Genomic DNA, 56855 nt, shown 5'->3' with positions numbered 1-56855 from the left:
GCGTGACCTGCCCGGTGTGCGGCTCGGCCCGTGGGCGGACATGCCCGACCCGACGGTGGAGGAGCAGATGGTCAATCCCCGCCTCGGTGAGCAGGAGGGCGCGACCTGGCCGGTGCTGCGCGACGACCGGCGCGACGTCGTCCGTGACGTGGCCGCGGCCCTGCTGTCCGCGCGAGCGGCGGGCCGACCCGACGAGAGCCCGTCACCAGGGTCGGCGGCCCCCTGGGTCGAGACGGTCGACCTGCTGCTGGCCGAGCGCTCCCGCCGGCAGGACCACCCCGCCGAGGTCGACCTCCCGGGCCACCTCTCGACCTCGGCCCTGGTCGCCCTCGCGGGAGACCGTGAGGGGTTCCTGCGCGACCTGCGCCGCCCCCTGCCCACGCCGCCGGCACCCCGGACCCGGGTCGGGACGGCTTTCCACGCCTGGGTGGAGCAGCACTACGCCGAGGCGACCCTCGTCGACCTGCACGACCTCGACGCAGGCGCTGACCCGGCTGACCACGGCACCGAGCTCGCCGGGCTGCAGCGCCACTTCCTCGCGAGCGAGTGGTCGGACCGCACACCGCTGGCCGTCGAGGTGCCCCTGCAGACCACCCTCGGCGGGCGCACCATCGCCGGCCGCCTCGATGCGGTGTTCGCCGATCCGGACGGGGGAGTGACGGTGGTGGACTGGAAGACCGGTGCCCCCGGGAGCCCCGCCCAGCAGCGGGTGCGCGCGATCCAGCTCGCGGTCTACCGCCTGGCGTATGCCCGGTTGAGCGGTCGACCCGTCGAGGAGGTGCGTGCGGCGTTCTTCTACGCCGCCACCGGGACGACGGTCCGGCCCTCGCTCCTGGGAGAGGACGAGCTCACCGAGATCCTCGCGGCCGACGAGACCTCAGGTCAGGTCCTCGCGGCCGACGAGATCTCAGGTCAGGTTCTCGCCTCTCAGGTCCTCGGGTCGTCCGCCGGCGGCATGCCGTAGAGCTCGTGCAGCCGCGTGTCGTCGTCGAGGAGGTCGGTGTCGGTCGGCGCAGGCATCGAGGACTGCCCCGGCTCGGCGGTCCCCTCCTGCGGCTCGGTGGTCCCCTCACCCGGCTCGGCGGTCCCCTCCTCCGGCTCGCCAGCCTCGTCCGCCTGGGCCGGGGCGGAGGACTCCTGCACTGCCGGGGTCACCACGGGGATGTCCGCGGTGATGTCCGTGTCAGCAGCGTGAGGAACGTGCACGGCCTCGTCGCCGTCGCCACGATCCGTCGCGTCGTCGGGGTGCGGGTCGGGGTCTCCGTCGTCGAGGAAGGGGTCCGCAGCAGCCGGGGGCTCCTGGACGTCATCGAGGTCGTCCCCGTCGTCGAGGTCGTCCCTGTCGTCGAGGTCGTCCGTCGAGGTGTCGGCATCGGTGCCCCAGCGGTCCTCGTCGTCGAGGTCATCCGTCGAGGTGTCGGCGTCGGTGCCCCAGCGGTCCCCGTCGTCGACGGGGGCGTCCACCGACGTCTCCCAGGACGGGCCCGTCGCGGGCTCGTCGGCGGGGGAGGAGTGTGCATCGGACTCGTCAGTGTCGTGGATGTCGTCGATGTCGTGGGTCTCCGCAGGCTGAGGGTCCGCCCCGGCGGCAGCGGGCGCGACCGGCGGGACGGTCGCCGCAGAGCTGGCCGCTGCTCCCCGCGCGGTCGCGGGCACGAGCGAGTCCTCGTCCTCGGTCAGCCGGTCCATGCGCCGCAGGGCCTCGACGATCCGGCGGGCCGACTCCTCCTCCCCGGCGGACACGTGCAGTGCGAGGCCACGCACCCGACAGGTCTCGGAGAGCAGTCGAGCCCGGGCATGGAGGTAGGGGTCGGGCCGCTGCGCCCTGGTCAGGGCATAGCTGTCCAGCACCGACTCCCACGTCTGCGGGGAGGCCTGGGCGTAGAGGTCGGCGAAATCTGCCGCGGGATCGCCCACCATGGCTTCGTCCCAGTCGGTGATCGCGACGACGCGCCCGCTGTCGGCCTCCTGATCGGCGAAGGCCACCACCACCGTGGCCCCACGGAAGGAGCCGTGGACCGGCGTGCCGGCGAACTGCCACAGCGCCGCGGCGTCGAAGGCCTCCTCCCACCGGGCCAGGAGCCGGGTCGGCACGCGGCCGGTCTCCGCGGCGCGGTCGACCTCGGCGATCAGTCGCTGCCGGCATCCGGCGGCGTCGAAGGACGGGACATCCTGCTGCTCGAAGACGGGGGCGGGGATGTTGTGGATGGCGGCGATGGCGCGGCCGACCGCGTGGGCCAGTCCCGCCCCGGCAGGGAGCCGCGTGAAGTCCAGGGTCGCACCCTCGACGTGCGGGTAGACCGCGGCGTGGCCCTCGATCCCCACGGCGGCATACCCCGCGGCGGCGGGCACCTTGAACGGCAGGTGCCGGGCCAGCTGGCGGACGAGCTCGTCGTTGCGCTGCAGACGTGCGCCGGCGATCGCCGTGAGCGGGGACCTGACCAACCACCGTCGGCCGGTGGCGTCCTCGACCACCGCCTGTTGGAGCTCGGACTCCGCTCCCGTCTCGACGCTCAGACGCGCCACGGCCACCGGTTTCATGCCGGGGACGGCGGCACTCGCGAGGGCTGCCAGAGCCAGGTCGGTGCGCTTCACGCACCCCACCGTATGCGGTGCCGTCCACCCAGGGCGGTATTCGACCGGCACGTCACCAAAGCGGTCAGCCCCGGCACCTACAGTGGCCGGGTGACCACCGCCGACGAGACCTATCTCGACCTCGCCCTCTCCCGGTCACGCGTGGACCGGCTCGCGCGGGTGCGCACCGACGACGCGGAGCTCGCGGCCCTGCTGCAGCGGGGAAGCACCCGCGTCATCGAGCTGCGGGCCGACACGGCGGCCGTGCTCCCCGACCCGCCCCGGCTGCTCCTGCGGGCGCCCCGTCCGGAGGATGCGCAGGGCGAGGTGTGGTTCCTCGGCCGCGAGGACGGTGTCGACTACGTGGCCGTGACGGTGGGCGCGGGGGCCGACGCCCGCCAGGCCCCGGGCGACGCAGCCGACGGGCGCGCGCCGGCGACCGGCGCCACGACCTGGGTCGGGCTGCGCGAGGTCGGTGCGGACCTCGACGACCGGGACGCCGGACTGCTCACCGCGGCGACGGCGCTGCGCGCCTGGCACGACCGGCACGGACACTGCCCCCGCTGCGGCGCGGCCACCCAGGTCGTGCAGGGCGGGTGGCTGCGCCGGTGCCCGCAGGACGGTTCCGAACACCACCCCCGCACCGACCCGGCCGTCATCATGGCGATCACCGACCCGGCGGACCGGCTGCTCCTGGCCACCGGCCTGCCGTGGTCGCAGGGGCGACTGTCCGTCCTCGCGGGCTTCGTCGAGGCGGGTGAGTCGCTGGAGGCGGCCGTGGTGCGGGAGGTCGAGGAGGAGGTGGGGGTCCGGGTCGGCCACCTGGTCTACCGCGGCAACCAGCCCTGGCCCTTCCCCGGCTCCCTCATGCTGGCCTACCGGGGGCAGGCCGAGGGGACGGACCTGCGCATCCAGGAGAGCGAGCTGCGCTCCGCGGGGTGGTACACCCGTCAGGAGCTCGCGCAGGGGCTCCGCGAGGGGCGCCTCACCCTGCCGTCGCGGGTCTCGATCGCCCACCGCCTCATCGAGGAATGGTTCGGCGGCCCGCTCCCGGGGCACGGCCCCGCGGTGCCGCGGTGAACGGCGCACCCGACCCCGACCTGCTGCTGGACGGACTGGACCCCGAGCAGCGCGAGGTCGCGGCCGCGCCGCTGGGGCCGATGGTCGTCCTCGCGGGTGCCGGCACGGGCAAGACCCGGGCCATCACCCACCGGATCGCGTATGGCGTCGCGAGAGGGGCATACCCGCCGAACCGCGTCCTGGCGGTCACCTTCACCGCCCGCGCCGCAGGGGAGATGAGGACCCGGCTGCGCTCCCTGGGCGTGCGCGGGGTGCAGGCGCGCACCTTCCACGCCGCGGCGCTGCGCCAGCTGCAGTTCTTCTGGCCGCAGGCGGTGGGTGGCCCCCCTCCGACCGTCGTCGCCCACAAGGCCCCCGCGGTCGCCGAGGCGGCCGGACGTCTGCGGCTGCGCTTCGACCGGGCCGCCATGCGGGACGTGGCGGCCGAGATCGAGTGGGCCAAGGTCTCGATGCTCACCTCCCAGACCTACGCCGCGCGGGCCCGAGCCCTGGGCCGGGGGGTCGCCGACCTCGACCCGACCGCGATGGCCCGTCTCCTCGAGGCCTACCACGAGGTCTGCGCCGAACGTCATGTCATCGACTTCGAGGACGTGCTCCTGCTCACCGTCGGCATGCTCGACGAGCACCCTCAGATCGCCGCCACGATCCACGACCAGTACCGCCACTTCGTCGTCGACGAGTACCAGGACGTCAACCCGCTCCAGCAGCAGCTGCTCGAGCTGTGGCGGGGGCAGCGCGAGGACGTCTGCGTCGTGGGTGACCCGGCGCAGTCCATCTACTCCTTCACCGGGGCCAGCGCCGACCACCTGCTCGACTTCTCCCGTCTCCACCCCGCTGCGCGCCGGGTCCGCCTCATCCGCAACTACCGCAGCAGCCCGCAGATCGTGCACCTGGCCAACTTGGTCCTGGGGGCCGGTCAGAAGCGGGATGCCGCCGGGGACCTCGTGGCCCAGGCCGGGGAGGGGGCCGCGCCGCTGCTCACGGCGTATGCCGATGACGAGGCCGAGGGTGCCGGGGTCGCCGACAGCATCCGTGGCCTCCTGGACGGGGGCCAGGACGCCAGCGAGATCGCCGTGCTCTACCGCACCAACGGCCAGTCCGAGGTGCTGGAGACCGCCCTCGCCCGGGCGGGGATCCCCTACCTCGTGCGGGGAGGCGAGCGCTTCTTCTCCCGGGCCGAGGTGCGCAACGCGATCGTCCTGCTCCGGGGGGCGGTGCGCTCCGACGACGGCACGACGGTCCTCGGCGACACCGTCCGCCACGTCCTGGCCGGCGCCGGATGGGCGCCCTCCCCGCCTGACGGGTCCGGCGCCGTGCGCGAGCGGTGGGAGAGCCTGCAGGCCCTGGCCCTGCTCGCCGACGGTCTGGCGGCGCAGAGCCCGGGGGCCCGGGTCGCTGACCTCGTCGCCGAGCTCGACCGCAGGGCGGCCGAGCAGCACGCACCGCCGGTGCAGGGGATCACCCTCGCCTCCCTCCACGCGGCCAAGGGGCTGGAGTGGGACGCCGTCTTCCTCGTCGGGTGCAGCGAGGGGCTGCTGCCCATCACGCTGGCCGACACCGCCGAGCGGGTGGAGGAGGAGCGCCGTCTCCTCTACGTCGGCCTGACCCGGGCCCGGCGTCAGCTGGCCCTGAGCTGGGCCGGGGCGCGCAACCCCGGGGGTCGGGCGAGCCGCTCCGTCTCGCGCTTCCTCGCGCCCGCGGCGGGGGTGCTCGGGTCGGGGGCCCAGGCGGCGCGCGGCCCGTCGGTCCGTCGCGACCGCCGTCGCCGGACCCCCGCGCCCCCGCGGACGTGCCGCACGTGCGGGGTCATCCTCGCGACAGCCGCCGAGCGCAAGATCGGTCGGTGCAAGGACTGCCCGGCCACCTACGACGAGGCGGTCTTCGCGGCGCTCCGGGAGTGGCGTCGCGGGGTGGCCGCGGAGAGCTCCGTCCCCGCCTTCGTGGTCTTCACCGATGCGACCCTCATCGCCATCGCCGAGCACGAGCCCGCCGACCGGGCCGCGCTGACCACGATCTCCGGGGTGGGGGAGCGCAAGCTCGAGCTCTACGGCGACGCGGTGCTCGACATCCTCGCCTCGACCCCACGTTCGGCGGGCTGAGCAGGCCTCGCCGGACCGGGGTGCGGACGCGCCGAGAAAAGGCGTTGCGGTGCTTGGCGGGGGGGCATACAGTGTCGGAGTCAAGCCCACGGCCCCTCGGTGCCTGGGGTCACGCACACATGAAAGGAGGGTGGACCACGATGGAGAACATGATCGTCACCGGCGGACTCGCACAGCGAGCGACTCACGCCGCGTTCACCCTCCGGACCGTCCGCCCCCGGGCCACGGTCCTCCTGTCGGGAGTGGCCGCGTCGGAGCTGTTCGGCTCCCGAGTCGCGACGCCGTTCCCGCATGTTGCCGACCCCTCCCAGGGCCTGGGCTCAGCACGGACGACCTAGAAGGCATTCCCTTCCTGTTCCGGCCGCGAGTCCTCGCCAGAGGATCCGCGGCCGTTCTCGTTGCTCGCCGGTCACCCGGCGTCATGGGCGGCCCCCGGATCCGATCCGTTCGGAATCGAGACGCCATGACGACCAACACCAGACCGCATCCGCATCGACATCAGGAAGGACCTGCCGTGTATCCCGCACCGCGCCGAGAGCACGAGGACGACCAGAACTCCCTCGGACCCCACCTGGTCCGGACCCCGGCGGCACTGCCCTGCCACGAGCACCCGGCGGACCTGTGGTTCGCCGAGCTCCCCGCCGAGGTGGAGCACGCCAAGGAGCTGTGCGGGCCCTGCCCGATGCGCGAGCAGTGCCTCGCCGGAGCCCTCGACCGACGCGAGCCGTGGGGGGTATGGGGTGGCCAGCTGTTCCTCCAGGGCCAGGTGGTGGCCCGCAAGAGGCCCCGTGGCCGGCCGCGCAAGGACGAGGTCGCCGCCTGAGCGCTCACCGGCTCCCCGCCGCGGTGTGCCAGGGGCACTCTGGGTGCAGGGTCCAGCGGCGGGTCACGAGGTAGGGAGGCCAGGGACCTACCTCGTGGGCCGCGCCGGTCCCGACGCGAGGGACCCGCGCGGTGAGCAGGACCGTGAGCGCGGTGACCGCCGCGACCACCTCGCGGGAGAGTGCCGGTGGCAGCGGCGCCGTCAAGGGATCCTCCAGGGACGCCGCGGTCGACGGCCAGGTCGGGTCCCGATCGCGGCGGTGCAGGTCGAGGCAGTGCAGGCACGGCCCGGCGGGGAGTCCGGTCCAGGGGCCGATGACCACGCGGGCCGTCTGGGCGACCACGGGCAGGACGGGCCGACCGGCGAGGGAGGGCCGCCGCGCCGAGCCCACGGGCACGAGGTGGTCGTGAACCGTCACGACCGCGGACTGCACCGGGGATGGCGCCCTGCGACACCCACGTGGCCCGTGCGCCGGGCCCGACCCCAGGCCCCCAGCCTCGGACGTCCCGCGGCCCTCGCCCACTGCCGTGGCCGCGTCCGCGCCGAGGGCGGCGCGCAGGGTGGCGGTCAGCTGGCCCGGACCGAGGACCTCCACCTCGGCCGGGTCACGGGGCAGGCGGGAGGAGCCGGCCGCGAGGCGACGGAGGAGGCGTCGGTCCAGGGCGTCCGTCCGCGGCGCACCGAGCCCGCCCCGCACCACCCAGGCGCCGGGGCCCACCCCGAGCCGCAGTGCGCCGTCGGCGTCGGTGGGCCACCAGTCCGGCGGTCCGTTTCCCCCTCGTCCCTCACCCATGGACCGACCCTGCCACGCGCGGCGTGTCGGGCAGGGTGGCTGTCCACAGGCAGGGTCGTGCGGGGACGGCGCTCAGGTCGTGGTGGAGGGGCCTTCGCGTCCGGAGTCGCCCTCGGTCAACAGGCGTTCGATGTCCTCGTCGGTGACCGTGAGGTCTGCGGAGAGGGCACCGTGCCGCTCGACGAAGCCCAGGGGGTCGTCCAGGTCGGCGCCGGTAGGAGCGATGTCCGGGTGGCCCCAGGCCTCGTCGCGGGCGTCGCGCCCGTGCGCGGACTCCAGCGCCGCCCAGAGGTTCGCCGCATCGCGCAGCCGCCGCGGACGCAGCTCCAGGCCGACGAGGGAGGCGAAGGTCCGCTCCGCCGGTCCGCCGGTCGCCCGACGCCGGCGGACCGCCTCGGCCAAGGCCTCAGCGTGCGGCAGGTGCTTGTCCACGGCCTGGGCCGCCACGACGTCGACCCACCCCTCGACGAGGGCGAGCAAGGTCTCGAGCCGGGTGAGCGCGGCCTGCTGGGCCGCGCTCGGCTCGGCCGAGAAAAGGTTGTCGCCCAGCGCGTCCTGCATGGCCTCGGGGTTCTGCGGGTCCACCTGACGGACGGCCTCCTCGATGCCCTCGGTGTTGATCCGGATGTCGCGGGCATACTCCTCGACCGCGGTGAGCAGCTGTGGTCCCAGCCACGGCACACCGGCGAACAGGCGGACACGCGCCGCCTCGCGCACGGCGAGATAGAGGTGGACCTCCCCGCCGTCCACCTCGAGACCGTCGGCGAAGTCCGCGACGTTGGCGGGCAGGATGGCGACGCTCTCCTCGCCCAGGATGGGCAGCCCGACCTCGGTGCCGGAGAGCACCTCGCCCGCCAACGTGCCCACCGCCTGCCCGACCTGGCCGCCGAACATGCTGGCCGACATCCGGCGCACCATCGGCGCCATCTGGCTCATCATGGCGGCCGGGTTCATCCCGGGCGGCAGACCGGGGATGGGCGGTGCACCCTCCTCACCCAGCTGGCCGAGCTGCTGCTCCATGGCCGAGGTCATCGCCGCCTGCAGGCCCTCGGCCACGGGCGTGGTCAGCTGCTCCCAGAGGGGGAGGGTCCGCTCGACCCACTCCGACCGGCTGAGGGCCAGGGCGCCGCCGTCGGGACGCGGGAGGTCGGTGACCTGGTCCAGCCACAGCGTGGCGACCTGCACGACCTGCTCCACGTCGCGGCGGGTGGCCTCGCCGATGCTGGAGTCGCCGGCCGCGGAGACGGCCTGGCGCGCCACATCACGGGCCAGCTCGGAGTTCACCGGGCCATCGCCCCCGCTGCCACCCATGAGCATCTCGAGCTGGGAGCGCATCTGCGCGACCTGGTCGGGGCCGAGGTCGGCCAGGCCCATCGAGCTGAGGGTCTCTCGCAGCTCGGGCGGGACGGGCCCACCGAACAACGCCTCGAGCGGGTCGGGCTCGTCACGGCGCTCCGGGTTCTCCTGATCTGACACGGTCCTCGTCCTTCTCCTTCGGGGATGCCGACGACCCAGCCTGTCACGCGGCGGTGCGCCACGCCGACCCATGGTCGCCGTCGAGCCTTGCCTCCTGTCAACACCGGCACCGGCCGCAGAGTTCCCTGACGGGTCGGTCCAGGGTGGGTCAGGGGACGGTCAGGACGATGCGGCATGATGACGCGGTGACCGAGGACCAGACGATCGTCGCCGGGGTGCGGGACGAACCCCTGTCCGTCGATGAGGCTCTGCAGGCGGTGCGGCACCCGCAGGCCGGGGCGGTGACCATCTTCGTCGGGATCGTCCGCGACCACGACGGTGGACGTGCCGGGGTGACCCGCCTCGACTACTCCGCCCATCCGGAGGCGGCCGAGCGGCTGACGGCACTCGTCACCTCGGTGGCCGAGGGGGCGCAGATCCACGGCGTGTATGCCGTGCACCGGGTCGGTGAGCTGACGGTCGGTGACCTGGCGGTCGTCTGCGCGGTCTCGGCCGAGCACCGCGCCGAGGCCTTCGACGCCGGCCGCAGGCTCATCGAGGAGCTCAAGAGCGGCATACCGATCTGGAAGCGGCAGGAGTTCGACGGCCAGGAGCACGAGTGGGTGGGCCTGTGAGCGACCAGGTGGAGACTGCACCGGCCGGGCGACCGGCTCAGCCGCCGCACACCCGTGTCGGGTGGACATCCGCTGCCCTGCTGCTCGTCGTGGCCGCCGGGGTGCTCACCGGCAGCCTGCTCAACCTCATCACCGTGCAACGGGTGATCTATCTCCCGGGCCCGGTCTACGACACCCTCGGGAAGATCGACGGCGCCGACGTCGTGAGCGTCGATGAGGAGCTCGAGAGCTACGACGACACCGACGGCCACCTCTACTTCACGACGATCCGCCTCGACGGGGGGCCAGGTGACTCGGTCTCGGCCTGGGACGCGCTGCGGGCGATGATCGACCCCTCGACCACGGTAGTGCCGCGTGAGGAGGTCTTCCCCGAGGACGTCACCGCGGACCAGGTGCGGGAGCAGAACACCGAGCTCATGCAGCACTCCCAGGACGACGCGGCTGTCGTCGCCCTGCGCGCCCAGGGCGTGCAGATCGAGGAGAGCGTGCTGGTGGCCCAGGTCATCGCCGATGCTCCGGCCGACGGGGTGCTGGAGGTGGAGGACGAGATCGTGCGCGTCGCCGGGGAGGCGGTGAGCGACACCGCCGCGGTCCGTGAGCAGATCCAGGGCGTCGACCCGGGGGAGCAGGTCCCGGTCACGGTCCTGCGGGCGGGCGAGGAGATCGAGCTCGACGTGCCGACCCGCCTCGATGAGGAGACCGGGCGCACCATCGTCGGCGTCTACCTCGCACCGGTCTACGACAACCCCTACGAGGTGACGATCGACGCCGGCAACGTGGGCGGGCCGAGCGCGGGCCTCATGTTCTCGCTCGCCGTCTACGACGAGATCACCCCGGGGGCGCTGACCGGGGGCCGCTCGATCGCGGGCACCGGGACCATCACCGGCGCCGGTGACGTCGGGGGGATCGGCGGGATCACGCAGAAGATGTATGCCGCCCGCGAGGCCGGCGCCGAGGTCTTCTTCGCGCCGAGCGACAACTGCACGGAGGTCGTCGACAGCGACCCGCGCGGGATCACCGTCGTCCCGGTGACGACCTTCGACGACGCCCTGCAGACCATCGAGGAGCTCGAGGGGTCACCGCAGGAGTCGGCCGACGAGCTCTCGCTGCCCACCTGCCAGGAGTACCTCGCGGACGACGCGGAGCAGACGGGCTGAGCTACTCCGCGTCCTCGGCGAGGGTGGCGGCGAGCGCGTGGGTCAGCCCCGGCGCGATGTCCTGCCCGACGGCGACCGCGTCGTCCTCGTCGAAGTCCCGCTGGCGCAGCAGGCAGGTCCGCGTCCCGTCCCGCAGGCACGCCGCCAGCAGCCGGACGTCCTTGCGGGCCGGGTGGGCCATCAACGCATCGGTCGCCTCACGACGGCCGTCGGGCAGGTCGCGCTCCGCCTCGGGGGGGACGACGATGCGCTCGACAGCGAGGGCCACGCCCTCGACGTCAGGAGGCCAGGCCATCCGGCCCAGCAGCGACTCCAGGTCGGCGGTCGGGGGCAGGCGGTCCTGCTCGACCGCGGTGAAGCCGTCGTCCTCGGGGTCGTTCAGCTGACCCACGAGGGTGGGTTCGCGATCCCGCAGCAGCCGTGTGCGGACCAGCGCGAAGAGGCGCGGCGGCTGGTCCCAGCCGCCGCGGGCGACGTGCTTCTCGGTGTCGACGGCAGCCCGCAGGAGCGGGTCCGGTCGGCGGGCGTCGGCGGTGTCGGTGGCATGAGGGTCGGTGGTGGACACGCTGCCATGGTCGCATCCGGGTCGCCGTCGGGACGCACGCCCACGGCAGTTACGCTGGCACGGTGAGCGAGCGCGAGCCTGAGCCCGGCCCGGACCCCGACGAGAGCGGCGGTGGGGGCGCCGCTGCGGGTGGTCCGGCCGGTCAGGGTGTCCCTCGGGGACGCCCCGCTGGTGGCGGCGGTCGTGGTGGGGGCGGTGGCCGCACGCCCCGTCCGTCCGGCCGCGGCCGCGGAGGCCTTCCTCGGGGCAGGGTCCTGCCGACCGTGCTCGTGGTCCTGGCCCTGCTCAGCCTCATCGGGTGGGGCGCCAACTTGTGGACCGACCTGCTGTGGTTCGAGTCCGTCGGGTTCCGGCAGGTCTTGGTCACCCGGCTGGTCACCCAGGTCGGTCTCTTCCTGCTCGCCGCGATCCTCACCTCGCTCATCGTGTGGTCGGGTCTGTGGCTGGCGTGGCGGCACCGCCCCATCTACGCCCCCTCCACCCCGGAGCAGGCGTCGCTCGACCGCTACCGCAGCGCCCTGGACCCGGTGCGCCGACTGGTCTTCATCGCCGTCCCCGTCGTGCTCGGCCTGTTCGCCGGCACGGCCGCAGCGGCCCAGTGGCAGACCGTGCTGCTCTTCCTGCACCGCCGGCCGTTCGGCGAGGTCGACCCCCACCACCAGATCGACGTCGGCTTCTTCGTCTTCAGCCTGCCGTTCTGGCAGCTGGTCATCTCCTTCGGCACGCTGGTGCTGGGGCTCAGCCTCATCGGTGCCCTGCTCACGCACTACATCTACGGCGGCATCCAGCTGCAGGGCGGGGCGCAGGGGCAGCGCACGACGACGGCCGCGCGGATCCACCTCGCGGTGCTGCTCGGGCTCATCCTCGTTGTGCGTGCCGCCGGCTACTGGATCGAGCGCTACACGCTGTCGATGACGCAGCACGAGCGCATCACCGGTATGACGTACACCGACGTCAACGCACTGCTCCCGACCCGCAGCATCCTGGCGATCGCCGCGCTGCTGTGCGCCGCCTTCTTCATCTCCACGATCTGGACCCGCTCCTGGCGGCTGCCGGTGGTGAGCCTGGCCGGCCTGCTCGTCGTCGCCCTGGTGCTCGGGGGTGCCTACCCCTCGTTGGTCCAGCAGTTCCGGGTGCGGCCCTCGGAGGCCCAGCTGGAGGCGCCCTTCATCCAGCGCGCGATCGACTCCACCCTCCAGGCCTACAACCTGGAGGGCGCGGAGATGACGGACTACGACGCCGAGACCGAGGCGGCCCCCGGCCAGCTGCGCAGCGACGCCGACACCATCCCCGGCATCCGCATCGTCGACCCCTCCGTGGTCTCGCCGACCTTCCGGCAGCTGCAGGGTGTCCGCAACTACTACCAGTTCCCCGAGGCGCTCGACGTCGACCGGTACCAGGTCGACGGAGAGACCGTCGACACGGTCATCGCCGTGCGCGAGCTCAACCTCGACGGCATCTCCGAGGGGCAGCGCAACTGGGTCAACGACCACACGGTCTACACCCACGGGTTCGGTGTCGTCGCCGGCTACGGCAACCGTCGTTCGGAGGAGGGCGAGCCGATCTTCTACGAGCGCAACATCCCTCCGGTCGGGGGGCTGGGGGACTACGAGCCGCGGATCTACTTCGGTGAGTCCTCCCCGCAGTACTCCATCGTCGGGGCCCCCGAGGACCAGGCTCCGCGTGAGCTCGACTACCCCGCCAGCGGCCAGGACACCGGCGAGGTGCGCAACACCTACAGCGGTGGCGGTGGGGTGGCCATGGGCAACGTCGCGCGCCGGGCGGCCTACGCCATCAAGTACCGCCAGATCGAGATCATGCTCTCGGACTCGGTCAACAGCGAGTCCCGCATGCTCGACTACCGCAAGCCGCGCGACCGCGTCGAGCGGGTCGCCCCGTGGCTGCGGCTGGACGGCAACCCCTACCCCGCGGTGGTCGACGGTCGGGTCAAGTGGATCGTCGACGGCTACACCGTCACCGACCGCTACCCCTACAGCCAGATGGAGGAGCTGGGGGAGGTCACCGCCGACTCGCTGCAGACCGCCTCCAACGTCGCCTCCATCGGCGGCGGGCAGGTCAACTACATCCGCAACTCGGTCAAGGCCACCGTGGACGCCTATGACGGGTCGGTCGAGCTGTATGCCTGGGACGAGGAGGACCCCCTGCTCCAGGCCTGGTCGGCGGCCTTCGACAACAGCATCCGGCCGCTCTCGGAGATCGACGGCGAGCTCATGGAGCACCTGCGCTACCCCGAGGACCTCTTCAAGGTCCAGCGCGAGATCCTGTCGCGCTACCACGTGCAGGATGCCGGGTCCTTCTTCACCGGCCAGGACTTCTGGGCGGTCTCCGAGGACCCGAGCGTGGGCGGGGAGAACCCGCCGGACATGCCGCCGCACTACCTCTCGGTCGCGATGCCAGGCCAGGAGGACCCGACCTTCAGCCTCACGACGACCTACATCCCTCGAGGCAACCAGCGGCAGAACCTCACGGGTTACCTCGCCGTGGACGCCGACGCGGGCAGCGAGTCGGGGGAGCGCCGGGAGGGCTACGGCCAGATGCGGATGCTCGTGCTCCCGCGTGACACGACCGTGCGCGGCCCCGGGCAGTTCCAGAACGACATCAACTCCTCGGATGCCAACTCCGAGGCCTTCAGCCAGACGCTGTCGCAGTTCCTCAACCTCAACAGCAGCGAGGACTCCACGGTGCGGCTGGGCAACCTGCTGACCCTGCCGGTGGGCGGTGGGCTGCTCTACGTCGAGCCGGTCTACGTCCAGGCCCAGGGCAACAACGCCTACCCGCTGCAGCGCATCGTCGTGGTGGCCTTCGGCAACGACCTCGCCTGGTCGGACACCCTCGACGGGGCCCTCGACGAGCTCTTCGGCGGCGACTCCGGGGCGACGGCCGGCGATGCCGGCGACTCCGGGCCCACCGAGGGTGACCCCGGCGGCGAGGGCGACGGCGGCGAGACCGGTGGCGGCACCGGGTCCGGCGACGTGGACGCTGACGCCCTGGCGCAGGCGCTGGCCGACATCCAGGCCGCCTACGACGAGGGCCAGGCTGCCCTCGCCGAGAGCGACTGGGAGGCCTACGGCCAGGCCCAGGAGCGGCTCCGCGAGGCCATCGACCGCGCGGTCGAGGCCGATCCCTCCGGTGGGTCGGTCAGCGTCGACGGCGACGACACCGACGAGGCCACGCAGACGGCGGAGCCCTGATCCGGCCTGGACGACGAGGTGGAGAACCGCGATTTGGTGAGTGCTTCCCCATCACGTAAAGTAGTGCTCACCACGACGCGGGGTGGAGCAGTTCGGTAGCTCGCCGGGCTCATAACCCGGAGGTCGCAGGTTCAAATCCTGCCCCCGCTACGCATCGCGTCGAGCGCGCACGAAGGCCCGGACCATCACGGTCCGGGCCTTCGTCGTCCTCAGGCGACCTCGCTGCTGGTCCCGCTGGTCGCGCGGCATAGGGTGACGCTCCTATGCCTCTAGCCCTCCCGGTCGCCTCCCGCACCCTCGCCAACGGCTTGCGCGTCGTCGTCAGCGAGGATCACGCGGTGCCCAGCGTGAGCATCAACCTCTGGGTGGACGTGGGCTCGCGTCACGAGGAGCACGGGCGCACCGGCCTGGCCCACCTCTTCGAGCACCTGATGTTCCAGGGCAGCGAGCTCGTCACGGAGGGGGAGCACATGGCCGCCCTCATGGCACGGGGAGGCCGCGCCAATGCCACCACCTCCTTCGACCGCACGGCATACGTCCAGTCGGTCCCCAGCAACGTCCTGGAGCTGGCGCTGTGGATGGAGGCCGACCGCCAGGGTCACCTCCTGCCGGCGCTCACCCAGGACAACCTCGACAACCAGCGGGACGTCGTCGTGGAGGAGAAGCGGCAGCGTTACGACACCGTGCCCTACGGCACCGCGTTCGCCCGGGTGGGGGAGCTGGTCTTCCCGGAGGGGCACCCCTACCGCCACCCCACGATCGGCTCCATGGAGGACCTGAGGGCGGCGACCCTGGAGGACGCGCACGCCTTCTACCGCGCGCACTACGGCCCCCGGACGAGCGTGCTGACCCTGGTGGGGGATGTCGCCGAGCAGGAGGCCTTCCAGCTGGCCGATCGCTACTTCGGCCATCTCGAGGACGCCACCGTGCCGCGCCCCCCGCCGGGTAGGCCGCTGCCCCCTCTGCCCTCCGCGGTCCGTGAGGTGGTCGTGGCCGGGGCGCAGATCCCCTCCGAGCGGCTCTATCTCGCCGCCCGGCTGCCGGCCGTCACCGACCCGGACTTCGTCGCCTGCGCGCTGGCCCTCGACGCCCTGGCCTCGCTGACCATCTCGCGCGTGCACGAGCGCCTGCTCCGGGAGGCCGAGCTCGTCAGCGGCGCCTCGGCCAGCGCTCTGGGGCTGCGTGACGGCACCTCGCTCGGGCTGCTCGTCGTCGACGTCACCGAGGGGGTCGACCCGCGTGTCGTCGAGCAGCGGCTCGCGGACATCCTCCAGGAGTTCGCCACCACCGGTCCCCGGGCCGTGGAGCTGGAGGCGTCGCGGGCGGACACCGAACGCGCCTGGCTCGAGGCATTGGCCGGCTACGACGAGCGGGCCGACCTGCTCAGCCGCGCCACCCTGCTCTTCGACGACCCCGACCAGGTCAACCGCTACGTCGACCAGGTCCTGTCGGTCACGGCCGAGCAGGTGCGCCAGGCGGCCGCCCGCCACCTCGTGCCCGAGGTCATGGCCACGTTGGTCTACCGCTGGGAGGAGGAGGCATGAGCGGCCCCGCACGCGTGCGCCGACGCCCCGAGGTGGGGCAACCACCGGTCTGGCACTTCCCGGAGCCGGTCCACGCGCAGCTGCCGAACGGTCTGCAGGCGCTGCTCGTCGACCTTCCTGGCCAGCATGTCCTGTCCCTGCGGGTGTCCCTCGTCGCCCCCGTCGCCCGGGAGCGGCCCGGCACCGAGGGATCCACGCTCATGATGGCGCGCTGCCTGGACGAGGGGACACGGTCGCGCACCTCGACCGAGCTCGCCGAGCTGCTCGAGCGGCACGGGATCGCCTTCGGCGCCGGGGCCGGGGAGCGCGGGATGCACCTCGGGCTCGAGGTCACCGGCCGTCACCTCGGGGTCGCGCTCGACCTCCTCGTCGAGCTCCTGGGGGAGCCGACCTTCCCCGAGACCGAGGTGGCGCGCCTGGTGCGACACCGGGCCACGGACATCGCCCACGAGCTCGCGGACCCCACCGGGCGGGCCCACCGCGAGCTGCGCCAGGCCTACTTCGATGCCGCCGAGCGCGCCCGCCTGCCGCTGGGCGGAACCGCCACCACGGTCGCCGCCCTGACCCCGGAGGTGCTGCGCGAGCGTCACGCCACGCTCTCGCCCGGCGGTGGCGTGGTCGTGCTCACCGGAGACCTCTCGACGCTCGAGGATCCGGTGGGTCTGCTGTCGAGCACGGTGGGCTCGTGGGAGGGCGCCGACGGCACGGTGCCGGGTGGCGAGCGGCGTCCGGCAGGGCGGGCCGCGGACGCCGGGCAGGTGCTCATCGTGCCGAGGCCGGGCGCCGCGCAGACCGAGCTGCTGCTGGGCCGGCCCGGCCCGGACCGGCGGACGCCGCACGGGTGGGGCACCTACCAGGCGCTGGCGATGCTCTTCGGTGGCGCCCCGCACGCCCGCCTGGACCGTGTGCTGCGCGAGGAGCGCGGCTACACCTACGGCATGCGGCTCGGATTCCGACCGCGTCAGGTCGGCGGCCAGTGCGTCGTCGGTGGCGCGGTGCGTGCCGACGCCACCGTGCCGGCCCTGCGGGAGACGCTCCGCATCCTCGACACCCCAGGTGCGGAGCTGGCGGAGCAGGAGGTCAGGGAGGCGGCCGACTTCGTGGCGATGACCGCGCCCGGCCGGTACCTCACCGCGGACAGCGTCGCCGACGAGCTGGTCTCGTTGGCCAGCGACGGACTCGATCCGGGCACGGTGACGCGGACCCTGCAGCAGGTGCGGGAGCTCACGCCTGCCCAGGCGGCGCAGGCGTGGGAGGAGGTCCGGACCGGCCCGGCGTGGACCGTGGTCCTCGTGGGCGACCCGGAGCAGGTCCAGGAACTGCAGGACGCGGACGACCTCGGCCCGGTGCGTGTGGTCGACCCGGAGGTCAGCCCTCGGCCGCTGCCGCCTGACCCAGAGTCATGAGGACCTCCTCGTGCACGAGCCCGTTGGTGGCCAGGACCGGGTGAGCAGCGCCCTGCGGGGCCAGCGGTGAGGCGGCCGGTGCCCCGCTGAGGTCGGTGACGGTGCCGCCCGCCTCCCGCAGCAGGGGCACCAGGGTCGCCAGCTGGTACTGGTCGCTCCAGGCCGAGAGGGCGATGTCGGCGGCTCCCTCAGCGACGAGGGCGTGGCTCCAGAACTCGCCGTAGGCGCGGGTGCGCCAGACTCGGTCGGTTAGCGCGGCGAACCCGGCGCCGCGGTCGCCGTGCAGCCACCCGGCGACGTCGTCGGTCGACACCGAGGCGTGGGAGAGCACACCGGTCCGGGACACCTCGATGCGGCGGGCCCGGGAGAGGGTCCTGCCGGTCCAGGCGCCCGATCCCACCCCCGCCCACCACCGGCGCGCGAGGTGCGGTGCGGACACGAGGCCCAGCACCGGCTCGTCCTCGACGACGAGGGAGATGAGCGTCGCCCAGACCGGCACCCCGCGGACGTAGTTGGCGGCGCCGTCGATCGCGTCGACCACCCACCGCCGGGCGCCGTGCCCGGTGGGGTCCAGGGTGCGCCCCTCCACCCGGTCGCGAGGCCGGGTCCGGTGGAGCTGGTGCCTCAGCAGCTCCTCGAGCCTCGTCGCCGCAGGGGTGGTGAGCGCGCCGTCCGGACCGACCTGCACCTCCTCCTGCAGGGAGCCGAAGAGCTCGAGAGAGGTGCGCTCGACCGCGTCAGCGAGGACGTGGGCGAGTCTCAGGTCGTCGTCGTAGCCAGGCACCCGCTCACCGTAGCCGCTGGTCAGCGCTCAGCCGTGCTCCTCGCCGGTGCGGCTGCGCAGCAGCCGGCGCAGCGACTCCAGGCGGGCGGGCCCGGCGGGACCGGCATGCCCCTGCTCGACCCAGGCGTCGAGCGCGCACTCGGGCTCGTCGTGGCTGCACCCGCGCGGGCAGCCGGCCGTGCCCGCGGCGAGATCCTCGAAGTGCTGGACGAAGGTCGCCGGGTCGACGTGCCCGAGGCCGAAGGACCGCACCCCCGGGGTGTCGACGACCCACCCGCCCTCGGCCAGCTCGAGCGCGATCGCGGAGGTGGAGGTATGCCGCCCGCGCCCGGTGACCGCGTTGACCACGCCGGTCGCGCGGGCCGCGTGGGGCACGAGGGCGTTGACCAGGGTCGACTTGCCGACACCGGAGTGGCCGACGAGCACGCTCGTGCGGCCCTGCAGCGCCTCCCGGACCCGCTCGAGGTCGTCGGCGTCGACGGTGAGGCGCTCGCCGTCGACGACGCTGGCGGTGACGACGGCCGGCACGTCGAGGGCGGTGTAGTGCTGGAGGAACTCGGCCGGGGAGGCGAGGTCGGCCTTGGTGAGGACCAGGAGGGGGTCCAGACCGGCGTCGTAGGCGGCGACCAGGCACCGGTCGACCATCCGCGCCCGGGGCTCGGGGTCGGCGAGGGCGGTGACGATGACGAGCTGGTCGGCGTTGGCGACGATGACGCGCTCCACCGTGTCGGAGTCGTCGGCGCTGCGGCGCAGCACGGTCCGCCGCTCCTCCACCCGCACGATGCGGGCCAGCGTGTCCGCTCGCCCCGAGGTGTCGCCCACCATCCCCACCCGGTCGCCGACGACGATGCGGGCGCGGCCCAGCTCCCGGGCCCGCATGGCGATGACCGAGCGGTCGTCCACCCGGGTGGTGTAGCGCCCCCGGTCGACGGTCGTCACGACGCCGAGGACGGCGTCCTCGTGGGCGGGCCGCTCCTTGGTCCGGGGGCGGGAGCCCTTGCGCGAGGCGCGGACGCGGACGTCGGACTCGTCGAGGTGGTCGTAGCGGCCGCTCACGGGTGCCCCGTCGGTGAGGCCGACGCCTGGGTCGGGGCGGCGCTGCGCACCGCCTCCTCCCACGCCAGGTCGAAGCCGGGGAAGGTCTTGCCGGCGGTCGCGACGTCCTCGACCTCCAGGCCCGGGACGGCGACGCCCAGGACGGCGCCGAACATCGCCATCCGGTGGTCGTGGTAGGTCCGGACGGGGGCGCCGACCAGCGGTCGGGGCTCGATCGCCAGGCCGTCCGGCAGCTCTCGCGCCCCGGCGCCCAGCCGGGTGAGCTCGGTGACGAGCGCCGCGAGGCGGTCGGTCTCGTGCCCGCGCAGGTGCCCGACCCCGCGCAGCCGGCTGGGGGAGTCGGCCAGGGCGCACAGCGCGGCGATGACCGGGGTGAGCTCACCGACCTCCGACAGGTCGAGGTCCACCCCCCGCAACCGACCGTCCGGGGCCCCGGACGCCAGCAGCCCCGCGGCGGTGAGGTCGGTGCGTGCCCCCATCGCCGCGAGCACCTCACGCATCCGCTCACCCGGCTGGGTCGTCGTCTCCGGCCAGTCCGCGACGAGCACCCGGCCACCGGTCGCGGCGGCCAGCGCGAGGAAGGGCGCCGCCGAGGAGAGGTCGGGCTCGACGGTGACGTCAACGGCGCGCACCGGCCCCGGGTGCACCAGCCAGCTGGTGGCGTCCGGCCGGTCGACCCGCACCCCGACCGAGGCCAGGACGTCCAGGGTCATCTCGATGTGCGGCAGGCTCGGCAGCGTGGGGCCCGTGTGCTCCAGCCGCAGGCCGCGGGGGTATGCCGCTGCGGCGAGCAGGAGGGCAGAGACGAACTGCGAGCTGGCCGAGGCGTCGATGCCCACGTGGGGGGGCTCGGCACCGGAGGTCGCGGGGAGGGGTCCGAGCACCTCGAAGGGCAGGGTGCCCCGGCCCTCCTCACGGACCGTCACGCCGACGTCGCCCAGGGCCTGGAGCAGGGGGCCGACCGGCCTGGACCGGGCGCTCGGGTGTCCGTCGAAGCGCACCGGGCCGTCGGCGAGCGCCGCCACCGGCGGCACGAAACGCATGACCGTGCCGGCCTGGCCGCAGTCGATGTCGATGCCCCCGCGCAGCCGACCGGCCGGCGGGCTGACCACCCAGACGGCCGGATCCTCGTCGTCCACCTCGGCACCCAGAGCCCGCAGCGCGCCCACCATCCGCTCGCTGTCGTCCGAGCGCAAGGGGTGGCGCAGGACGCTGGTCCCCTCGGCGAGCAGGGCGAGCACGAGCCAGCGGTTGGTCAGCGACTTGCTCCCGGGCACCCTCACCCGGGCGTCGATCGGGCTGTCGGCACGGGGCGCGGCCCAGGGCCGGGCGTCGGTCATGGCAGATGGCTCCTCGTCGTGGTCTGCGGTCAAACCTAGCGGCTGCGTCGGCCAGCCGGGCCTGCGGTGCTACCGTTCCGGCATCGGTCGGTGGGTCGCCGTCCCTCCTGATGCACCCGGATGGTCCAGCCCGACCCGTCCCCGGCCGGCGGACCTGCCCGACGCTCACCCTGGCCGGACGAGGCCGAAGGACTGCCCGAGATGACTCGCTCCCCGGTGTCGAACCGTCGTGCCGCCTTGGGTGCAGCAGGCGTGCTGTCCGCGGTGCTGCTGTTCGCCGTCACGATGGCGGCCGCGCTCCATACCAGCGGGACGACCTTCGTCTGGTCGGTCAACATGATCAGCGACCTGGGCGACGGGGCGTGCCGCTCTCGGGACGGGCGGTGGATCTGCTCGCCCGGCGCAGCGGCCTTCAACGTGGGGCTGCTACTGACCGGGGTGCTGCTGGGCGCAGCGGCACTCTTTCTCACCGCCCGGTGGGGCCGATGGCTCTCCGGCAGCGTGGCGGTGATGGGACTGGGCCTGGTCATCGCCGCCGTGTTCCCCGCAGGGGACACCGGGGCCCTGCACCTGACCGGCGTGATCCTGGCCCTGGTGGTGCCGGCCGGTGGCCTCCTGCTGTCGGCCGTGCGGCCCGAGACGGCCTGGCTGGAGCGTGGGCGTCTGCCCCGGGGCGCGCTGGCGGCGGTGGCCCTCGTCTTCTGCGCGGAGAACCGCGTGCCCCCGGCACTGGTGCAGGAGGGGACCGGGCAGATCATCATCGTCTGCTGCCTGCTCCTCGCCCTGGTCGTGGAGTCGGTGCAGGTCCTGGTCCGCAGCTCGGGCTGAGCCGCTCTCACGGGACGTCCGGTCAGCCGGTGAGCCGACGAAAGCGTGGCCACAGGGTGCGCCAGTCCGAGACGGGACCCTCGCAGTGGAACACCGGCACGTCCACGAGCTGGGGGTGGACCACCGGGCTCGTCTCCAGGGTCCCGGCCGGACTGCAGCTGTCGAAGGCGTCACGCTGGCGCACCGCGTCCTCGCCGACGAGCAGCACCAGGTCGCTCGAGGGAGGACCCAGGTCCCACAGCGCGTTGTGCCCGGAGTGCACCGACGCCCGGTCCGAGGGGGTGCCGTAGCGGTGCACGGCACCGGCCAGGGCGTAGGTGTCGACCACGACGTCCTCGCCGGGCCTGCGCAGCGAGGAGATCTGCTGTGCCAGTCCGGGCCATCCCACCTGGTCGCGGATGGTGGGGTTGACCCGCGACAGGGTGGACAGCCAGGGCTCCCCGGGCGGCAGGAGCGGCAGGCAGACCAGGCACGCGACGAGCCCGTTGGTAGCGACCACCGCAGACCTCCTGCGCGGGCTCCACCGCGCGACCACCCCCGACGTCACCCAGCCCACGGCCAGGGCCGGCAGAAGGACGCCGACCGGGTAGTAGGGCTGGGAGGGGTTGGCGAGGGTCCAGAGCAGCACGACTGCGGCGGTCGGGAGCAGGAAGCGTCCCGGACGGTCCTCGCGCCACGGCGCGATCAGGGCACCCACCCAGACGAGCAGCAGCGGAGGTCCGACGAACAGCGCCAGCGCGGGGAGCAGGGCGAGGCGGACGAGATCACCCTGCTGGTCGACCAGGCCGCTGGACACCTGGCTCATGGGTAGGCCGTGGGCGAGCTGCAGCAGGACCTGGGGAGCCCCGAGCAGCACGAAGACCAGGGAGCCCAGGAGCGCGTCCCGGGTGAGCAGGACGCTGCGGCAAGTCAGCAGCAGCCCGACGAGCAGGGCCGACGCGAGGACGACGACCAGCAGCTTGTTCCAGCAGGCCAGCCCGGCGACGGTCCCGGCCCAGAGCAGTCCGTGCGGGTGACCTACGGTCGCGCGCAGGACGCACAGGATGACGACCTGCCAGGCCAGCAGGTCGATGCTCGAGGTGGTGAACAGGTGACCCATGATGAGCGGGTAGACGGTGAAGGCGTGCGCCCACCCCGCCAGGCGCTGGACCTGCTCACCGGCCCCGAGCGTGCGGGGGTAGAGGGTGGCCACGAGGGCCCCGACCACGGCGACCGCGACGCCGGGTAGGCGCTGCACCCACAGGGCGTCGCTGAACCGGCCCAGGACCCAGGTGATCCAGACGGTCAGCGGAGGCTGGTCCTCGTACCACCACCGGGGCGGCAGCATCCCGAAGTAGAGCTCGTCCCAGTGGGGCCCGTAGCGAGGTGCGGCGATGAGCAGCACCAATGCCACAGCCACCATGGGAGGCCACGCCACCCGAAGCGGGCTGGGCTGGCCGTCGCCTCCAGCACTGGATCTCACCGGTGCTCCGTGGGGGACAGCCACTCCTCGACCTGTCGGACGGCGAGCCCGCACCCGTCCTCACCCTCGACCCTGCGCGCGAGGTCGACGGCTCGGTGTCGCAGGGGTGCCGACAGGGCCTCCTCAAGAGCCCCCTCCAGCCACCGGGGGAGGCCATCGCGCGGGGGACGGGGCGGGGCGCCACCCCCAGGACGTGCAGTCGACGGCCCCAGTAGAACTGGTCGGCGAAGTGCGGAACGACGACCGACGGCGTACCTGCCCGGACGGCGGCACCCGTCGTGCCGGCGCCGCCGTGGTGAACGACGGCCCGCACCCGCCCGAACAGCTCGTCGTGGGGTTCCTGCGAGATGGCCAGCAGGTGCGGGTGGCGGCGGGTGTCCGCTCCCGCGACCTGCACGAGGGCGTGAACCCCGAGCCGGGCGCAGACCTCCTCCAGACGGCCCACCAGGGCGTCTGGGTCGGCCTGGTGCATCGATCCGAAGCCGACGTAGATCCACTCGCGACCGTCGTCGAGGGCCTCGGCCACGGGTGCCGAGAGCGCCCGCGAGGGTCCGCGCGCCGTCCACCACCCGGTCACGGTGCCGTCCGTGGGGCTGCCGGGCACGAGCTCCGGGCTGAAGGCGTAGAGCGAGCCGTGGGTGGAGGCGGTCAGCGTCACCGGGTGGTGGGCGACCAGGTGGAGCCGACCACGACGCCAGCCGCCGTGCACGCCGCCCAGGTAGTGCTCGACGCGGCGCAGCCCGCGTCGGGCGAGGCGCCGCCCAGGCCCGGGGATCCACCACGAATAGGGCAGCAGGGGCATGGGACCCCGCAGGTCGGGATACTCGGGCCACATGTGTGCCCGCACGACCGGCACGGACCGCTCCAAGGCCTCGTGCACGGCGGCGATGGCGAAGGTGGACGCGACGAGGACGTCCGCGCCGTCCAGGGCCACCCGTGCGGGTCGGTACGCGGAGTCGACGAAGTCAGCGAAGAGCTGCCTGGTGCGGCTCAGCTGTCGTGGGCTCCCGCGTCGGACGGCGCGAGCCGCGGGTCCGGCCAGCAGCTCCCCGGGGTCGCTCCCCACCTCGACCACGCTCAGGCCGGGGGCGAGCTCGTCGACCAGCGTCCCGTGCGTGACGAGGGTGACGTCGTGCCCCTCGGTCGCGAACCGTCTGGCCAGGTGGGTGAAGGGCAGGACGTCACCCCTGCTCCCGATGGCGGCCACCACGACCCTCATCAGGGGGTCACCCGCCGATCACTTCTCCGGTCGCAGGATCGACCACCCCCACCAGATCGGTGCGCGGCAAGGGTTGCACGAGTCCCTCTCCGTTGGACGCGGCGTTGCCGACGGCGCGGCTCACGGGCCACGCCGTGAAGCGGCCCGCCACATGAGCAGCCCCGAGCAGCGACCGGACGTCGTCGGCGTCGGTGAGCCGCGGATCCAACCAGTCGTCCCACTGCTCCGGCTCGAGGGCCAGGGGCTGGCGCTCATGGATGCGCTCGAGGCCAGGCTCAGCGGCAGTGGTGAGGATCGTGTAGGACACGAGCCACGTGTCCTCCCCGCCGGCCTGCGGGCTCGGCTCCGGGCTCTTCCAGAACGCGTAGAGCCCCGCCAGGGCCAGGGGCACGTCATCGGCCCGGGTGACGTAGAACGGCTGCTTGCGGGGCTTGCCCTTGGCGTCGGTCGCGACCGGGCTGACCTGCCACTCGTACCACCCGCTGATGGGCACGAGGCAGCGGCGCGAGAGGGCGGCACGGGCGAAGGCCGGCTTGTCGAGCACCGTCTCCTGACGGGCGTTGATCATCCGCGTCCCGACCGAGGGGTCCTTGGCCCACGACGGCACGAGGCCCCAGGTGAGCAGGCGGAGCTGGCGTACCGCGGCGTGCTCCTCGCCGTTCTCGCCCTTCTCGTCGTCCTCGGCGCTCCGGCGGGGCGCGCGGGTGAGCACCACCGGCGCCTGCTTGCTCGGGGCGACGTTGTAGTCGGGCTCTCCCGGGGCCGGCTGCTGAGGGTTCTTGAGCACGCTCATCGACCGCTCGGCCGTGGCGTCGAGCTCCACGTCGTAGGCCTCGACGAGCTCGTCCGGGTGGGCGCTCGCGGCATACCGTCCGCACATCAGCCCGTCCTCACTGACGGTAGGAGGAGAGGAAGTTGCCCATCCGGTCCAGGGCGGCGCGCAGGTCCGAGCCCCACGGCAGGGTGACGACGCGCAGGTGGTCGGGGGTCGGCCAGTTGAACCCGGTGCCGTGCACGACGAGGATCTTCTCCCGCTCCAGCAGGTCGAGGCACAACTTCACATCGTCGTGGATCTCGTGGACCTCGGGATCCAGCCGTGGGAAGACGTAGAGGGCGCCCCGGGGCTCCACGCAGCTCACGCCGTCCATCGCGTTGAGCATGCTCGTCGCCACGTCGCGCTGCTCGGCCAGGCGCCCGCCCGGCGCGATGAGCTCCTCGATGCTCTGGTGACCGGAGACCGCCACCTGGATCGCGTGCTGGGCGGGGACGTTGGGGCACAGGCGGGTCGAGGCGAGCAGCTCGATCCCCTCGAGGAAGCCCTTGGCGTGGTCGGTGGGTCCGGTGATGGCGACCCACCCGGCGCGGTACCCGGCCACGCGGTAGGTCTTGGACAACCCGTTGAAGGTGAGGCACAGCAGGTCGGGCGCCAGCGAGGCGATCGAGACGTGCCGGGCGTCGTCGTAGACGATGCGGTCGTAGATCTCGTCGGCGAGCAGCAGCAGCGAGTGCTCGCGCGCCAGCTCGGTGATCTGCTCCAGCACCTCGCGCGAGTAGACGGCGCCGGTCGGGTTGTTGGGGTTGATGATCACCAGCGCCTTGGTGCGCGGGGTGATCTTGGCCCGGATGTCCTCGACCTGGGGGTTCCAGCCGTCGGTCTCGTCGCACAAGTAGTGCCGGGGTATGCCACCGGCCAGGCTCGTGGCCGCGGTCCACAGCGGGTAGTCGGGAGCCGGGACGAGCACCTCGTCGCCGGGGTCGAGGAGGGCGTTGAGGGTCATCATGATGAGCTCGGAGACCCCGTTGCCGAGGTAGACGTGATCGACGTCCAGCGGGGGGAACCCCGGCTCGTCCTGGTAGCGGGAGACGACGGCGCGGCGCGCGGAGAGGATCCCCTTGGACTCCGAGTAGCCCTGCGCGGTGGGCAGGGCCGCGATCATGTCCTGAAGGATGATGTCCGGTGCCTCGAACCCGAAGGGCGCCGGGTTGCCGATGTTGAGCTTGAGGATCCGGTGCCCCTCGGCCTCGAGGGCGGCGGCCCGGGCGGCCACCGGCCCACGGATCTCGTAGAGGACGTTCTGCAGCTTCGCCGGCTGCGTCAGCGGGCGACGTCGGTAGGTGCGCGTGCTCGGGTTCACCCCTCCATCGTCCCATCCTGGGCACCCGACGGCGCGGAGCCGGGAATGCGCGCGCCCGATCACCGCGTTGACCCGGCAGTTCGCAGGACAGGCGCAGGAGAGCGGAGGAGACGAGAGTGCTGAGGACCACCATCGCTCCCGGCGAGCGGGTCGGGGACTTCGCCGTGGCCAGCCCGCACGGGCTAGGCTGGAGGGTGATGACTACTGACCAACCGGCCGTCGAGGAGATCGACGCCCAGGCAGCCGCCGACGCGAGCGTCGATGTCGCGAGCGAGTCCCCGCAGGAGCGTGCCGCGCGCTTCGAGCGCGAGGCGATGCCGCTGCTGGACCAGATGTACAGCGCCGCGCTCCGCACGACCCGCAACCCGACCGACGCCGAGGATCTCGTCCAGGAGACCTACGCCAAGGCGTTCGCCGCGTTCCACCAGTACCGCCCGGGGACCAACCTGCGCGCCTGGATGTACCGCATCCTCACCAACTCCTACATCAACATCTACCGCAAGAAGCAGCGGCAGCCGTTGGAGTCGGACGCTGCCGAGGTCGAGGACTACCAGCTGGCCCGGGCCGCCTCGCACTCCTCCTCCGGGCTGCGGTCCGCCGAGGCCGAGGCGCTGGACCACCTTCCGGACAGCGACGTGACGCGTGCCCTGGCCTCGATCGGGGAGGACTTCCGGATGGCGGTCTACCTCGCCGATGTCGAGGGCTTCTCCTACAAGGAGATCGCCGACATCATGGACACCCCGATCGGGACCGTCATGTCCCGGCTCCACCGGGGACGCAAGCAGTTGCGTGAGCTGCTCACCGACTACGCCGCCGAGCGTGGCTTCGTGCGAGCGGGGGAGGAGTCGTGATGGGGCGCGACCTGCGGGGGAGCAACGCAGAGGCGTCGGTCGACTGCGCGAGCGTGCTGCTCCGGTTGTTCGAGTTCGTCGACAACGAGACCGAGCCGGTCGACAAGGCGCGCATCCAGGCCCACCTCGACGAGTGCGGGTCCTGCCTGGCGGAGTACGACCGGGACCTGCTGCTCAAGGCCCTCGTGCGTCGGGCCTGTGCCCGGCAGAGCGCCCCCGAGGGGCTGCGCAGCCAGATCCTCACGCGGATCACGAGCACGCACGTCACGGTGGTCCGGCGCACCGAGGGCTGATCCCGGCCACCATTCGACGCCGTACGACGACGAAAGGCCGACCGGTCCTCCGGTCGGCCTTTCTCGGTGGTGCTGGGGTCAGGCGTTGGGCTTGCGGCCGTGGTTGGCGGCCTTCTTCTTGCGGTCGCGACGCTTGCGTGCTCGCTTGCTCATGTCGTCCTCCGGGGCTCGATGGCTTTCCTGGCCCATCATCCCACAGCGGTCCGGAGCCAGCGTCATGTGACCCACGTCACGCAAATGGTAAAGGTTTGTTCAAGTTTTGCATTTTTGGGCACCCCGAGTACGGACGGGGCAGTGACCTGTGGCACATTTGTGCCACGCCGGACGTCTCCCCGGCACACGCTCCTCCCGCCACGGAGCGTCATCGACGGAAGGACATTATCATGTTGCAGTTCATCACCGCCGTGCTCGGCTCCGGTTTCTTCAGCGGCCTGATCGGCTTCATCGACGTCGTTCTGTGGAACGGCTGAGCCGACCCACTCACTCATCGAAGGGCGCGGATCGAACCGATCCGCGCCCTTCGTCACTGCCTGTGGCGGTGCTGGCCGGGATCCTCGCGCTCGGCGCCGGTGGGCTGGTCGGCATCGGGACTCTGCTGCTTCCTCACTCGGCGGCGGACCTGAGGGTGGTGATCCTTCTCCTGGTGCTCGCCACCGTGGGGGTGCAGTTGCGGGAGGGAGGCGCGATTGGACTCTGGAGTGTGTCAGTCACCACCGTCGTGCTAGCCGCCGCTATCCCGATCGCCGGGCCGATGGGGGCGACCATCGCAGGAGGATTGTCCAGCCTCAGCGATCTGCAGGTCAAGAAGTGGGAGAATCGTGTCTTCAACGGTGCGATGACCGCGACCATGGGAGCCGCCGGCTCGCTCGTCTATCTCCTGTCCGGTGGTGTGCTCGTACAGGACATGCCGGCGAGCCCCGGAGGGCTGCTGCTGCGGGTCGGTGGCCCGTTGCTCATCGCCTACGTGGTGATGATCGCGGTCAACGTCCTCTGCATCGGTCTCGTGTCGGCGGTGACCCGGCGCACCCGGGTGCTGCCCGTGGCGCGGACGGTCCTGCGCAGCCTCGGCTGGGGCTATCTCGCGCACGTCGTCATCGGGTTCCTCTTCGTCCTGCTCTGGGGACCGGTCGGTCTGGGTCCCGGGTCGGCGCTCTTCGTGCTCGGCCCGCTGCTCATCGCCCACTGGGCGATCGGTCGGGAGGCCCTGGCGCGGCGAGAGCATCGGGAGACCGTCACCTCCTTCGTCGCCGCGCTTGAGGAGGCCGATCCCGCCTCCGTGGGGCACAGTGCGCGGGTGGCCGACCTCGCCGAGGCCCTCGGGGGAGAGCTCGGCGTGGGTGTGCGGGACGCCGAGGAGCTGCGGTATGCCGCGCTCCTGCACGACATCGGGATGGTCGTCGTCCGGCCCGAGCTGCCCACCGAGGCCCAGGCGGACGACGTCGACTACCTCACCGCCCTCATCGGCCACCCCCAGGCGGGTGCCAACATCCTGTCCGGCCTGGCCTTCCTCAAGGGCTCACTCCCGGGGATCGCCCACCACCACGAGCGGTGGGACGGGCGCGGCTACCCGGCCGGGCTCCACGGGGAGGAGATCCCGCTCGCTGCTCGGATCATCGCGGTGGCCGATGCCTTCGAGGCCCTGACCTCGGGAGCCTCCGCGCCGGAGCTGGATGCCGCCGACGCCGTAACGCTGCTGCAGGAGAGGGCGGGGAGCCACCTGGACCCCCAGGTGGTCCGGGCCCTCACGGTCGTCGTCGGGCGCTCACCGGAGGCCTGGCGGGGCCGACCCAACGGCGCGGCTGTCGCCGCCCGTCAGGCCCGGTTGCCCGACCACGACCACCCCTCGGTGATCGACGCCTACGCGGAGTGGCAGCCGGAGAGCGTGGAGACCGTATGAGCGGGCTGGCGGGGGGTGCCGGCGCATGAGCCTCACGTGGTCCCTGGCCCTCGTGGGGCTGCTGACGATGCTTCTCAGCGAGGCCTGGCGCCAACGGTCCGCGGCTCCGGGTGGCGAGGCACCGTTGTCCCAGGCGACGGCGATGGCGCTGGCCATGGCGACAGCCTGGCCGGTCGGCCCGGGCAGCGACGGGTCCGTGGTCGGGCTCCTCGGCCCGCTGGTGCTGGCCTCGTCCGCGGTCCTGCTCGTCGCGATGTGGCGGCAGCGCCTGGGGCAGGTGCCCAAGGACATGCTGCGTCTCGGCACCTCGGTCGTCGTCGCAGGCCTGCTCGTGCGGCTGCCCGGACCCGGTGGCGATACCCTGATCGAGAGCATCTGGGACCACGGCGACGAGACGGTGCTCATCGCCCTCGCCCTGCTCGTCGTCGCGGTCGTCGCCGTGGCCGTGCCCTGGGTGCCGCGCGCCGTCCGGGCCGCCGCTCGCGGGCAGGGCCAGATCTGGGCCAACCTGGCCGGAGAGATCGGGCGCCAGGGGCCGGTGGCCCTCGCCGGCGCGTCGACGGCGGTCGTGACCGCACTGGCGCTCACCGCCCTGGGCCCGATCAGCCTGGTGCTCTTCCTCGTGCCCTTGCTTGTGCTCCAGCCGGCCGTGAGTCGGCAGCGCGAGACCCGGCTCGCCCAGCGGCAGACGCTCTTCGCGCTGGCCCGGCTGCCCGAGGAGGCCGGTCTCACCGCCGCCGGCCATGGCGCCCGCGTGGCCGCGCTGGCCGTGCCCATCGCGCGGGACCTCGGTGTCGAGGCGGCCGACCTGCCGGACGTCGAGGCGGCGGCCCTGCTGCACGACATCGGTCAGGTCGGCATACCTCGTCCGGTCCCGGGCGGTGCGACGGTGGAGATCTCGGCCCGCGACCAGCGCCAGATCGCCTCGACCGGTTCCTCGATCCTGGGCCGGACCGCCGAGCTCTCGCGGCTGGCCTCGGTCGTCTCGGACGTCGGGCTCGCGCACCACCGGGCCGAGGAGCGGGGGGACGTCTCGGTTGCCTCCCGGATCGTGCGCGTCGCCTCCGCCTACGACGACCTCACCGGACGCGCCACCCGGCTCACCGGTGGCAACGGTCCGGTCGAGGCGCTGGAGCGCATGCTGCGCAGCACCCCGCACGAGTACGACCCGGAGGTGGTCCAGGCCCTCATCCGGCTGCTCGAGCGTCGTGGAGTGATCTCCACGCCCCAGTCCGAGGCGCTACGTCGCTGACGACGCACCAGGGCCGCCCCGCGACGGACGCGGGGCGGCCCTGGTGTCGCTGACCGCTGAGGTCAGCCCTTCTTGGTCTCCGCGTAGATCTCGGCGATGCGGTCGATCTTGCCGAGCAGCTCATCGGCCGTGGCGACGTCGAAGCTGCCCTTGGTCCCCGAGGCGCCCGCGAGCTTGGTGGCCTCGTTGACGAGGACGTGCAGTTCGGGGTACTTCTCGAAGTGCGGCGGCTTGAAGTAGTCGGTCCACAGGACCCAGAGGTGGTGCTTGACGAGCTCGGACCGCTGCTCCTTGATGATCATGGCGCGCATCCGGAAGTCGGCGTCGTCGTTGTCCGCGACCTTCTCGCAGATTTTCTTGACGGACTCGGCCTCGATCCGTGCCTGGGCGGGGTCGTAGACGCCGCAGGGCAGGTCGCAGTGGGCACTGACCTCGATCGTGGGGGCGAAGAACTTGGTGAACATCGGCCATCCTTTGCAGTAGGTCGGGCGGGGGACTCCAACAGCCACCACGTTAGCCTGAGCAGGTGCTGCTCGCGATCGACACTGCCACCGGGACGGTCGGGGCCGCCCTCCACGACGGTGACGCCGTCCTCGCCGAGGTGGTCGAGCACGACGTCCGGCGCCACGGCGAGCTCCTCGCACCGACCATCAGTGCGGTCCTCGAGCAGGCCGGCGTCGGCATGGCCGACATCACCGACGTGGTCTGCGGCGTCGGACCCGGCCCGTTCACCGGACTCCGGGTGGGGGTCGTGACCGCGATGGTCCTGGCCCACGCCCGCGGCCTGCCCGCGCCGCGCGGGATCTGCTCGCTCGACGCCCTGGCCCACGCGGTGCACCTCGCCGGGTCGCAGCACCAGGAGCTGCTCGTCGCCACCGACGCCCGTCGTCGCGAGGTCTACTGGGCGCGCTACGCGCTGGGCGCCGGCGGTGCCCACCGAATCCAGGGACCCGAGGTCGGGCCGGCGGTCGCGCTGCCCGCAGCGGTGCGCGAGCTGGCCACCGTCGGACGCGGTGGACTGCTCTACCCCGACGCGCTGCCCCACCAGCTCTGCGACGCCCCCCTCGACGTCTCACCAGGTGTCCTGGCTGACCTCGCCGTCCGACTGGTCGGCGGCGCGCACCCGGACGCCGCGACCGCCCTGCTGCCCCCCGAGCCGCTCTACCTCCGGCGGCCCGACGCCGTGGAGATGCGGGCCCGATGAGCGCCGCCGGGCCTCCGGTGCTCCGGGAGGCGTCCTGGCGCGACATACCCGCGATGCTGGAGGTCGAGCGGGCCGCTTTCCCGGACGAGCCGTGGGACGAGGCCTCGCTATGGGCCGAACTCGCGGCACGCCCACGACGCGGGTACGTCGTGGCGGACCGACCCGGCGAGCCCGGGCTCGTGGGCTACGCCGGCCTCGACCTGGCCGACGACGTGGCCGACGTCATGACGATCGCCGTGCACCCACAGGCCCGCGGTGTCGGCCTCGGGGCCCGGCTCCTCGACCGGCTGCACCACCTGGCCCGCGACGCCGGCGCCACGAGCATCATGCTCGAGGTGCGCAGCGGCAACACCGTCGCGACGCGGCTCTACACCACCCGTGGCTACCACCTCGTCCGCACCCGCGAGCGCTACTACCGCTCCGGGGAGGACGCCCTCGTCCTGCGCAAGGAGCTCGACACATGAGTGAACCCCTCGTCCTCGGGATCGAGACCAGCTGCGACGAGACCGGAGTGGGTCTCGTCCGTGGTGAGCGACTGCTCTTCGACGCGATCGCGAGCAGCGTCGAGGAGCATGCCCGCTTCGGCGGCGTGGTCCCCGAGGTCGCCAGCCGCGCGCACCTCGAGGCCATGGTGCCCACGATCGAGCGGGCCTGCCGCGAGGCGGGGGTGCGCCTCACCGACGTCGACGCGGTGGCCGTCACCGCCGGCCCCGGGCTCGCCGGGGCCCTGCTCGTGGGCGTCGCCTCGGCCAAGGCCCTCGCCCTCGCCCTCGGCGTGCCCCTCTTCGGGGTCAACCACCTCGCGGCGCACGTGGCGGTCGACGTCGTCGAGCACGGACCGCTGCCCGAGCCGACCATGGGGCTCCTGGTCAGCGGTGGGCACTCCAACCTGCTGCTCGTCCCGGACGTCACCGAGGACATCCGCTCTCTCGGGGCGACCATCGACGACGCGGCGGGCGAGGCCTTCGACAAGGTGGCGCGCGTGCTCGGCCTACCCTTCCCCGGTGGCCCGCACATCGACCGGGTGGCCCGGGAGGGCGACCAGGTGGCGATCGACTTCCCCCGCGGTCTCACCTCCGGGCGCGACCTCCAGCGCCACCGCTTCGACTACTCCTTCTCCGGCCTCAAGACGGCCGTCGCCCGGTGGGTGCAGGCGCGCGAGGCGTCGGGTGAGCCGGTCCCGGTCGCCGATGTCGCGGCGAGCTTCCAGGAGGCCGTGGTGGACGTGCTCACCCGCAAGGCGGTCCTGGCCTGCGCCGAGCACGGCGTCGACGACCTCCTCATCGGGGGCGGCGTGGCCGCCAACTCGCGGCTGCGCGCGCTGGCCCAGGAGCGCTGCGACGCGGCCCGGATCCGGCTGCGAGTGCCCCGGCCGGGGTTGTGCACCGACAACGGCGCCATGGTGGCCGCGCTCGGCGCGCAGATGATGCTTAAGGGCCGTGAGCAGTCCCGGCTCGACCTCCCGGCCGACTCCTCCCAGCCGGTGGAGCAGGTCAGGTCCTGAAGGCGCGGGACGCACGGTCGTCCCGCCGAGGTGGTCCGCTCGCCACGCGGGTGGCGAGGGGGGGTGCCCAGGCTCACGCGCGAGTCGCTTGCCCGCGCTCCCGGACGGGCGCACTATTGATCCTCGTGCGTAGCCTCTGGGCCCATCCGGCCCGCCTGGTCACCCTGGGATTCCTCCTCCAGGTGATGATCGGCACCACCCTGTTGATGCTTCCCGTCTCGCGCGGCGAGGGCGCCCCCGCCGACCTCCTGGTCGCGGCCTTCACCACCGTCTCGGCGACCTGCGTGACCGGGCTCATCACGGTGGATACGGCCAGCTACTGGTCCCCCTTCGGCCAGGTCGTCATCCTCGCGCTCATCCAGATCGGCGGCTTCGGGGTCATGACCCTGGCGACGGTCCTGGCCATGGCGGTGCGGGGCAAGCTGGGCCTGCGCACGACCATGGCCGCCCAGGCCGACTCCCACTCCCAGGGGTTGGGGCAGGTCCGGGCGGTGGTCTTCTCGATGCTGAAGATCCTCGTGGTGGTGGAGGTGGTCGTCGCGCTCGTGCTCGCCGCCCGCTTCCACCTCGGCTACGGGTACGGCGTGGGCAAGGCGCTCTGGCACGGCGTCTTCCACTCCATCTCGGCCTTCAACAACGCGGGCTTCGCGCTCTACCAGGACAGCACCATCGGCTTTGTTGCCGACCTCGCGATCATCGGCCCCATCTGTCTCGCGCTGGTGGCGGGCTCGGTTACCCCGTCCTGCGCGAGCTGCTGGCGCGCGTCCCGCGGTCGGGGTGGAGCGTGCATACCCGGCTCACCGTCTGGGGCAGCGCGGTGCTCATGGTCATCGGCACCGCCCTCTTCTGGTGGTTCGAGTCCCGTCCGGAGGGGACCCTCAGCCACCTCGGTCCGTGGGGCCAGTTCGTGGGGGCGCTGGCCGGGGGGCTGTTCCCGCGCACGGCCGGCTTCAACAGCATCGACTACGCCGCCGCCAGCGACGAGAGCCTGGCGATCACCACCGTGCTGATGTTCATCGGCGGTGGCAGCGCCGGCACCGCGGGCGGCGTGAAGACAACGACCTTCCTCATCCTCGCCTACGTCATCTGGTCGGAGGTGCGGGGTGAGCCGGACGTCATCATCGGTCGCCGCCGCATCTCCAGCGCCATCCAGCGGCAGGCCCTGTCGGTGGCTCTGCTCGCCATCGGGCTCGTCGTCGTCTCGACGATCTACCTCATGTCCCGCACCGAGGGCATCCGCCCGGCCGACCTGCTCTTCGAGGTCGTTTCGGCCTTCGCCACCGTGGGGCTGTCGACCGGCATCACCGCCGCCCTGCCCTGGGACGCGCAGATGCTGCTCATGCTGCTGATGTTCCTCGGGCGGGTCGGGCCGATCACGGTCGCGGCAGCCCTCGCCCTCAACACCCGCCACCGTCACTACCGACTCCCGGAGGAGCGACCCATTGTTGGCTAGGAAGAAGCGTCATGCGGACGGTTGGGCCCCGACGGTGCTCGTGGTCGGGCTCGGCCGCTTCGGCACCGCCGTCTGCGAGTCCCTCGTGCGGCAGGGGGTGGAGGTGCTCGCCATCGACACCGACGAGCGTCGGGTGCAGAAGTATGCCGACGAGCTCACCCACACCGTGGTGGCCGACGCCACCGACGGCGAGGCGATGCGCCAGCTCGGGGTCGGCGACGTCGACCGGGCGGTCGTCGCCATCGGCTCGGACATCGAGGCCAGCGTGCTGTCGGTCATCACCCTGCACGAGGCGGGGGTGGAGCGGATCTACGCCAAGGCCATCACCCGCAAGCACGGCAAGATCCTCACGAGCATCGGGGCGGACCACGTCATCTACCCCGAGTACGTCATGGGCCAGCGGGTGGCCCACATGGTGACCGACGGCGTCGCCGACTACCTCGAGTTCGACGACGAGTTCGCCATCGCCCGCTGCACCGCTCCGGTGGAGACGTGGGACCGCAACCTGGCGGAGTCCGGGGTGCGCACCCGGCACACCATCACCGTCGTCGGGGTGAAGCGACCCGGGGAGCCCTTCACGTATGCCTTCCCCGAGACGGTGGTCCATCAGGGCGACGAGCTGGTCATCTCCGGTCGGATCGTCGACGTCGAGCGCTTCACCGCCCTGCCGCGTACGGCCCCGCGCCGCGGCTGAGCGGCCCGGCGCACTGTCAGAGGCGGTCGACGACGAGCGCGCGCGGGGTGTCGCCCACCGTCGTGAGCATGAGGATGACCTCCTCGACCCCCGCAGCGCGTCGGGGGAGCCGCAGCTGGGTGCGGAAGGCCTCCGGGTCGACCCGCACCCCGCTCTTCTTGATCGTCACCGGACCGGTCCGGGGGTGGTGCTCCCGCAGCCAGGCGCGGACCGCCGTGGCGTGCAGCGGCAGGACCTCGCGGACGGCATACCAGCGGGCCCAGGGGAGGTCCACCGGGGCGGGCGCGCTGACGTAGCCGGTGCCCGGAGCCAGCTCGTGGCCTTCGACGGCGGCCGCGAGGGAGCCCGTCAGGCCGGCGGCGGCGACGGCCACGTCGGCCTCGGCGACGTAGCCTGCCAGGGCGTCGGCCCGCGCCAGCGGCGCCGGGGGTCGTCGACCTCGGCCACCTCGTACCAGGTGGGTTCCGCCGGCCCGCCACGCCCGACGACCGCGCGCCGCCCGGGGGAGCCGGAGCCCCACCACAGGGCGCACTCGAGCAGGTCGCCGTCCAGCGACACCCACTCGGCGCGGGCCTGCGCGGGCACGTCGCGGGGGTCGAAGGAGGGGGCCAGCTTGGCAACGGTCACGCGGGCCGTGGCCGCGACCTCCGTGACCCGCTCGAAGGGGGGCGAGAGGTCCTCGAGGCGCCGGAGCCGGCGGGTGCGCCCGTGGCGGTCTGCCACCCCGGGGGTCCGACGCGCCGGGTCGAGGAAGGCGCCGTCATCGGCGGTGACGGGGGTGGTCAGCGCATCGCCCACGAGCACCTCGGCGCGGGGCCAGCGGGCGAGGTTGGCCCGGGCCGCGGCAGCCACCGTGGATCCGCCTCGACCGCGGTGACGGCCAGGCCGGCCCGCGCGAAGGCGAGGGAGTCCAGCCCCAGCCCGCAGCCCAGGTCCACCACGTGCCGGACCCCGGCGCGGGCGAGCAGGTCGGCGCGGCGGGCCGCGACCAGGGGCCGGGTCGCCTGCTCCAGGCCGTCCTGGGTGAGGAGCAGGTCGTCGACCCAGGCTCCGAGCCGGGCCCTCCCGCGGGCCCGCAGCCGGGCCTGGGTGAGCGCGGCCGCCACGAGCTCGGGGTCGTGCCCCTCGGCGCGCAGCCGGGTCATGAGGGCCAGCGAGCCTGCCTCGTCGTAGGGCGGCAGGCTCCCGAGCAGGCGGGCGCCGTCACCGGTGCCGAGGCGCTCCATGAGGTCGGTGGCTGGATCGGCGCTCATGTCCTCATTGTGCGGCCAGTAGATTGGCGCCATGTCTCCAGTGTTCAGCCGCCAGACCCGCCGTCTGCTGCGCCGCACCCGCCGGATGGCCCTCGGCACCGTGGCCGCGGGGATGGCCGGCCAGCTCACCCTGGCCGCGGGGGTCATCGCGGTGGACGCCGTCCGCAAGCGACGCGACCACGTCGACCGGGACGCGCCCGTCCAGGACCCGGTCTCCACGATGGTCGAGGGGTTCCGGGTGACCACCTACACCTACGGGCAGTACCTCTACGACGCCATGATCGCCGCCATCGACGAGGCGGAGGACTTCGTCTACCTCGCGTCCTACATCTGGAAGGGCGACGAGGTCGGGCAGGCGTTCAAGGACGCCATCCTGCGCGCCGCCGACCGCGGCGTCCTCGTCTGCCTCGTCTTCGACGGGTTCGCCAACCTCGTCGTGCCCCGGGAGTTCCTCACCTTCCCCGAGGGCGTGCACGTCCTGCGCTTCCCGGTCCTGCGCACCGCACTGCCGATCATCGACATCCGGGCCTCCGGCCGCGACCACCGCAAGATCCTCGTCGTCGACGGCCGGGTGGGCTTCGTCGGCGGCTACAACATCGGCTCGTTGTATGCCACGAGCTGGCGCGACACCCACGTGCGGGTCGAGGGGGAGAGCGTCTGGGAGCTGCAGAACGCCTTCACCGACTTCTGGAACCGCCACAAGGGCGCCCGTCGGCCCCAGCTCCCCGACAGCGGCACCGTGGACTGGCACACGAGCATCCGGGCGGCCCGCAACGAGCCCAGCCGGGTGGTCTACCCGGTCCGCTCGCTCTACCTCGACGCCATCGACCGCGCCGTCCACCGCATCTGGATCACCCAGGGGTACTTCATCCCCGACCGGGAGATCCTGCACGGGCTGCTCACCGCGGCCTCGCGCGGCGTCGACGTCCGGGTGGTCATGCCCCAGGCCTCCAACCACGTCCTCGCCGACATCGTCGCGCAGTCCTACTACGCGACCCTTCTCGAGGGCGGCGTGCGCCTGCACCTCTTCCACGACGTCATGGTGCACGCGAAGACGATGACAGTGGACGGGCGCTGGGCGACGATCGGCACCGCCAACGTCGACCGCCTCTCGATGCAGGGCAACTACGAGATCAACCTCGAGATCGTCGACGAGGCCCAGGCCGAGCACATGGAGGCGATCTTCCGGGCCGACCTCGAGCACTGCCACGAGCTCACCCTGGAGGAGTGGGAGAAGCGGGGGCGGGTCAGCCGGGTCGTCGAACGCGTGCTGCAGCCCCTGCAGTTCATGCTGTAGCGGGTGGTTGGGGGGCGGAGCCCCCCGACGGTGTTGGCACTCGGCTTGACCGAGTGCTAACTCGGTGCCTAGATTCGTCCTGAGCACTCTCGGCACGTCAGTGCCAGCCGCGAGAGCCGACCGACCCCCGCGACGGCGGTGGGCCACCGCGGTGGAGTGACGTCTAGCACCAGACCACCTGGCGGGTGTCGAGCCCACCACCTGAAGCAGAAGGAAGGTAACCGTGTCGGTTTCCATCAAGCCGCTCGAGGACCGCATCGTCGTCAAGGCCGTCGAGGCCGAGCAGACCACGGCCTCCGGCCTGGTCATCCCGGACACCGCGAAGGAGAAGCCCCAGGAGGGCGAGGTCCTCGCGGTGGGTCCGGGTCGCATCGACGACAACGGCAACCGGGTCCCCATGGACGTCACCGTGGGTGACCGCGTCATCTACAGCAAGTACGGCGGCACCGAGGTGAAGTACTCCGGCGAGGAGTTCCTCATCCTCTCGGCGCGCGACGTGCTCGCGATCGTCGGCTGACGACCGCTCCATCTCTCTCGACGCGTCGCCCCGGCCGCCCCTCGGGCGACCGGGGCGACACGCATCCGGCCGCACACCGCATACCTGCAAGAAAGGAGCTCTTTGCCCATGGCGAAGCAGCTGCAGTTCAACGACGATGCCCGCAAGGCGCTGGAGCGGGGCGTCGACGCCCTGGCCAACGCCGTCAAGGTGACGCTGGGCCCCAAGGGCCGCAACGTCGTGCTCGACAAGAAGTGGGGCGCCCCCACCATCACCAACGACGGCGTGACCATCGCCCGTGAGGTCGAGCTGGAGGACCCCTACGAGAACCTCGGCGCTCAGCTCGCCAAGGAGGTCGCCACCAAGACCAACGACGTCGCCGGTGACGGCACGACGACCGCGACCGTCCTCGCGCAGGCCATGGTCAAGGAGGGCCTGCGCAACGTCGCCGCGGGTGCCGCCCCGTCAGGCCTGAAGCGGGGCATCGACGCCGCCGTGAGCGCCATCAACGACCGCCTCCTGGAGACGGCGCGCGAGCTCGATGGCCGTGACGAGATCGCCCAGGTCGCCGCGCTGTCCGCCCAGGACCCGGTGATCGGCGAGCTCATCGCCGACGCCTTCGACAAGGTCGGCAAGGACGGCGTCATCACGGTGGAGGAGTCCTCCACCACCGCGATGGAGCTGGAGTTCACCGAGGGTATGCAGTTCGACAAGGGCTACCTCTCGCCCTACTTCGTCACCGACAGCGAGCGGATGGAGGCCGTCCTCGAGGACGCCTACGTCCTCCTCGTGCAGGGCAAGATCTCCAAGGTGGCCGACCTGCTCCCCCTCCTGGAGAAGGTCGTGGGCGAGAGCAAGCCGCTGATGATCATCGCCGAGGACGTCGAGGCCGAGGCGCTCTCGACCCTCGTGGTCAACAAGGTCCGCGGGACCTTCAACGCGGTCGCCGTCAAGGCCCCCGGGTTCGGTGACCGCCGCAAGGCGATGCTCCAGGACATGGCGATCCTCACCGGCGGCCAGGTCGTCGCCGAGGAGGTCGGGCTGTCCCTGGAGTCGGTCGGCCTGGAAGTGCTCGGGACCGCGCGCCGCGTCGTCGCGACCAAGGACACCACGACGATCGTCGAGGGCAGCGGCGATGCGCAGGCGGTCTCCGACCGGGTCGCGCAGCTGCAGGCCGAGTCCGCCGCGACGGACTCCGACTGGGACCGCGAGAAGCTCCAGGAGCGGATCGCCAAGCTCGCCGGCGGGGTGTGCGTCATCAAGGTCGGCGCCCACACCGAGGTCGAGCTCAAGGAGAAGAAGCACCGCATCGAGGACGCCGTCTCGGCGACCCGCGCCGCGATCGAGGAGGGCATCGTCGCCGGTGGCGGCTCCGCCCTCGTCCACGCCGCGGGTGCTGCGGACGACCTCGGGCTGGAGGGTGATGAGGCCGTCGGTGCCTCCATCGTCCGCAAGTCGGCGGCCGAGCCGCTGCGGTGGATCGCCGAGAACGCCGGTCTGCAGGGCTACGTCGCGACCACCAAGGTGGCCGAGATGAGCCCCGGTCAGGGCCTCAACGCCGCGACCGGCGAGTACGGCGACCTGTTCGCGGCCGGGGTCATCGACCCGGTCAAGGTCACCCGCTCCGCGCTGCGCAACGCCGCCTCCATCGCCGCGATGGTGCTGACGACCGACACGCTGGTCGTCGACAAGCCGGAGGGCGAGGACGAGGACGGCGGGCACGGCCACAGCCACTGATCACCAGGGCTGCGGGCGACCGCGTCGCCCGAGGCCACGACGAAGCCCCACCAGGATCACCCTGGTGGGGCTTCGTCGTCGTGTGTTGCCGCGTCGCGGGGGTGCTCAGCGACCGGTGTGCGGTCGGGCGGACTCCACCTGGTCGTAGTGCGCGGCCCGCTCCTCCTCGGTCATGCCACCCCAGACGCCGTAGGGCTCGCGCACCGCGAGGGCGTGGGTGCGGCACTGCTCGAGGACCGGGCAGCTCGCGCAGACCTGCTTGGCGCGTTCGTCCCGCCGTCGACGGGCGGGACCTCGCTCGCCCTCGGGGTGGAAGAAGACCTCGGGGCTGGTGGTGCGGCAGGCGCCGTCGAACTGCCACTCCCACAGATCGGCCACGGGACCCGGTTGATGGGCAGTCTCCGCCACGCGATCCTCCTCTCGGGGGCTGTGCCCGGGCCCCGCACCGGTGGCCCGTCGGGCCGTGATCAGCGAGGATCCGAACATGACGAGCACCTCGTCGTGCCGCCACTCTACGTCGTCGGAGGGGCTCGGCAAAGAGCCGGGTGCCGCTCGGATGAGCGCCCGCCCTCCGGCCTAGACTGGGTCCATGACCTCCGGCGATCTTCCCGACCCCGGCGACCCGTTCGCCCGGCTCGGGCTGACCTACGACGACGTGCTCCTGCTCCCGGGGGAGACCGACATGTCCCCGGACCAGATCGACACGAGCAGCCGCCTCACGCGGGAGATCTCGCTGCGGGTGCCGTTGGTCTCGGCGGCCATGGACACCGTCACCGAGGCGCGGATGGCCATCGCCATGGCCCGCCAGGGCGGGATCGGCATCCTGCACCGCAACCTGTCCGTCGAGGACCAGGCCCTCCAGGTCGACCTCGTCAAGCGCACGCAGACCGGCCGCATCACCAACCCCGTGACCATCGGCCCGGACGCCACGCTGGAGGAGCTGGACCGCATCTGCGGGCAGTACCGCGTCTCCGGCCTGCCGGTCGTCGACGAGGGTCAGCACCTGCTGGGCATCTGCACCAACCGCGATCTGCGCTTCACCCCGGTCGCGGAGTGGGACCACACCCTCGTCCGGGACGTCATGACGCCCATGCCGCTCGTCACCGCTGCGGCCGACGTCTCCCGTGAGGACGCCACCGCCATCCTGCGGGCGCACAAGCGCGAGCGGCTCCCGCTCGTCGACGACGAGGGCCGGTTGTCCGGGCTCATCACCGTCAAGGACTTCGTCAAGAGCGAGCAGTTCCCCCGCGCATCCAAGGACGGCGACGGCCGGCTCCTCGTGGGGGCCGCCATCGGCTACTTCGGCGACTCGTGGGAGCGCGCCACCACCCTGATCGAGGCGGGCGCCGACGTCCTGGTCGCCGACACCGCCCACGGGCACGTGCGCATGCTGCTCGACATGGTCGCCCGGCTCAAGAGCGACCCGGCCACCCGGCACGTCCAGGTGGTCGGCGGCAACATCGCGACGGGGGCCGGTGCCCGGGCCTTCGTCGAGGCCGGTGCGGACGCCGTCAAGGTGGGGGTCGGCCCCGGGGCGATCTGCACGACCCGCGTCGTCACCGGCGTGGGCGTCCCCCAGCTGTCGGCGGTCCACGAGGCGGCCCAGGCCTGCCGGGAGGCGGGTGTGCCCGTCATCGCCGACGGCGGGATGAAGTACTCCGGTGACATCGCCAAGGCCCTGGTCGCGGGGGCGGAGTCGGTGATGATGGGCTCCATGCTCGCGGGGTGCGAGGAGAGCCCGGGCGAGCTGATCTTCGTCAACGGCAAGCAGTTCAAGAGCTACCGCGGCATGGGGTCGCTGGGAGCCATGAGCTCGCGGGGCAAGACCTCCTTCTCCAAGGACCGCTACTTCCAGGCCGAGGTGGCCAGCGACGACCAGCTCATCCCGGAGGGCGTCGAGGGCAAGGTGGCCTATCGCGGCGCCGCCAGCGCCGTCGTCCACCAGATGGCCGGCGGGCTGCGCCAGGCGATGTTCTACGTCGGCGCGCGCACCGTCCCCGAGCTGCAGGTCACGGGTCGCTTCGTGCGGATCACCCAGGCGAGCCTGCAGGAGTCCCACCCGCACGACATCGAGATGACGGCCCAGGCGCCCAACTACGGCTGAGCCCGGTCAGGGGCCGCCGGACGCGTGGCGGAGGACGGGCCGGGCGGTCCCGGACGGTAGCCTGACCCGGTGAGCGAGATCGAGATCGGACGCGGAAAACGGGGCCGCCGGGCCTACTCCTTCGACGACGTCGCCGTCGTCCCCTCCCGGCGGACGAGGGACCCCGAGGACGTCTCGATCAGCTGGCAGATCGACGCCTACCACTTCGAGCTGCCGATCCTCGCCGCGCCGATGGACTCGGTGGTCTCCCCGGAGACGGCCATCGCCCTCGGGCGCCTCGGCGGCCTGGGGGTGCTCGACCTCGAGGGCCTGTGGACGCGCTACGACGACCCCTCCGACGCGCTGGCCGAGATCGCCGGCCTCGACGGTGAGCGGGCCACCGCCCGGATGCGCGAGCTGTATGCCGCGCCCGTGCGCCCCGAGCTCATCACCGCGAGGCTCGGTGAGATCCGGGAGGCCGGGGTCACGGTGGCCGGGTCCCTCTCGCCGCAGCGCACCCAGCAGTTCTGGAAGGCCGTCGTCGACGCAGGGGTCGACCTCTTCGTCATCCGCGGCACGACGGTCTCCGCCGAGCACGTCTCCAGCCAGGCCGAGCCGCTCAACCTCAAGCGGTTCATCTACGAGCTGGACGTCCCGGTCATCGTCGGCGGCGCCGGCACCTACACCGCGGCGCTGCACCTCATGCGCACCGGCGCGGCCGGGGTGCTCGTCGGCTTCGGCGGAGGCTCGACCCACCGCACGCGGACCGCTCTGGGGATCCACACGCCCTCCGCGACGGCCATCGCCGACGTGGCCGCGGCCCGGCGGGACTATCTCGACGAGTCCGGCGGGCGCTACGTCCACGTCATCTCCGACGGCGGCACGAGCGTGTCCGGGGAGATCGTCAAGGCGGTGGCCTGCGGCGCCGACGCCGTCATGCTGGGTGCCGCCCTCGCCCGCGCCGAGGAGGCGCCAGGCGCCGGCTACCACTGGGGGAGCGAGGCGCACCACGCCGAGCTGCCCCGGGGCGAGAAGGTGCACGTGGGCACGGTGGGGACCCTGGAGGAGGTGCTCGTCGGCCCGGCCCGCACCGCGGACGGCACGACCAACATGATGGGCGCCCTGCGCCGGGCCATGGCGACGACCGGCTATACCGAGCTCAAGGAGTTCCAGCGCGTGGATGTGGTGGTGGCGCCCTATGGCGAGCGGTGACGGCGTGCAGGACCCGCAGAACCGCCCCGGCGGGTTGCCCGAGGTGAGCGTCAGCAAGGACCCGGTCCACGTCCAGCGGCGGCGCCTGGTGGCCGGAAGCCTGCTCGGTGTCCTCCTGCTCGGCGGGTGGGGCATCAGCCAGGGGTTCGGTGGCGGCGAGACCTCGGGCGGCGGCTCGGACACCGCGGCGCGGCCGACCGAGGCGGTGGCCCCCCAGCAGGACGACGGCGAGCAGGGGCAGGGTTCCTCTGACGACGGTGCCGACGACGGTGGCGCCGAGGACGGTGGCGCCGAGGCTTCCGGTGGTGACGGTGCGGACGGCGGGGGCGCGGCACAGGAGATCTGGCAGCGCGAGCCGGCCCCTGCCGAGCACCCCAGCGACACGACCGCCCTGGAGCAGGTGGACTACCTCACCGGCGGGCTGACCCCCAAGTCGGTCATGGCCTCCGGCCACGGGCTGATGATCGCCAACAACATGATGTACTCCCACACCTCCACCGTCTTCGACAGCACCACCCGCGAGCAGGTCGAGGTGCTCGACGACAGCGTCGACCTGGCGGCCTTCGGGATCGAGGGGCACCCCGGGGTGTCCCAGGGATCGCCCGTGGAGGCGGCGTGGACCGCCGACGGGCGCTACGCCTATGTCTCCCAGTACACGATGTTCGGCGAGAACTTCGGTGTCGAGGGCTTCGACGCCTGCACGACCGAGAGCGGGGTCGGCCCCTCCTTCGTCTACCGCTTCGACGCGCAGGAGATGGCCTGGGACCAGGTGTTCGAGGTCGGCGCCGTCCCGAAGTACCTCGCGCTGAGCCCCGACCAGAAGACGCTGCTCGTCAGCAACTGGTGCGACGCGACCCTCTCCGTGGTCGACACCGAGCAGGGGGTCGAGACCGGGACCGTCGAGCTGGCCGCCGCCCCGCGCGGGCTGGTGATCATGCCGGACAACCGCACGGTCTACGCCGTCGCGATGTATGCCGACCAGCTCTACAAGGTCGATCTCGAGGAGGGCACCGCCGAGGTCGTCATGGACACCCCGCCGCGGCCGCGCCACCTCAACCTCGCCGACGAGGGGCGCACGCTCTACCTCACCACCAGCGGTGGCAACGCCGTCCTCAAGATCGACACCGCCACCGACGAGGTCGTCGACGAGGCGAGCCCGGGGGTCGAGCCACGCAGCGTCGCCCTGAGCCCGGACGAGTCCGCGCTCTACGTCGTCAACTACAACGAGGCCACCGTCGCCAAGGTGCGCACCTCCGACATGGAGGTCATCGACACCGTCCCGGTGGACGCCAACCCGATCGGGATCGACTACGACCCGGTGACGCATACCGTCTGGGTCGCCTGCTACGGCGGGTCGATCTACGTCTTCGACGACCAGGGCAGCCTGCTCTGACACCCAGGTCGACCACCTACCCTGGTGGGGTGATCCGCACCGCCCTCAAGCCCGCCTGGCTGGCGCTTCTCGCGCTGCTCGTGGTGGTCGTCGTGGCGTTCTACCAACTGGGGATGTGGCAGCTGGGGGTGAGCTCCAACGCCGCGTCCCGGGAGTTCGCCGCCGAGCAGGCGACCCGGCCGACGGTGCCCCTGGCGGAGGCGATCACGCCCCAGTCGACCTTCCCCGACGACGGCGCCGGACGCTCTGTGCTCGTGACGGGCACGTACGTCCCCGAGCTGCAGTTCCTCGTCCCGCAGCGGCTGCTGGAGGGTGAGCCGGGCTACTGGGTGGTGACACCCGTCCGCACCGTCGGCTCCAGCCCCGAGGCGCTGCTGCCCGTGGTCCGCGGCTTCGTGCCGGCGCCCGCCGACGCCGGTCGGCCCGACCCCGACGTGCCGGTGGAGCTCACCGGCACGCTGGCCCCGGGGGAGGCGCCCGGACCCACGGGGCTGCCCGAGGGCCAGCGGGGCTCCATCGACACCGCCGAGCTCGTCAACGACTGGGACTCCCCGATCTACGACGCCTTCCTCTTCCTCGTGCAGGAGTCCCCGACCCTCACCACCTCTGAGGTCCGAGCGGTGCCGCCGCCGGTCTTCGGGGAGACCGGCGTCGTCTGGCGCAACGTCGGGTATGCCCTGCAGTGGTTCATCTTCGCCGCGTTCGCGGTCTACATGTACGTCCGCTTCCTGCGTGACGCGGCGCAGGAGCCGGCCCCGGCGCCCGCCACCGACCTGCCCACCCTCTCCCCGCCCGTGAAGGAGCCCCGTCCATGACCCCCCGCGCCAAGCTGCTGTTCTTCCGCGTGATGGCCTTCGTCGTCGGTGTCGGCCTGCTGCTACTCGTGCTGCACATGGTGCTGCGCTACGGCTTCGACAACCACGCCCTCGCCTGGTGGCCCTCGCCGCACGGCTGGGTCTACATGGTCTACCTCGTCGCCACCGCCCTGCTCGGCTTCGAGCTGCGCTGGAGCCTGGGCCGGATGGTCGGGGTGATGCTGGCCGGCTGCGTGCCCTTCCTGTCCTTCTGGGTGGAGCACCGAGTGGCCCGGCAGGCGACCGCCCAGATCCGGGAGCAGGACCTCGACGCCGGTAGGGTTGCCGCGTGATCCCGACCTCCCAGGCCGCCACCGGCGGCGACACCGTGCTGGTCGTCGACTTCGGTGCGCAGTACGCCCAGCTCATCGCCCGCCGCGTCCGCGAGGCGGACGTCTACAGCGAGATCGTCCCGCACACCATGCCGGCCGCGGAGATGCTCGCCAAGCAACCGGCCGCGATCATCCTCTCCGGCGGCCCGGCCTCGGTGTATGCCGAGGGCGCCCCCGCCCTGGAGGAGGCCGTGGTCACGGCCGGGGTGCCGGTCCTCGGCATCTGCTACGGCTTCCAGGCCATGGCCCGGGCCCTCGGGGGCACCGTGGAGCGGACCGGTGGCCGCGAGTACGGCCAGACCGACGCCACGGTCGCGGGACCTCCCACGACGCTCTTCGCCGACCAGCCCGACCAGCAGGTCGTCTGGATGTCGCACGGTGACGCGGTCACCGCCGCCCCCGAGGGCTGCGTGGTGACGGCGCGGACGCCCGGTGCGCCCGTCGCCGCCTTCGAGGACGACGAGCGGCGCCTCTACGGCGTCCAGTGGCACCCGGAGGTGCTGCACTCGGCCTTCGGTCAGCAGGTGCTCGTCAACTTCCTCACCCGCGGTGCCGGCATCACGCCCGCCTGGACGAGCAGCAACGTGGCGCAGGACCTCATCGCCCAGGTGCGCGAGCAGGTGGGCGAGGACCGCGTCATCTGCGGCCTCTCCGGCGGGGTGGACTCCTCGGTCGCCGCAGCCCTCGTGCAGCAGGCCGTCGGCGACCAGCTGACCTGCGTCTTCGTCGACCACGGCCTCCTCCGGGAGGGTGAGGCGGAGCAGGTGGAGGACGACTTCGTCGCCGCGACCGGGGTGGACCTCGTCGTGGTGGACGCCAAGGAGCGCTTCCTCTCCGCGCTGGCCGGTGTCACCGACCCGGAGACCAAGCGCAAGATCATCGGCCGGGAGTTCATCCGCGTCTTCGAGCAGGCCGCCCGCGACATCGTCCGGGCCCATCAGTCCGAGGCCGGTGACGGTGGCGGGCAGGAGGCGGACCACCCCGTCCGCTGGCTCGTGCAGGGCACCCTCTACCCCGACGTCGTGGAGTCTGGCGGGGGCACCGGCGCGGCCAACATCAAGAGCCACCACAACGTCGGCGGCCTGCCGGAGGACCTCGAGTTCGCCCTCGTGGAGCCGCTGCGCACGCTCTTCAAGGATGAGGTGCGCCAGGTCGGCCTGGAGCTGGGCGTACCCGAGGGCATCGTCTGGCGGCAGCCGTTCCCCGGCCCCGGACTCGGCATCCGCATCATCGGGGAGGTCACGGCCGACCGGCTGGAGATCCTGCGCCGCGCGGACGCCATCGCCCGGGAGGAGCTCACCGCGGCCGGGCTGGACCGCGACATCTGGCAGTGCCCGGTGGTGCTGCTGGCCGACGTGAGGTCGGTGGGGGTCCAGGGCGACGGGCGGACCTACGGACACCCCGTGGTGCTGCGACCGGTGTCCTCCGAGGACGCCATGACGGCCGACTGGACCCGCCTGCCCTACGACGTCCTCGCCCGCATCTCCTCCCGCATCACGAACGAGGTGGAGGAGGTCAACCGGGTGACCCTCGACGTGACGAGCAAGCCGCCGGGGACGATCGAATGGGAGTGAGGACCACCCTCGCCCTGGCCGCAGGCAAGGGCGCCCGCGTGGTGTCCCGTCTGCGCGGCGGCGGGTCCGCGCTGCCCGGGCTCGTGACCGAGCGCCTCGACCCGGCCGTGCTGCGGCATACCCTCGGTGCGCTGCCGCGCGGGGTCGTCGTCGTGAGCGGCACCAACGGCAAGACGACCACGACCAAGATGCTCGTGGCGCTGCTACGGGCCCACGGCCTGCGCGTCTTCACCAACCCCACGGGCTCCAACTTCACCCGTGGGGTCATCTCCTCGCTGCTGGGCGAGGTGGGGCTCCGTGGTCGGCTCGACGCCGACCTGGCGGTGGTGGAGCTGGACGAGGCGCACGCGCTGCACTTCAGCGCGCAGGTGCCGCCCACCCATGCGCTGCTGCTCAACGTCGCCCGCGACCAGCTCGACCGGTTCGCCGAGATCGACCACACCGCCCGCCTGCTCACGACCCTGGCCGAGCAGACGACCGACGGCGTGGTGCTCAACGCCGACGACTCCTTCATCTCCCGGATCCGCGGCCACGTCGGCGAGGGCGTGCAGGTGCGGTGGTTCGGCGTCGACCCGAGCATCGCCGACCGGCTCCCGGAGCTCCAGGAGGCGGACGTGCGGTTCACCGACCCCGACGAGCGCCGCGACCCGGACGCCTCCGACGCCCTGCTGCTGCCCGAGGAGGACGGCCGGTCCTTCACCGTGCGCTTCCCGGACCCCGCGCTGCCCGACGTCGGACCCGTGACGCTGCGCCAGCGGGGGCTCGCGGCGATGATCAACGCCACCGCCGCGACGGCGACCGCACGCCACCTGCTCGGGGCCGACTTCGACGCGGCCACCGCGGCCACGGCGCTGGCGGCGGTGTCACCGCCGTTCGGCCGGGGCGAGGTCATTGACGCCGGCGGCTCGCCGCTCGAGCTCGTGCTCGTCAAGAACCCGGCGGGCTTCACCGTCGCCCTGGGCACCTACGGCGCGGAGCCGGTCGCGACCATGGTGGCCATCAACGACAACTACGCCGACGGGCGGGACGTCTCCTGGCTGTATGACGTGTCCTTCGACTCCCTGCGTGAGCGCGGGGTGGCGCTCACCTCGGGTGTGCGGGGCTGGGACATGGCGCTGCGGCTGCGCTACGACGGGGTGGAGGTCGGCGGGGTGGAGACCGACCTCGACACCGCGCTGGACACCTTCCTGGCTCAGCACGCCGGCAGCCCGATGCGGATCTTCTGCACCTACACCGCGATGATGCACCTGCGGCGCAACCTGGCCGAGCGCTACGGTCTGGCCCGCATCGGAGAGGAGCCGACGGCATGAGCCACGGGGGAGCAGAGGGCGTCGCGGTCGCGCTTCCGGAGGACGTCGCGTCGCTCGCGGAGGTGCCCGCCGACAAGGGCGAGGTGCACGTCGTGCACCTCTACCCGCGTGAGATGAGCATCTACGGCGACCTGGGCAACACCCGCTGCCTCGCGGCCCGGCTGCGCTGGCACGGCTACACCCCGGTGGTTCACGACCACCACCCCGGGGCGCCGTGGCCTGCACGCGCCGACATCATCCTCGGCGGGGGAGGGCAGGACAGCGGCCAGGTCCGGGTGACCGAGGACCTCGCCCAGCACGCCGACCGGCTGCGCGAGCTCGCCGCAGACGGGCTCCCCATGCTCATGATCTGCGGGATGTACCAGCTCTTCGGCGAGGCCTTCATCACCGTCGAGGGTCAGCGGCTGCCCGGCCTGGGCATCCTGGACGTCACGACGCGCGGCAACGCCACCCGGATGATCGGTCCGGTCGTGCTGGACACCGACTTCGGCTCCGTCGTGGGCTATGAGAACCACTCCGGATCCACCGTGCTCGGCGAGGGGCAGCAGCCCTTCGGGACGGTCCGGCACGGGCAGGGCAACAACGGCTCCGACGGGCACGAGGGTGCCCGCACCGGCAACGTCGTCGGGTCCTACCTCCACGGCCCGATCCTGCCGGCCAACCCGGCCCTCGCCGACGGCCTGCTCGAGGTCGCCGCGCGCCGGGCGACGGGGGAGTGGGCGCCGGGCGAGATCGACGACGACGTCGCGACGCGGGCCCACCGGGCTCAGGTGCGCAGGCTGCTCGGTTCCTGAGCCGCCGACCGGCCGGGCCGCGACGGGCCGAACCACCACGCGGCCGCGGCGGCCAGCCCGAACGGCACGACCACGACGTGGGCGTAGATCGCGTAGAGCAGCGCGGTCGCCGAGGCCGCCCCGGGCTCGCCGCCCAGGAGCACCAGGAGTCCCGCCGTGCCGACCTCGGTGACCCCGAGACCCCCCGGGGTCACCGCGATCACGGTGAGGAACTGCCGGAAGGTGTAGGCGCAGACCAGCTCGGCGAGGGGGACGTCCAGTCCGACGACGCGGGCGGCATACCAGTAGAGCCCGAAGAGCAGGACGAACTGACCGGCCATGCCGACGGTCATCATCAGCCCGCCGGTGCGCACGATCCCGGCCACCCGGCGCCGCTGGTCGGTGAGCAGCAGGTCGACCCGACGGCGGGGTCCACCGAGCACCCCGGTCCGTGACAGCACGGGCCGGACCAGCGCGGTCAGCGCGTCCCCCACCCGGTCGGAGAGCACGACGAGGCTGGTGAGGGCCACCAGGGTGGTCCCCAGGACGACCGCGACCCAGCCGCCCCGCACCACGACGTCGGGGGCGTCGATGGGGCCGGCCACGAGGACGAGGCACCCCACGACGGGCAGGGCCACCCGGGCCAGGACGTTCCACAGCCCGGTGACGAGCACGCTGGAGGAGATCGCGCGCTTGGCGAACCCCCAGGAGCGGAGCATGAGGACCAGGAGGCCGACCCCGACGGCGCCGCCCAGGGGCAGGAGGTTGGCGGCGGTCGCCGACACGGCGTTGACCTTGAGCGCCTGCACGTGCCCGAGGCCGGGCAGCGACCCGATGAGCACCCAGGTGTAGCTGAAGAGCCCGGCGAGGAGCAGGCCTCCCATGATGAGGGCTGTCCCCGGGCGGACCCGCCCGAGCTGGGTGCCGATCTGCGCCCAGGAGGTGTCGAGGAAGTGGGGCAGGCCGAAGGCGATGAGCAGGGCGGCCACGGTGGTCCCGACGGCGGACCCCGCCGCGTCCCGCCACGTGAGGCGGCGCAGCGTCGGCTCGTGGTCGGTCTCGCTCACGCGCGCTCCCGGAGCCCGCCCCGGCCGCTCGCCGGGCGGGCGGCGTCGGCGCGGCCGGCGCCGGCCCGCGCCCCCCGGTCGGAGAGGAGCCACCACAGCCCGGCGACGGGCAGGACGAGGGGGATGAAGAGGTAGCCCTGCCCGAAGTGGCTCCAGACGGTGGCGTCCGGGAACATCTCCGGGGCGAGGTAGCTCCACGTGCCGACGACCAGCACCCCGGCGAGCTCGACCGACAGCGCGACCAGGCTCACCCACCATGCCCGTCGGCCCCGCATCGAGAGGGAGACCAGGGCCACGACATACACGACGGCCGCGACCGCGGAGAGGGTGTAGGCCAGCGGCGCCTCCTCGAAGCGGGTGGAGATCTGCGCCGCGGAGCGCGACACCGTCCCGATGACGAAGACGAGGTAGAGCGCGAGGATGACCCGGCCCGGTCCGTGGCGCCGGTCCCCGGCATCGGCCGTGGGGCGCCTCACGACAGGGTCCCGAGGCCGTACCAGATCTGGGCGGTGCGGGCGCCCATCACCGCCACCGTGAAGGCCGCGACCGCGAGCACGAAGGTGCTCCAGCGGGTGGGCTCCTGCTGCGCCCAGACCAGCGCGAGGGCGGGCAGCAGCAGGATGGTCACGAGGTAGGCCCACAGCTCCCAGCCCGGCCCGACCGGTGAGGCACCGCCGATCTGGCGCCCGAGATAGCTGCCGCAGTAGGCCACGACACCGGCCTGCAGGAGCAGGGTGAGCCCGATCGTCACCCGCCCGGGCGCCCGGCCGTTGAGGCCCGCGACCAGGGCCACGACGGCGATGACCATCCCGCCGACCAGCAGCACGAGCGTTGGCAGGTCGAGGTATGCGGAGGAGTCAGTCGTCATGAGGGGCGCCGGTCACGGGGAGACGGAGGGTCACGCTCCCAGGGTAGGGGGCGGGGGTGTGGACGACCTGGGTGGGCACGTCGGTCCTGCTGCCTAGGATGGGCCTCGATGAGCGGCTTGTTCGACCACCTTCCCTTCGACGAACCCGTGCCCTCGATGAGCGCCGACGCAGCCAGCGGGCATGCGGACGCCCGTCCCGGCGGCGGGTCCGTCGACGACCGCGGGGTGCCCGCCTGGGCGGTCTCCGGTGACGCGCCACCGGCGGGTCGGGCGGCGCGGCGGGAGCACTCCGGGCCCTCCGGGGCGGAGCTGCTCGCCGGCCTCAACGAGCCGCAGGCGCAGGCCGTGCGCCACGAGGGCAGCCCGCTGCTCATCGTGGCGGGCGCGGGGTCGGGTAAGACGCGGGTGCTCACCCACCGGATCGCCTACCTCCTGGCCGAGCGCCACGTGCACCCCGGGCAGATCCTCGCGATCACCTTCACCAACAAGGCCGCCGCCGAGATGCGCGAGCGGGTCGAGGCGCTGGTCGGCCCCCGGGCCAAGGCCATGTGGGTCTCGACCTTCCACTCCGCCTGCGTGCGGATCCTGCGCCGGGAGGCGCAGACCGCGGGGCTGAAGAGCTCCTTCTCCATCTACGACGCCGCCGACAGCCAGCGGCTCATGGGGCTGGTCATCCGCGACCTCGACCTGGACCCCAAGCGCTACCCGGCGCGCGCCTTCCTCGCCAAGGTCTCCTCGGCCAAGAACGAGCTCATCGACGAGGAGGCCTTCGCGGCGACCGTCGGCAGCAACAGCTACGAGGCCAAGGTCTCCGAGGCCTACACGATGTACCAACGGCGTCTGCGGGCTGCCAACGCCCTCGACTTCGACGACATCATCTCCACCACGGTGCACCTGCTCCGCGCCTTCCCGGCGGTGCGCGAGCACTACCGGCGCCGGTTCCGGCACGTCATGGTGGACGAGTACCAGGACACCAACCACGCGCAGTACGCCCTGGTGCGTGAGCTCGTGGGATACGAGGGCGACATCGTCGACGGCGGCACGCGGGCGCTGCCACCGGCCGAATTGTGCGTCGTCGGCGACGCCGACCAGTCCATCTACGCCTTCCGCGGGGCCACGATCCGCAACATCGTCGAGTTCGAGGAGGACTACCCGCAGGCGCGGACCATCCTGCTCGAGCAGAACTACCGCTCCACCGCGACGATCCTGTCGGCGGCCAACGCCGTCATCGCCCGCAACCCGCAGCGGCGGGACAAGCGGCTGTGGACCGATGCGGGCCAGGGGCAGAGGATCATCGGCTACGTCGCCGACAGCGAGCACGACGAGGCCTCCTTCGTCGCCCGCCGGATCGACGAGCTCGCCGACGAGCGCGGGGTCCGGCCCGGTGACGTCGCGGTGTTCTACCGCACCAACGCGCAGTCCCGCGCCCTGGAGGAGGTGCTCGTCCGCACCGGGCTGCCCTACAAGGTCGTCGGCGGCACCCGCTTCTACGAGCGCCGGGAGATCAAGGACGCCCTGGCCTACCTCCGGGTCATCGCCAACCCGGCCGACGACGTCAACCTGCGCCGCATCCTCAACACCCCCAAGCGGGGCATCGGCGACCGCGCCGTCGCGGCCGTGACCTCGCTCGCCGAGCGCGAGCGGATCCCCTTCGTGGCGGCCCTCGGCCGGTCGGGGGACGCCCCCGGCATCGCCTCGCGGTCGGTCGCCGCCATCACCGGCTTCACCACGCTGCTCGAGGAGCTGGGCGACCTCGCCGCGGCCGACGACACCGGCATCGGCGACCTCATCGAGGCCATCCTCGACCGGACGGGCTACCTCGCCGAGCTGCGTGCCAGCCACGACCCGCAGGACGAGACCCGGGTCGAGAACCTCACCGAGCTGGTCACCGTCGCCCGGGAGTTCGACGACAACTACCCCGAGGGCGGGCTCGTCGACTTCCTCGAGCAGGTCTCGCTCGTCGCCGACGCCGACCAGATCCCCGAGGGTGCCGCCGACGGGTCCGACGCCCCCGACCAGGGGGTCGTAACCCTCATGACGCTGCATACCGCCAAGGGGTTGGAGTTCCCCGTCGTCTTCCTCACCGGACTCGAGGACGGCACCTTCCCGCACCAGCGCAGCCTCGATGACCCGGCCGAGCTCGAGGAGGAGCGCCGCCTCGCCTACGTCGGGATCACCCGGGCCCGCGAGCAGCTGCACCTCTCGCGGGCCGGGAGCCGGGCGGCCTTCGGCGCCCCGCAGTGGTTCCCGGCCTCCCGCTTCCTCGACGAGATCCCCGAGGACCTGGTGACGTGGGAGCGCACCGACGCCGACCGGATGAGCATGACCGGACGCCGCTCCGCGGCCGAGGGTATGGGGCTGAGCTGGTCCGGCGGGTATGCCGGATCTCGCGACGGCGAGGCCGGTGGAGGTCGCGGCTGGGGCGGCGGTCGGCCCGCGGCGGTGCGCCTGGACCCCAAGGGCAGCGCCCCCAAGCGCGACCGCACCCCTGAGCAGGAGGCCGAGCTGGCCGGGCTGGCGGCCGGCGACAAGGTCAGCCACGACACCTTCGGGATGGGCACCGTCGTCCTCGTGGAGGGCACCGGCAAGCACACGATGGCCCACGTCGACTTCGGCGAGGCCGGCCTCAAGCGGCTCCTGCTCCGGGTCGCGCCCCTCGTCCGGCTCTGAGCGCCAGGCGGCAGCCGATGTCGCCGGCCAACCTGAGCACGCCGAGTCCGCTGCTGGGCAACCTGGGCAAGCCGAGTCCGCACGGGACACCATGGCCATGGTGCATCGTGCCGGCTCAGCTTGCTCAGGTTCCGATCCGGGCGCCAGGTGGGCGGCGGAGCGGGCGGAGCGGGCTGCGATAGTCTGCGACCCAGGGGCCGTCGACGGCGCAGCTGCTGCGAGGTCGTGCGGCGACCACCGGCATACCGGAGCACCTCCGGCCACCTTCGACAGACGGGAACCGCAACTGTGGATCTGTTCGAGTACCAGGCACGAGACCTCTTCGAGAAGCACGGGGTCCCCGTGCTGGCCGCGGAGGTCGTGACCGAGGCCGCCGACGCCGGCCCGACGGCCGAGCGCGTCGGCGCCGACAGCGGCGGGGTCGTCGTCGTCAAGGCGCAGGTCAAGGTCGGTGGTCGCGGCAAGGCCGGGGGAGTCAAGCTAGCCAAGAGCCCGCAGGAGGCCGTGGACGCCGCCGGGCAGATCCTCGGCATGGACATCAAGGGCCACACCGTGGGCGCGGTGATGATCGCCCAGGGAGCCAAGATCGCCGAGGAGTACTACTTCTCACTGCTGCTGGACCGCACCAACCGCTCGCTGCTCGCGATGTGCAGCAAGGAGGGCGGTATGGACATCGAGACCCTCGCCGAGGAGCGCCCCGAGGCACTGGCCCGGGTCGCGGTCGACGCGGGCACCGGCATCGACGACGCCAAGGCCCGGGAGATCCTCGAGCAGGCCGGCTTCGAGGGCGGCGACGTCGACGCGATCGCGCCCGCACTCGTCCGCCTGTGGGACGTCTACAAGGGCGAGGACGCCACGCTCGTCGAGGTCAACCCGATGGTCAAGACCGAGGACGGCCAGGTGCTGGCCCTCGACGGCAAGGTCACCCTCGACGACAACGCCGACTTCCGGCACGAGGACCACGCGGCGCTGGCCGACAAGGACGCCGCGGACCCCCTGGAGGCCAAGGCCAAGGGAATGGGCCTCAACTACGTCAAGCTGGACGGCAACGTCGGCATCATCGGCAACGGCGCGGGCCTGGTCATGTCGACCCTCGACGTGGTGGCCTATGCCGGTGAGGACCACACCGCAGGGGTGGCCAAGCCCGCCAACTTCCTCGACATCGGCGGCGGTGCCTCCGCCGAGGTGATGTCCAACGGCCTGGACGTCATCCTGGGCGACGAGCAGGTGAAGTCGGTCTTCGTCAACGTCTTCGGCGGCATCACCGCCTGCGACGAGGTCGCCAAGGGCATTGTCAAGGCGCTGGAGATCCTCGGCGACGAGGCCACCAAGCCGCTCGTCGTCCGTCTCGACGGCAACAACGTGGTGGAGGGCCGGCAGATCCTCGCCGACGCCGCCCACCCGCTGGTGACCATCGAGGAGACCATGGACGGCGCCGCCCGCAGGGCCGCCGAGCTGGCCGCGAACTGACCCCTGACGACACGACATACCGAAGGAACGAAGAGACCACTATGGCGATCTTTCTCAACCACGACTCCACGGTCATCGTGCAGGGCATGACCGGCTCCGAGGGGATGAAGCACACCCAGCGGATGCTGCGCTCCGGCACGAAGATCGTCGGCGGCGTCAACCCGCGCAAGGCGGGCACCACCGTCGACTTCGAGGACGGCGTGCAGGTGCCGGTCTTCGGCTCCGTCGCCGAGGCGATGGAGGCCACCGGCGCCGACGTGTCGGTGCTGTTCGTCCCGCCGGCCTTCACCAAGGCCGCCGTCGTCGAGGCGGTCGACGCGGGCATGCCGCTGGCCGTCGTCATCACCGAGGGCGTCCCCGTGCAGGACACCGCCGAGTTCTTCGCCTACGCGCAGAAGACCGGCACGACCCGCATCATCGGCCCCAACTGCCCCGGCCTCATCAGCCCCGAGCAGTCCAACGCCGGCATCATCCCCGCCGACATCACCGGGCCGGGCCGCATCGGTCTGGTGTCCAAGTCGGGCACGCTGACCTACCAGATGATGTACGAGCTGCGCGAGATCGGCTTCTCCACCGCGGTCGGCATCGGCGGCGACCCGATCATCGGCACCACCCACATCGACTGCCTGCAGGCCTTCCAGGACGACCCGGACACCGACGCCATCGTCATGATCGGCGAGATCGGTGGCGACGCCGAGGAGCGGGCCGCGGCCTTCATCAAGGACAACGTCACCAAGCCGGTCGTCGGCTACGTCGCCGGCTTCACGGCACCGGAGGGCAAGACGATGGGCCACGCCGGCGCCATCGTCTCCGGTTCCTCCGGCACCGCGCAGGCCAAGAAGGAGGCCCTCGAGGCCGCCGGGGTCAAGGTCGGCAAGACGCCGTCGGAGACCGCCGAGCTCATGCGGGAGATCATCGCCGGACTCGGCTGACCCGACTCCACCCGCACCACCCGACCCGGTCGTCCTCCAGCTGCGAGGCGGCCGGGTCGGCGCGCCTCCCGACCTCATCGCCGCGCGTCCCCGACCATGGTGGGGATGACTGTGGTGGAGCGGACCAGCGGCAGAGGGTCACCCGAGGCGGCACGCGAGGGCGTGCCCGGGCGGGGGCCCGTCCTGACCATCCGACGGCTCGGGGAGCTGCTCGGGGCC

At 72.6% G+C, this 56855-nt stretch carries 53 protein-coding genes, 1 tRNA gene and 2 pseudogenes (2 of these 56 cut by a window edge); 36 read left to right on the top strand and 20 right to left on the bottom strand.

Translation table 11 applies throughout. From position 1 onward, the window contains the following. Window positions 1-964: the 3' end of an ATP-dependent helicase gene (locus FA582_RS11025; protein WP_010147936.1), read on the top strand. It extends 2408 nt beyond the left edge of the window; the window shows 964 of its 3372 coding nt (coding positions 2409-3372); its start codon lies beyond the left edge, outside the window; it ends in the stop codon at window positions 962-964. Here the strand turns inward: FA582_RS11025 and FA582_RS11020 are convergent. Beyond that, a complete protein-coding gene (locus FA582_RS11020; RefSeq protein WP_010147935.1) occupies window positions 928-2595 on the bottom strand; it encodes a phosphotransferase in 1668 nt (555 codons plus the stop codon). The genes FA582_RS11025 and FA582_RS11020 overlap by 37 nt on opposite strands. A 90-nt stretch (window positions 2596-2685) precedes the next feature. On the opposite strand from FA582_RS11020, the gene nudC reads away from it, so the two are divergent. The 3 genes from nudC to FA582_RS11005 all read left to right on the top strand — a co-directional run bounded on the left by nudC (window position 2686) and on the right by FA582_RS11005 (window position 6576). Continuing rightward, entirely contained in the window at window positions 2686-3654 is a 969-nt protein-coding gene (nudC, locus tag FA582_RS11015) for an NAD(+) diphosphatase (RefSeq protein ID WP_238705437.1), read from the top strand. After that, window positions 3606-5753, top strand: coding sequence for an ATP-dependent DNA helicase UvrD2 (locus FA582_RS11010; protein ID WP_010147933.1), 2148 nt, complete (start codon window positions 3606-3608; stop codon window positions 5751-5753). Before nudC ends, FA582_RS11010 begins: the two co-directional genes overlap by 49 nt. Before the next feature lie 571 nt (window positions 5754-6324). Continuing rightward, window positions 6325-6576 carry a WhiB family transcriptional regulator gene (locus FA582_RS11005; RefSeq protein WP_051125167.1) on the top strand — a complete coding sequence of 84 codons (252 nt, stop codon included), beginning with the start codon at window positions 6325-6327 and terminating at the stop codon, window positions 6574-6576. Window positions 6577-6580: 4 nt separating this feature from the next. Here the strand turns inward: FA582_RS11005 and FA582_RS11000 are convergent, their stop codons facing one another. Both FA582_RS11000 and FA582_RS10995 read right to left on the bottom strand, forming a co-directional pair. Then, entirely contained in the window at window positions 6581-7369 is a 789-nt protein-coding gene (locus FA582_RS11000) for a hypothetical protein (protein WP_010147930.1), read from the bottom strand. Window positions 7370-7441: 72 nt separating this feature from the next. Then, window positions 7442-8845, bottom strand: coding sequence for a zinc-dependent metalloprotease (locus tag FA582_RS10995; protein WP_010147929.1), 1404 nt, complete (start codon window positions 8843-8845; stop codon window positions 7442-7444). 185 nt (window positions 8846-9030) lie between these two features. Between FA582_RS10995 and FA582_RS10990 the strand changes: the two genes are divergently transcribed. Together FA582_RS10990 and FA582_RS10985 are read left to right on the top strand one after the other, a co-directional pair. Next, window positions 9031-9459: a molybdenum cofactor biosynthesis protein MoaE gene (locus FA582_RS10990; protein WP_029541069.1), complete on the top strand. Its 429-nt coding sequence runs from the start codon at window positions 9031-9033 to the stop codon at window positions 9457-9459. Continuing rightward, window positions 9456-10616 (top strand): YlbL family protein, encoded by a 1161-nt coding sequence (locus FA582_RS10985; protein WP_010147927.1) that lies wholly within the window; start codon window positions 9456-9458, stop codon window positions 10614-10616. Before FA582_RS10990 ends, FA582_RS10985 begins: the two co-directional genes overlap by 4 nt. A gap of 1 nt (window position 10617) precedes the next feature. On the opposite strand, the gene FA582_RS10980 is transcribed toward FA582_RS10985, so the two are convergent. Beyond that, window positions 10618-11181, bottom strand: a complete 564-nt coding sequence (locus tag FA582_RS10980) for a PPA1309 family protein (RefSeq protein ID WP_010147926.1) — start codon at window positions 11179-11181, stop codon at window positions 10618-10620. Window positions 11182-11444: 263 nt separating this feature from the next. On the opposite strand from FA582_RS10980, the gene FA582_RS10975 reads away from it, so the two are divergent. The 4 genes from FA582_RS10975 (at window position 11445) to FA582_RS10960 (ending at window position 17343) form a co-directional block, all read left to right on the top strand. Further along, a complete protein-coding gene (locus tag FA582_RS10975; protein ID WP_010147925.1) occupies window positions 11445-14393 on the top strand; it encodes a UPF0182 family membrane protein in 2949 nt (982 codons plus the stop codon). Between the two features lie 76 nt (window positions 14394-14469). Next, window positions 14470-14543 (top strand) — tRNA-Met (locus FA582_RS10970). A gap of 113 nt (window positions 14544-14656) precedes the next feature. Beyond that, on the top strand, window positions 14657-15937 hold the full coding sequence (locus FA582_RS10965) for a M16 family metallopeptidase (protein ID WP_010147924.1): 1281 nt from the start codon (window positions 14657-14659) through the stop codon (window positions 15935-15937). After that, complete coding sequence (locus tag FA582_RS10960) at window positions 15934-17343, top strand: M16 family metallopeptidase (protein WP_010147923.1); 1410 nt, start codon at window positions 15934-15936, stop codon at window positions 17341-17343. The genes FA582_RS10965 and FA582_RS10960 overlap by 4 nt, the downstream gene beginning before the upstream one ends. On the opposite strand, the gene FA582_RS10955 is transcribed toward FA582_RS10960, so the two are convergent. From FA582_RS10955 to aroA, 3 genes are read right to left on the bottom strand one after another with little or no spacing between them, the layout of a single operon-like run. Next, complete coding sequence (locus FA582_RS10955) at window positions 17306-18127, bottom strand: inositol monophosphatase family protein (protein WP_010147922.1); 822 nt, start codon at window positions 18125-18127, stop codon at window positions 17306-17308. The genes FA582_RS10960 and FA582_RS10955 overlap by 38 nt on opposite strands. Before the next feature lie 27 nt (window positions 18128-18154). Continuing rightward, on the bottom strand, window positions 18155-19183 hold the full coding sequence (gene rsgA / locus FA582_RS10950; protein WP_029541066.1) for a ribosome small subunit-dependent GTPase A: 1029 nt from the start codon (window positions 19181-19183) through the stop codon (window positions 18155-18157). Beyond that, window positions 19180-20523, bottom strand: a complete 1344-nt coding sequence (gene aroA / locus FA582_RS10945; RefSeq protein ID WP_010147920.1) for a 3-phosphoshikimate 1-carboxyvinyltransferase — start codon at window positions 20521-20523, stop codon at window positions 19180-19182. The genes rsgA and aroA overlap by 4 nt, the downstream gene beginning before the upstream one ends. Before the next feature lie 201 nt (window positions 20524-20724). Between aroA and FA582_RS10940 the strand changes: the two genes are divergently transcribed. Continuing rightward, window positions 20725-21351: a DUF998 domain-containing protein gene (locus FA582_RS10940; protein ID WP_158640871.1), complete on the top strand. Its 627-nt coding sequence runs from the start codon at window positions 20725-20727 to the stop codon at window positions 21349-21351. A gap of 22 nt (window positions 21352-21373) precedes the next feature. On the opposite strand, the gene FA582_RS17185 is transcribed toward FA582_RS10940, so the two are convergent. From FA582_RS17185 to FA582_RS10920, 4 genes and pseudogenes are all read right to left on the bottom strand, one after another. Beyond that, a complete protein-coding gene (locus FA582_RS17185) occupies window positions 21374-22744 on the bottom strand; it encodes a glycosyltransferase family 39 protein (protein WP_237707521.1) in 1371 nt (456 codons plus the stop codon). Window positions 22745-23006: 262 nt separating this feature from the next. Beyond that, window positions 23007-24032 (bottom strand): annotated as a pseudogene (locus tag FA582_RS17735) (glycosyltransferase); the annotation flags it as partial. Window positions 24033-24039: 7 nt separating this feature from the next. Then, complete coding sequence (locus FA582_RS10925) at window positions 24040-24912, bottom strand: SOS response-associated peptidase (protein WP_010147915.1); 873 nt, start codon at window positions 24910-24912, stop codon at window positions 24040-24042. Window positions 24913-24922: 10 nt separating this feature from the next. After that, window positions 24923-26167 (bottom strand): pyridoxal phosphate-dependent aminotransferase, encoded by a 1245-nt coding sequence (locus tag FA582_RS10920; RefSeq protein WP_010147914.1) that lies wholly within the window; start codon window positions 26165-26167, stop codon window positions 24923-24925. Between the two features lie 197 nt (window positions 26168-26364). Between FA582_RS10920 and FA582_RS10915 the strand changes: the two genes are divergently transcribed. Together FA582_RS10915 and rsrA are read left to right on the top strand one after the other, a co-directional pair. Beyond that, window positions 26365-27018 (top strand): sigma-70 family RNA polymerase sigma factor, encoded by a 654-nt coding sequence (locus FA582_RS10915; RefSeq protein ID WP_010147913.1) that lies wholly within the window; start codon window positions 26365-26367, stop codon window positions 27016-27018. After that, window positions 27018-27311 carry a mycothiol system anti-sigma-R factor gene (gene rsrA, locus FA582_RS10910; protein WP_010147912.1) on the top strand — a complete coding sequence of 98 codons (294 nt, stop codon included), beginning with the start codon at window positions 27018-27020 and terminating at the stop codon, window positions 27309-27311. Before FA582_RS10915 ends, rsrA begins: the two co-directional genes overlap by 1 nt. Before the next feature lie 78 nt (window positions 27312-27389). Here rsrA and FA582_RS17730 read toward each other — a convergent pair whose 3' ends face one another. After that, a complete protein-coding gene (locus tag FA582_RS17730) occupies window positions 27390-27464 on the bottom strand; it encodes a 50S ribosomal protein bL37 (RefSeq protein WP_373288732.1) in 75 nt (24 codons plus the stop codon). A gap of 547 nt (window positions 27465-28011) precedes the next feature. Between FA582_RS17730 and FA582_RS10900 the strand changes: the two genes are divergently transcribed. Together FA582_RS10900 and FA582_RS10895 are read left to right on the top strand one after the other, a co-directional pair. After that, window positions 28012-29208 carry an HD-GYP domain-containing protein gene (locus FA582_RS10900; RefSeq protein WP_141567638.1) on the top strand — a complete coding sequence of 399 codons (1197 nt, stop codon included), beginning with the start codon at window positions 28012-28014 and terminating at the stop codon, window positions 29206-29208. A 25-nt stretch (window positions 29209-29233) separates the two neighbouring features. After that, window positions 29234-30460, top strand: a complete 1227-nt coding sequence (locus tag FA582_RS10895) for an HD-GYP domain-containing protein (RefSeq protein ID WP_147899816.1) — start codon at window positions 29234-29236, stop codon at window positions 30458-30460. Window positions 30461-30522: 62 nt separating this feature from the next. Here FA582_RS10895 and sodN read toward each other — a convergent pair whose 3' ends face one another. After that, window positions 30523-30924 carry a superoxide dismutase, Ni gene (gene sodN, locus FA582_RS10890; protein ID WP_010147909.1) on the bottom strand — a complete coding sequence of 134 codons (402 nt, stop codon included), beginning with the start codon at window positions 30922-30924 and terminating at the stop codon, window positions 30523-30525. A gap of 62 nt (window positions 30925-30986) precedes the next feature. Here sodN and tsaB point away from each other — a divergent pair, with 62 nt between their 5' ends. From tsaB to FA582_RS10865, 6 genes and pseudogenes are all read left to right on the top strand, one after another. Continuing rightward, window positions 30987-31664: a tRNA (adenosine(37)-N6)-threonylcarbamoyltransferase complex dimerization subunit type 1 TsaB gene (gene tsaB / locus FA582_RS10885; protein ID WP_010147908.1), complete on the top strand. Its 678-nt coding sequence runs from the start codon at window positions 30987-30989 to the stop codon at window positions 31662-31664. Next, a complete protein-coding gene (gene rimI, locus FA582_RS10880; RefSeq protein WP_010147907.1) occupies window positions 31661-32128 on the top strand; it encodes a ribosomal protein S18-alanine N-acetyltransferase in 468 nt (155 codons plus the stop codon). The genes tsaB and rimI overlap by 4 nt, the downstream gene beginning before the upstream one ends. After that, window positions 32125-33168: a tRNA (adenosine(37)-N6)-threonylcarbamoyltransferase complex transferase subunit TsaD gene (tsaD, locus tag FA582_RS10875; RefSeq protein ID WP_010147906.1), complete on the top strand. Its 1044-nt coding sequence runs from the start codon at window positions 32125-32127 to the stop codon at window positions 33166-33168. Before rimI ends, tsaD begins: the two co-directional genes overlap by 4 nt. A 185-nt stretch (window positions 33169-33353) precedes the next feature. Then, window positions 33354-33842: pseudogene (locus tag FA582_RS17180) on the top strand (potassium transporter TrkG); the annotation flags it as partial. A gap of 110 nt (window positions 33843-33952) precedes the next feature. Next, on the top strand, window positions 33953-34621 hold the full coding sequence (locus FA582_RS17175; protein WP_237707520.1) for a potassium transporter TrkG: 669 nt from the start codon (window positions 33953-33955) through the stop codon (window positions 34619-34621). Further along, on the top strand, window positions 34611-35315 hold the full coding sequence (locus FA582_RS10865) for a potassium channel family protein (RefSeq protein WP_141567637.1): 705 nt from the start codon (window positions 34611-34613) through the stop codon (window positions 35313-35315). Before FA582_RS17175 ends, FA582_RS10865 begins: the two co-directional genes overlap by 11 nt. Before the next feature lie 16 nt (window positions 35316-35331). Here FA582_RS10865 and FA582_RS10860 read toward each other — a convergent pair whose 3' ends face one another. The 3 genes from FA582_RS10860 to FA582_RS10850 are packed head-to-tail and all read right to left on the bottom strand — an operon-like array spanning window position 35332 to window position 36568. After that, window positions 35332-35688 (bottom strand): THUMP-like domain-containing protein, encoded by a 357-nt coding sequence (locus FA582_RS10860; RefSeq protein ID WP_147899815.1) that lies wholly within the window; start codon window positions 35686-35688, stop codon window positions 35332-35334. Next, window positions 35664-36167, bottom strand: coding sequence for a hypothetical protein (locus FA582_RS10855; RefSeq protein ID WP_147899814.1), 504 nt, complete (start codon window positions 36165-36167; stop codon window positions 35664-35666). Before FA582_RS10855 ends, FA582_RS10860 begins: the two co-directional genes overlap by 25 nt. Next, the gene (locus FA582_RS10850) at window positions 36098-36568 is read right to left on the bottom strand and encodes a class I SAM-dependent methyltransferase (RefSeq protein ID WP_147899813.1); all 471 of its coding nucleotides are present in this window, start codon (window positions 36566-36568) and stop codon (window positions 36098-36100) included. Before FA582_RS10850 ends, FA582_RS10855 begins: the two co-directional genes overlap by 70 nt. Window positions 36569-36599: 31 nt before the next feature. On the opposite strand from FA582_RS10850, the gene FA582_RS10845 reads away from it, so the two are divergent. The 3 genes from FA582_RS10845 (at window position 36600) to groL (ending at window position 40098) form a co-directional block, all read left to right on the top strand. Beyond that, window positions 36600-37865 (top strand): phospholipase D-like domain-containing protein, encoded by a 1266-nt coding sequence (locus FA582_RS10845; RefSeq protein ID WP_147899812.1) that lies wholly within the window; start codon window positions 36600-36602, stop codon window positions 37863-37865. Window positions 37866-38088: 223 nt separating this feature from the next. After that, window positions 38089-38382 carry a co-chaperone GroES gene (gene groES, locus FA582_RS10840; protein ID WP_010147901.1) on the top strand — a complete coding sequence of 98 codons (294 nt, stop codon included), beginning with the start codon at window positions 38089-38091 and terminating at the stop codon, window positions 38380-38382. Window positions 38383-38490: 108 nt separating this feature from the next. Further along, entirely contained in the window at window positions 38491-40098 is a 1608-nt protein-coding gene (gene groL / locus FA582_RS10835) for a chaperonin GroEL (protein WP_010147900.1), read from the top strand. A gap of 105 nt (window positions 40099-40203) precedes the next feature. Here groL and FA582_RS10830 read toward each other — a convergent pair whose 3' ends face one another. Then, entirely contained in the window at window positions 40204-40506 is a 303-nt protein-coding gene (locus tag FA582_RS10830; RefSeq protein ID WP_029541054.1) for a WhiB family transcriptional regulator, read from the bottom strand. A 181-nt stretch (window positions 40507-40687) separates the two neighbouring features. Here FA582_RS10830 and guaB point away from each other — a divergent pair, with 181 nt between their 5' ends. The 8 genes from guaB (at window position 40688) to FA582_RS10790 (ending at window position 49650) form a co-directional block, all read left to right on the top strand. Then, window positions 40688-42202, top strand: a complete 1515-nt coding sequence (gene guaB / locus FA582_RS10825) for an IMP dehydrogenase (RefSeq protein ID WP_010147898.1) — start codon at window positions 40688-40690, stop codon at window positions 42200-42202. A 69-nt stretch (window positions 42203-42271) separates the two neighbouring features. Then, window positions 42272-43393, top strand: coding sequence for a GuaB3 family IMP dehydrogenase-related protein (locus tag FA582_RS10820; RefSeq protein WP_010147897.1), 1122 nt, complete (start codon window positions 42272-42274; stop codon window positions 43391-43393). Next, window positions 43380-44786 carry a YncE family protein gene (locus FA582_RS10815; protein WP_010147896.1) on the top strand — a complete coding sequence of 469 codons (1407 nt, stop codon included), beginning with the start codon at window positions 43380-43382 and terminating at the stop codon, window positions 44784-44786. The genes FA582_RS10820 and FA582_RS10815 overlap by 14 nt, the downstream gene beginning before the upstream one ends. A gap of 29 nt (window positions 44787-44815) precedes the next feature. Further along, complete coding sequence (locus tag FA582_RS10810) at window positions 44816-45601, top strand: SURF1 family protein (RefSeq protein WP_010147895.1); 786 nt, start codon at window positions 44816-44818, stop codon at window positions 45599-45601. Beyond that, window positions 45598-45933 (top strand): DUF3817 domain-containing protein, encoded by a 336-nt coding sequence (locus FA582_RS10805; protein WP_010147893.1) that lies wholly within the window; start codon window positions 45598-45600, stop codon window positions 45931-45933. Before FA582_RS10810 ends, FA582_RS10805 begins: the two co-directional genes overlap by 4 nt. Next, window positions 45930-47546 carry a glutamine-hydrolyzing GMP synthase gene (gene guaA, locus FA582_RS10800; RefSeq protein WP_238705436.1) on the top strand — a complete coding sequence of 539 codons (1617 nt, stop codon included), beginning with the start codon at window positions 45930-45932 and terminating at the stop codon, window positions 47544-47546. The genes FA582_RS10805 and guaA overlap by 4 nt, the downstream gene beginning before the upstream one ends. After that, a complete protein-coding gene (locus tag FA582_RS10795) occupies window positions 47537-48856 on the top strand; it encodes a Mur ligase family protein (protein WP_033229025.1) in 1320 nt (439 codons plus the stop codon). The genes guaA and FA582_RS10795 overlap by 10 nt, the downstream gene beginning before the upstream one ends. Beyond that, window positions 48853-49650, top strand: coding sequence for a type 1 glutamine amidotransferase (locus FA582_RS10790; RefSeq protein WP_010147888.1), 798 nt, complete (start codon window positions 48853-48855; stop codon window positions 49648-49650). The genes FA582_RS10795 and FA582_RS10790 overlap by 4 nt, the downstream gene beginning before the upstream one ends. On the opposite strand, the gene FA582_RS10785 is transcribed toward FA582_RS10790, so the two are convergent. The 3 genes from FA582_RS10785 to FA582_RS10775 are packed head-to-tail and all read right to left on the bottom strand — an operon-like array spanning window position 49623 to window position 51564. Further along, the gene (locus FA582_RS10785; RefSeq protein ID WP_010147887.1) at window positions 49623-50696 is read right to left on the bottom strand and encodes a lysylphosphatidylglycerol synthase transmembrane domain-containing protein; all 1074 of its coding nucleotides are present in this window, start codon (window positions 50694-50696) and stop codon (window positions 49623-49625) included. The two genes, FA582_RS10790 and FA582_RS10785, sit on opposite strands and share 28 nt — an antisense overlap. Next, the gene (locus FA582_RS10780) at window positions 50693-51172 is read right to left on the bottom strand and encodes a hypothetical protein (protein WP_010147886.1); all 480 of its coding nucleotides are present in this window, start codon (window positions 51170-51172) and stop codon (window positions 50693-50695) included. The genes FA582_RS10785 and FA582_RS10780 overlap by 4 nt, the downstream gene beginning before the upstream one ends. Continuing rightward, window positions 51169-51564: a hypothetical protein gene (locus FA582_RS10775; protein WP_010147885.1), complete on the bottom strand. Its 396-nt coding sequence runs from the start codon at window positions 51562-51564 to the stop codon at window positions 51169-51171. The genes FA582_RS10780 and FA582_RS10775 overlap by 4 nt, the downstream gene beginning before the upstream one ends. A gap of 108 nt (window positions 51565-51672) precedes the next feature. On the opposite strand from FA582_RS10775, the gene pcrA reads away from it, so the two are divergent. The 4 genes from pcrA to FA582_RS10755 all read left to right on the top strand — a co-directional run. After that, window positions 51673-54234 (top strand): DNA helicase PcrA, encoded by a 2562-nt coding sequence (gene pcrA / locus FA582_RS10770; RefSeq protein WP_010147884.1) that lies wholly within the window; start codon window positions 51673-51675, stop codon window positions 54232-54234. Between the two features lie 288 nt (window positions 54235-54522). After that, window positions 54523-55704 (top strand): ADP-forming succinate--CoA ligase subunit beta, encoded by a 1182-nt coding sequence (gene sucC, locus FA582_RS10765; RefSeq protein ID WP_010147883.1) that lies wholly within the window; start codon window positions 54523-54525, stop codon window positions 55702-55704. Between the two features lie 41 nt (window positions 55705-55745). After that, window positions 55746-56636, top strand: coding sequence for a succinate--CoA ligase subunit alpha (gene sucD / locus FA582_RS10760; RefSeq protein WP_010147882.1), 891 nt, complete (start codon window positions 55746-55748; stop codon window positions 56634-56636). A 105-nt stretch (window positions 56637-56741) separates the two neighbouring features. Further along, window positions 56742-56855: the 5' end (the start) of a cell division protein PerM gene (locus FA582_RS10755; RefSeq protein ID WP_141567634.1), read on the top strand. 1176 nt of this gene lie beyond the right edge of the window; the window shows 114 of its 1290 coding nt (coding positions 1-114); its start codon is at window positions 56742-56744; its stop codon lies beyond the right edge, outside the window.

This window comes from Serinicoccus profundi (genome assembly GCF_008001015.1).
Lineage (GTDB): Bacteria > Actinomycetota > Actinomycetes > Actinomycetales > Dermatophilaceae > Ornithinicoccus > Ornithinicoccus profundi.
This window is presented reverse-complemented; position numbering and strand designations above follow the sequence as displayed.

What these genes read in the sequence shown, in the direction of transcription:
- FA582_RS10940 (WP_158640871.1), top strand. Translation starts at nt 20,725, where the DNA reads ATGACTCGCTCCCCGGTGTCGAACCGTCGTGCCGCCTTGGGTGCAGCA.
- FA582_RS10915 (WP_010147913.1), top strand. Translation starts at nt 26,365, where the DNA reads ATGACTACTGACCAACCGGCCGTCGAGGAGATCGACGCCCAGGCAGCC.
- guaB (WP_010147898.1), top strand. Translation starts at nt 40,688, where the DNA reads ATGACCTCCGGCGATCTTCCCGACCCCGGCGACCCGTTCGCCCGGCTC.
- FA582_RS10790 (WP_010147888.1), top strand. Translation starts at nt 48,853, where the DNA reads ATGAGCCACGGGGGAGCAGAGGGCGTCGCGGTCGCGCTTCCGGAGGAC.
- FA582_RS10960 (WP_010147923.1), top strand. Translation starts at nt 15,934, where the DNA reads ATGAGCGGCCCCGCACGCGTGCGCCGACGCCCCGAGGTGGGGCAACCA.
- FA582_RS10965 (WP_010147924.1), top strand. Translation starts at nt 14,657, where the DNA reads ATGCCTCTAGCCCTCCCGGTCGCCTCCCGCACCCTCGCCAACGGCTTG.
- FA582_RS10805 (WP_010147893.1), top strand. Translation starts at nt 45,598, where the DNA reads ATGACCCCCCGCGCCAAGCTGCTGTTCTTCCGCGTGATGGCCTTCGTC.
- FA582_RS10845 (WP_147899812.1), top strand. Translation starts at nt 36,600, where the DNA reads ATGTCTCCAGTGTTCAGCCGCCAGACCCGCCGTCTGCTGCGCCGCACC.
- FA582_RS10795 (WP_033229025.1), top strand. Translation starts at nt 47,537, where the DNA reads ATGGGAGTGAGGACCACCCTCGCCCTGGCCGCAGGCAAGGGCGCCCGC.
- tsaD (WP_010147906.1), top strand. Translation starts at nt 32,125, where the DNA reads ATGAGTGAACCCCTCGTCCTCGGGATCGAGACCAGCTGCGACGAGACC.
- FA582_RS10850 (WP_147899813.1), bottom strand. Translation starts at nt 36,568, where the DNA reads ATGAGCGCCGATCCAGCCACCGACCTCATGGAGCGCCTCGGCACCGGT.
- pcrA (WP_010147884.1), top strand. Translation starts at nt 51,673, where the DNA reads ATGAGCGGCTTGTTCGACCACCTTCCCTTCGACGAACCCGTGCCCTCG.
- aroA (WP_010147920.1), bottom strand. Translation starts at nt 20,523, where the DNA reads ATGACCGACGCCCGGCCCTGGGCCGCGCCCCGTGCCGACAGCCCGATC.
- sodN (WP_010147909.1), bottom strand. Translation starts at nt 30,924, where the DNA reads ATGTTCACCAAGTTCTTCGCCCCCACGATCGAGGTCAGTGCCCACTGC.
- FA582_RS10925 (WP_010147915.1), bottom strand. Translation starts at nt 24,912, where the DNA reads ATGTGCGGACGGTATGCCGCGAGCGCCCACCCGGACGAGCTCGTCGAG.
- groL (WP_010147900.1), top strand. Translation starts at nt 38,491, where the DNA reads ATGGCGAAGCAGCTGCAGTTCAACGACGATGCCCGCAAGGCGCTGGAG.
- FA582_RS11010 (WP_010147933.1), top strand. Translation starts at nt 3,606, where the DNA reads ATGGTTCGGCGGCCCGCTCCCGGGGCACGGCCCCGCGGTGCCGCGGTG.
- rsrA (WP_010147912.1), top strand. Translation starts at nt 27,018, where the DNA reads ATGGGGCGCGACCTGCGGGGGAGCAACGCAGAGGCGTCGGTCGACTGC.
- sucD (WP_010147882.1), top strand. Translation starts at nt 55,746, where the DNA reads ATGGCGATCTTTCTCAACCACGACTCCACGGTCATCGTGCAGGGCATG.
- FA582_RS11000 (WP_010147930.1), bottom strand. Translation starts at nt 7,369, where the DNA reads ATGGGTGAGGGACGAGGGGGAAACGGACCGCCGGACTGGTGGCCCACC.
- rimI (WP_010147907.1), top strand. Translation starts at nt 31,661, where the DNA reads ATGAGCGCCGCCGGGCCTCCGGTGCTCCGGGAGGCGTCCTGGCGCGAC.
- FA582_RS10775 (WP_010147885.1), bottom strand. Translation starts at nt 51,564, where the DNA reads ATGACGACTGACTCCTCCGCATACCTCGACCTGCCAACGCTCGTGCTG.
- FA582_RS10895 (WP_147899816.1), top strand. Translation starts at nt 29,234, where the DNA reads ATGAGCCTCACGTGGTCCCTGGCCCTCGTGGGGCTGCTGACGATGCTT.
- FA582_RS10815 (WP_010147896.1), top strand. Translation starts at nt 43,380, where the DNA reads ATGGCGAGCGGTGACGGCGTGCAGGACCCGCAGAACCGCCCCGGCGGG.